The sequence below is a fragment of the Pseudooceanicola endophyticus genome, assembly GCF_018760365.1.
Lineage (GTDB): Bacteria > Pseudomonadota > Alphaproteobacteria > Rhodobacterales > Rhodobacteraceae > Pseudooceanicola > Pseudooceanicola endophyticus.
In genome coordinates, this window is sequence record NZ_JAHIAB010000017.1 from 1 (window position 1) to 56,553 (window position 56,553).

Genomic DNA, 56,553 nt, shown 5'->3' on the forward strand with positions numbered 1-56,553 from the left:
TGCTGCCGTGATAGCCATCGACCTGGACGATGATGCCCTTCTTGTCCTTCAGGCCGCGCACGTTGTTGCGGAACTCGACAAAGCGCAGGGCCGTATCGACGGCGGTCGAGCCGCCGGTTGTGAAGAAGACGCGGTTGAGGTCCGAAGGGGTCAGGCTGGCGATCTTCTCGGCCAGGCGGATCGAAGGCGCATTGCCCATGTACCAGGGCGAGGTATAGGACAGGTTCATCGCCTGCTCGGCCATCGCCACGGCGATCTCGCGGCGGTTGTAGCCGACCTGGGTGCACCACATGCCGGCGGGGCCGTCGATCAGGCGATGACCGTTTTCGTCCACGACATAGATGCCCTCGGCCCGGTCAAGACGCGGCAGGGCCTTCTGGCCAAGGGTCTTGAGGCTGGCAGCGGGGTCGAGCAGATGCCGGCGCGCGGCCTCTGCGAGGGGGGCTTGCTTGATCATGTCATTCTCCTTGCAACCAAACCCGGGGGGTCGCCTGCCATCCAGGCCGATGCCAAAGATGCAACATCGCAGGGCCTGCTGACCGACAGGTGCGGGTGGCTCTGCCGCATCCTAGGCGCCCATTTCCGCCCCCAGAAGGCCGGATAATCTTGGTACGGCATAACTTCAGATCATGATTTACGTTATCGGCCCGCCCCGGTGGAGCCTCCGGGGCGGGCAGGTCATCAGCTTGAGCGGCCCGCCGAAGCGCTCCAGAATGGGAGCCACTGGCGTGGTCTTCAGGGGCAGTTCCTGATGTCGTTTGACACCACTGGCGGACCGCGGGCGCAAAGAGACCCAATGAAGAGGCCAAGAGACACTTCCCCGCCAACAATCGCGACACGGCCCAGCCGACGCATACGATGTATTCATAGGGTGGGCGCCCGTTGAGGGCCTATTCCTGCGCCAGAAATGCATGTTCAAGGAGTGACCGAGTGCATGCTTCGCAGGCGTCTGCGAAATGACAGATCTTACCTGAATCCCGCATAGCCCGGGGCGGGGGCCGAAATACGCTGGCGTAACGACCTGCAATGATTTGATATTAATTCATTATTTAAAGAACCCCGGCGGTGGCCACCTTACTCTTTCAACCGCTGTAAGAGTTTCTTTCGGCCCAGCCGGGTACCGCGAGCAATCCGAGCCTGCCTTTTATCATCCTATGCCGTGAGTCCGCAGAGGCTGATGCCTTGGCACTCAAGCGTGCAGCCAAAAGCACCTCGCATACGACCTGGAGCTCCAAGATGACAAAAACCCGCAAGATGCATTTCGGCCTGTCCGTGGCACATTTGGGGTACCACCCTGCCGCCTGGCGGATGCCCGATGTGCCAGTAGATGGCACAATGAACCTCCAGCATTATGTAAACTGCGCGAAGATCGCCGAGCGCGGAAAGCTGGACTTTCTCTTTTTCGCGGATGTCTCGGGCGTGCGGCAGTTCGGCGATGCCCGGGCACCACGACACCGCGAACAGCAGCAGTCCAAGCACGAACCCTTCACCCTCATCGCCGCCCTCGCGGCCCTGACGGAGGAGATCGGCTTCGTCGGCACCGCCTCCACCACGTTCCAGCATCCCTACAACCTGACCCGCCGCCTTGCGACGCTCGACCACCTTTCGGGTGGGCGCGCGGCCTGGAACATGGTCACCAGCTGGAGCGAGGACGAGGCAGAAAACTTCGGCCTGGCCACGACGGGTACGTCGGATGAACGCCATGCCCGCGCCCATGAATTCGTCAGCGTCGTCAAGCGGCTGTGCGACACCTGGGAAGATGGCGCCTTCGTCCAGGACAAGGAAAGCGGCATCTTCTTCGATCGCGAAAAGCTGCATTTCCTCGATCACGAGGGCGACCAGTTCCGCATCAAGGGACCGCTCGATCTGCCCCGCCCCCCGCAGGGAGTCCCGCCGATCGCCACCGCCGGCGCGTCGGAGAATGCGCAGGAGCTGGCTGCGGCCCATGCCGACATCGTCTATGCCGGCCAGCCCAACATCGAACTGGCCCGCGCCTATTACGCCTCGCTCAAGGCGAAGACCTGGAAATATGGCCGCACGCCGGACGACGTGAAGATCATGCCCGGAATCATGACCTTCGTGGCGCCCACTCGGGCGGAAGCCCAGGCCAAGCTCGACCGGCTCAACGCCTGCATCGACCCGGTGATGGGCTTTGGCCACATGCTGGTCTCGGGTCTGCCCGACCTCTCCGCCTGCCCGCTCGACAGCCTGGTGCCCGAGGCGGACTCCGAGCTGGTCGCCTATCCAACGGGTCAGCCCTCCGGTTTCGCGATGTCGCTCATGAAGCGGGCGCGTGCAGACGGCAAGACCGTCCGCCAGCTGATGGAAATGGTGCTGGGCGGAGACCTCTGGCAGCTCGGCATCGTCGGCACCCCGACCGATGTCGCCGACAAGCTGGAGGAATGGTTCAGCACCGGTGCCGCCGACGGGTTCAACGTCCAGGCGGCCTATCTGCCCGGCGCGGCCGAGGACTTCGTCGAACTGGTCGTTCCCGAGCTGCAACGGCGCGGCCTGTTCCGCACCGAATACGAAGGGCGCACCCTGCGCGACCGGCTCGGCATCGCCCGACCGCAAAACAGCTTCACCCTTTCCGAAACCGCCGCGCGTGTCGGCACGCTGGCCACCCGCTGATCCGAGGAGCCGAAAATGACCAATCCCAAGCGTCAGATGAAGATGGGCGTGTCGATGCATGTCATGGGCTATCACCCTGGCTCCTGGACCATGCCCGGCGTCAACCCGAACGGGCTGATGGAGCTCAAGCATTTCGCCCATGTCGCCCAGACCGCCGAACGCGGCCTTTTCGACATGATGTTCCTGGCCGATCACGCGGCCAGCCGCAACCTGGCCAACCTCAAGCTGGCCCGAGAGAACCACCACAACAACGTCAAACTCGAACCGCTGATGCTGCTGTCGGCGCTGGCCACGATGACCAGTCATGTCGGTCTGGTTTCGACTGTGAACGCGACCTACAATGCGCCCTACACGATTGCCCGGATCCTGGCCTCGGTCGACCATATCAGCAAGGGGCGGATGGGATGGAACTTCGTCACCGGCTTCTGCCCGGACGAGGCGCGCAACTACGGCTATGACGGGCTTCCCGACCAGGTGCTCCGCAAGGAGCGCGGCCAGGAATTCGTCGATATCGTCCAGGCGCTGATGGACAGCTGGGAAGACGACGCGATGATCCGCGACAAGGAGACGGGCATCTTCTTCGACCGCGACAAGGTGCATTTCATCAACTACGCGGGCGAGCACCTGAAATCGCGCGGGCCTCTGGACATCTGCCGGCCGCCGCAGGGCCAGATCCCGATGGTGATGGCGGGCGACAGCCTGTCGACGAAGACCCTGGCGGCCAAGCGCGCCGATGTCCTCTATTCCGCCAAATCCACCTTCGAACTGGCCCGCGACTACTATGCAGAGGTCAAGGGCCTCATGGCCGGCTTCGGCCGCGATCCCGAAGCGCTGAAGATTATGCCGGGCATGATGGTCTTCGTGGCCAAAACGGAATCCGAGGCGCGCGAGAAGCTGGAGCGGATCACCGCCACGACGCCGGTTCAGGTCGGGCTGTCGGAAATGCTGCCCTATTACGACGATCCCTTCGGCATGGACCTGAACGCCCCGGCGCCGGAAATCGTGCTCGACGCTGCGCAAAGCCCCAAGGGCCCGCTGCACAACTCCGGCGGCACCCATTCCGGCGCGGCGCTGCAAAGCGCGGTCGACCGCATCAATGCGGTGATCCGCGACCGCAAGCCCACGCTGGCGGAGCTTGCCCGCCTGATGCCCAGCCTCGGGGTCTGGAAGGTCGTCGTGGGCACCCCCGCACAGGTGGCGGACGAGATGGAACACTGGTTCCTGAACGGCGCCGCCGACGGCTTCAACCTGCAACCGCCCTACATGCCGGCCGGGCTGGAAGATTTCGTCGATCTCGTGGTGCCGGAACTGCAGCGCCGCGGCCTTTACCGGAGCAGCTACGAGGGCACGACGCTGCGCGACAACCTCGGCATCAAACGTCCGGCGGACCGCTGGGCCGCCTGAGGCAGGAGGCCCCCGACGGGTGCCTCAGCGCAAAGCCGGATTGCGCAGAGGCGCGCCCCGGCTCCGACAATCAGAAAAACATGCGCAGCGCGTCGCAAGACCGTGCCTGCCCGACAACAGGGACCTCCAAATGACTTTCGACGACAAACCTTGGATTACCCAATCCGGACATCGCTTCGACTTTTCGCGCCGCCAGTTCCTGCGCAGCGCGGCAAGTGTCGGCCTGATCGGCCTCGGGGGCGCCGCGTCGGTCTTCGGCGCGCGCCCGGCCGCCGCGCAAACCCCGGTTCGCGGAGGATCGCTGACCGTGGCCTACACCGCTCCGGTGGATTCGATGGATCCGCGCGTGGCCTATTCGGTCGCGGGCCAGCAGTTCATGGGCTCGATCTTCGACAACCTCATTTTCGACAACAACGGCCAACTTGAGCCGATGCTCGCCACCAGCTGGGCCGCCGAGAACGGCGCCCGCGAATGGGTCTTCAACCTGCGCGAAGGCGTCAAGTTCCACGATGGTTCCGACTTCACCTCGGCCGATGTCGTCGCGACCTATGAGATGGCGATGGATAAGACCGCCGGCGGGCGCATGTACAATGCCGCGGGCCCGCTTAGCGCGGTTACTGCGGAAGGTCCCCTGCGCGTGCGACTGACCTACAGCCAGCCCTTCTCCGACGGTCCCTCCGCCGTGGCCTCGCGTTTCATGCGCATCTTGCCGGCGGGCAAGTTCGACCAGCTGACCGACCACCCTATCGGCACCGGGCCCTTCATGTACAAGAGCTTCGAACCCGGCAGCAGCGCGACCGCCGTCAAGAACCCGAACTACTGGGATCCCGAACGCCCCTATCTCGACCAGCTGACCATCGTCGGCATCGCCGACAGCGTGACGCAGCAGGCCGCCCTGCGGTCGGGCAACGTCGACGTGCTGAGCGGGATCCAGACCGAGACCTTCCTGAGCCTGCGCAATGTTTCGGGCCTGATCGCCCGCTCCGAGCCGGGCACGAACTACCATTGCCTGATCACCCAGATCAACATGGCCCCCTTCGACAACCTGAAGGTCCGAGAGGCGTTCCGCTATCTCATCGACCGCAACATGCTGATCGCCTCGGCGCTTCTGGGACAGGGCGGCGTGGGCACCGACAGCCCGTTCCAGGTGACGGACGCCTATTACCCCAAGGATTTGCCACTGCGGAACCAGGACCTGCCCAGGGCGAAGAAGCTTCTTGAGGACTCCGGCGTCGGGCCGCTCAACCTCGACATCTTCACGATGAGCGAGCGCCCGCCCTCGCCCCGGATCGCCGTGGCGCTGAAGGATGCCGCGTCCAAGGTCGGCATCGGCATCAACATCAACGATGTGCCCTATACCGAATATGCGGCCAATGTGACGCGCCAGCGCCCGCTCTACACCACCGGAACCTTCGCCACCGCGTCGAACCTCTTCACCAATCTCTTCCTGCTCTATCACAGCAAGGGCGCGGTGAACTATTCTCAGACCGAAAGCGGCCCGGGTGTCGATGCGCTGATCGAGGAGATCCTCGCGACCACGGATCAAGAGCGCAAGATCGAGATGGTCAACGAGGTCGTGAGCAAGATCGTCCTCTACAGCGAGAAGATCATTCCCTACTTCATGAACACCTCCGTGGTCATGAACGGGCGAGTGCAGGGCTATACCTTCCCCCGCTTCGACCTGATCGACATGGGGCGCGTCTGGGTCTCCTGATCCGACCCCGCCCGCCCGCTGCCTTCCGGCAGCGGGCCCCTTTCCTGTTTTGCCCTGGAGAGCAGCCCCATGCCGCTTTGGCTTCTGATCACCCGTCGCATCGCCGTCATGGTGATTTCCCTCTTTTTCGTTGCGCTGTTGACCTTCCTCATCGTCAACGTCCTGCCCGGCGACGTGGCCACGGCCATCCTCGGCGACACCGCAACGCCGGACCAGGTTGCCGCCCTGCGGGGCAGCCTGGGCCTCGACCAGCCCGTCCTGCTGCGCTTCATGAAATGGTTCTTCGACCTTCTGCAGGGTGATTTCGGCACTTCACTCACCTTTAATCGCCCGGTCGGGCCGATGATCGCGGGCCGCCTGCTGAATTCCGCGACCTTGGCGCTGATCTGCATGATCGTGGTGATCCCCGTTTCCATCCTGTTCGGCGCAATTGCCGCGGTGAAACAGGGCTCGCTCCTTGACCGCGCGATCACCGGCCTGACCACCTTCCTCTTCGGGATGCCCGAATACGTGCTGGCGCTCGGTGCAATGCTGATCTTCGCCATCTGGCTGCAATGGCTGCCCGGAGCAGCGATGATCAACCCTGGCGAAAGCCTGTTCCTGCACCTCGACACCCTGGTCCTGCCGGTCCTCGTCATCTCTCTGGGCGGCGCGACCTACATCATCCAGATGACCCGGGCGAGCATGATCGACGTGCTGGCTTCTCCCTACGTTCGCACCGCGCTGCTCAAGGGTATCCCGCGCTGGCAGGTAATCCTGAAGCATGCCCTGCCAAATGCGATGCTGCCAACTCTGGTCGAGATCGGGCTCAGCTTCGGCGCTCTCCTCGGTGGCCTGGTGATCATTGAAACGATCTTCAACTTCGCCGGCATCGGACAGCTCATGGTGATGGCGGTCCAGAGCCGCGACGTGCCGGTGCTCCAGGCCTGCGTGCTGGTGATCGCAGCCGCCTACTCTCTCGGCAGCCTGCTGGCGGATATCGCCTCCATGCTGCTCAACCCGAAACTGCGCAACTGAGGGCGATCCCATGACAACCGTTGCAACGAATGCCACAGACCGGCCGCTCGCCCGCGTCAGTCGTACCGCGCGCGCCATGTTGCGCCCTGCCGAACTTTACCTGCTGTTCCTCGTTCTCCTCATCGTCGCCGGCCCCTGGGTCGCGCCCTTTTCGGCCTATGACTTCAATGCCTCCGCATCGCTCCTCGGGCCAAGCTGGGTGCATCCCTTCGGAACCGACGAATTCGGTCGCGACATCCTCTCCCGTGTCCTTGTAGGCGCGCGCCCCACGCTTCTGCCCGCCTTCGCCGCCGCGACCCTGGGCATCGCCGCCGGTACGGTGACCGGCCTTGTCTGCGGTCTTTTCGGGGGCCGCGTGGATGAGCTGATCATGCGCAGCATGGACATTCTGCTGTCTTTCCCCGCCCTCATCCTGGCCATGCTCATTGTCACCATGATGGGCTCCAGCATCGTCAACCTGGTGCTGGCCATGAGCCTGATCTTCTGGCCCCGTTCGGCACGTCTTATCCGCTCGGCCGCGCTGGAAATCGGCAAGCGCGAGTTCATCGAGGCCTGCCGGGCACGTGGCGAAAGCCTCGGCTTCATCCTGTTCCGGGAGATGCTTCCGAACCTGCGCAGCGTCGTCATCATCGACCTGGCGCTGCGGTCCTCCTACGCGATCCTTCTCAGCGCCTCTCTGGCCTACCTCGGGATGGGCGCGCAGACGCCGACACCCGCCTGGGGTCTGATGGTCAAGGAAGGTCAGCAGTTCATCCAGTTTGCCCCCTGGCTGACCGTTTTCCCCTGCCTGGTCGTGGCCGTCATCGCCACCGGAACCGTCCTCATCGGGGAAAGCGTCCGCCAGAGATTTGCGATTTCCACGAGGCTTGCCCGATGATCCCCCAACGCCATGAAATTCGCCAGGCCGGCGTCGAGAACGCCGTTCTGGCCATTGAAAACCTGTCAATCACCTATGGCAAGGGCAGCGAAGCCGTCCACGCCGTGCGTGGTGTCACCCTTTCCATCGCGCCGGGGGAGGCCTACGGCCTGATCGGCGAAAGCGGCTCGGGCAAAAGTACCGTCGCCTTCTCCTGCATGGGTCATGTCGCCGGAGGCGAGATCGAGACCGGCTCGATCAAGCTCAAGGGAGAGAATCTGCTGCGGCTTTCGCCCGCTGGCTGGCAGAGCGTGCGCGGCAACCGGGTGGCGATGGTCTACCAGGACCCGATGAACGCCCTCAACCCGGCCTTCAAGCTGGGGGCACAGGTCGCCGAGGCGCTGATCCGACATCGCAACATGACCCGTAAGGATGCCCTGGCCCGCGCAGTGGAACTGTTCCGGCAGGTCCGCCTGCCGGATCCGGAAAACCTGGCACAGCGCTATCCGCACCAGATTTCCGGCGGCCAGCAGCAACGTGTGGTGATCGCCATGGCCATCGCCTGCGAAGCCGAGCTGCTGATCATGGACGAGCCGACGACCGGGCTCGACATCACGACCGAAGCCCATATCCTCGACCTGATCGCGGATCTGCGCAAGCGCCTCGGGATGGCCATCCTGTTCATCAGCCACAACCTGCGCGTGGTGGCGCAGGTCTGTGACAGGGTCGGTGTGCTCTATGCCGGGCAGATGGTCGAAGAGGGTCCCGCATCAGAGGTCCTGCGCCGCGCCCGTCACCCCTACACCATGGGTCTCAACAATTCGCTGCTGCCCATCGACGGCGCCGTCAAACGGCTGAACCCGATCCCCGGCAGTCTGCCGGACTTGCGCAACGTTCCCGGCGGCTGCATCTTCGCCGCCCGCTGCGCCTATGCCACGCCGCAGTGCAAGGATGCAGTCCCCGCCATCCAGGTCGTCGGATCCCGCCACGTCTCGCGCTGCATCTTCAACGAGATCCTTCCCCTTGCCGAACGCGCGGCGGAGACGCGCAAGCGTTTCGGTCCCGAGGAAAGCGTCCCGCCGCAGCTTTCTGTGGTCGATCTCGATTTCAGCTATGCCCGGCCCAGCCTTGCCCTGCCCTTCCTCAACCGGAAGGAGCAGAGCAAGGCCCTGGACCGGGTCACCCTGGCGATCCGCCCGGGCGAAACTCTGGGGATCGTCGGCGAAAGCGGCTCCGGCAAATCCACGCTCGCGCGCTGCATCGCCGGGCTGCGCGCGCCCACCGGCGGCTCGGTCCGGATGGAAGGTCAGCGGCTGGAACCCCTGGCCGGCCAGCGCAGCCGCGACGCCCGCAAGCGGGTGCAGATCGTATTCCAGAACCCCGACAGCGCGCTCAACCCGATGCGGACCGTGGGCGAAATCGTCAGCCGTCCGATCGGGCTCTACGGTAATGCCTCTGGACCCGAGGTCGCGAAACGCACCGCGGAACTGCTGGAGATGGTGAACCTGAGCGAACGCTACCTGACCCGCTTCCCGAGGGAGCTGTCGGGGGGCGAGAAGCAGCGCGTGAACATCGCCCGCGCCCTTGCAGCCGATCCCGACATCATTATCTGCGATGAACCGACCTCGGCACTGGACATCTCGGTGCAGGCGGCGGTCCTGAACACCCTGATCGACCTGCGGGCAAAGCGCGGCGTCGCCTACATCTTCATTACCCACGACCTCGGGGTGGTGCGCTATATCGCCGACCGGGTCGCCGTGATGTACAGCGGGTCCGTGCTGGAGACAGGTCCGGTCAGGGAAGTGTTCGCAAATCCCGGACACGCCTATACCGAGATGCTGCTGTCGGCCATGCCGCGTGGGGAAAGACATGCCCGTCATGCCCCTGAGGAAATCGTTTCACGCGCCCGTCCGGTTCAGGGCCAGGGCTGCCCCTTTGCCGACCGCTGCCTGCGGTATCTCGGACAGGAATGCGATGCCGTCACCCCGCCGCTGCGGCTGGGACGCAACGGTCACATGGTCAGTTGCCATATTCCGCTGAGGACCTGACCACCCGTTCCGCCAGGGGCTTGCGCTTCCCTCCGGATGCGGAGGCCCCGGCGGTTCAGGAAGCCTCCCAGGGCGCATCGCGGAAGTAATGCGCCATGAAGTCCGCAAACGCCCTGACCTTCGGGGCCACGTGCCGTGAATTCGGGAAGGCGACATAGATCCCGGCCTCTGGGCTCAGCTGCCAGTCGGGCAGAACCTCGACAAGCTCGCCCCTGCGCAGCTGTTCATGACAGATGTATGTGGCGACGACACCGATACCGAATCCGTTCATCGCCGCATCAAAGATCGCCTCGGAGCTGTCCGAACGCAGCCGACCGCTGGTCTTGACAGAGATCCTCTCGTCCCCGCGCTCGAGATGCCAGAGGCTGCCCGAAGCTGCATAGCGTTCGAAGATGAGACACTCATGCTTCGCGAGGTCCTCGGGCTTGCGCGGAGCAGGGTGCTCGGCCAGGTAGCTGCGAGAGGCGACAAGCACCCGCTTGTTGGCGCCCAACCTGCGGGCGACAAGGCTGGAATCTGCCAGGATCCCGGTGCGGATCACCAGATCGTAGCCCCCTTCGATAAGGTCGACGAAGCTGTCGGAATAGTGGGCGTTCACCTCGATTTCCGGAAAATCCCGCATGAAGTCACGAATCGCACCACTCAGATGAAGACGGCCAAGGGCAACCGGCATCGAGATCCGCAACTTGCCGCTGGGCGCGGAACTGAGCCCCTCGATCAGCTGGTTGCCGAGACTCAGATGTTCGAGAGCCTGACGGCAGTGCTCTAGGTAGAGCCTGCCCGCTTCCGTCAGGGAAACACGGCGCGTAGTGCGGTCGAACAGCCGTATCCCGAGCGTATCCTCGAGGCGGGTAATCTTGCGGCTGATTGTCGGTGACGTCTGCCCGGTTTCGGCTGCCGCATCGGCAAAGCTCAGGGTATCGGCCACTGCGACGAAGGAGGCGACAAGCCCCAGTCGGCCGACATCGGCCGCGAAAGGTTCGGAGTGGGCGCGCGAGGTGGACGGAAATGCCCGTCCTGCGTGGATCACATTCATGATCATGCTCCTGCTGAGGTTAGAGACACAGGTGATCCCCGTAGGGATAGCCGGCGCCGCCCAAGGTCAGCCGGAAAACAGGTCGGGATCGCAGCTGCAAACGCACTCCGTGACCTGGATCCAAAATACCTCTTTTTTCTCAACGCAGAAGCAAATCAGCAGCATATCCGCCCGGCAAACGGCCAAGGCTCGCGTCAGATCTTTTTTTCAGCGTTCCAGCCGCTAAAGGATGCCGGATACAGCAAACCACCGCTCGCCCCCTGGCCTTCCCGGAGTGCCGATCTGCCCGCCGGCATGTGCCTCGCTCTCTAAGCCCCGCGCGCGCATCGGCAAGTCGAAGGCCTCATTCCGGTGCGGTAAAAACAGGCTCTTCAGGGCGATTTCCGCATGGTCTTCACTGGGCGGTGCTTCCCGCACTTGACCTGCCGGATCGACATTGCTTTTAACCAGTCAACGTAAGCCGTTACACCTGACCGGGTCACCCAAGCCCGCAAAGCGTATCTTCCCAAAGCAACACGCCAGAAGCGGTGTGATTGTGAAGCAGGTCTTGTCGTCAAACGCCCGTCTCTCGTGTATCTCCGTGACTTTCCATGTCGCAGAGCGCCTGGCCCGGCGGTCGTGCGCCGTTACGCCTTCTTTGCTCGCCACGTCGATTTGCCTCAGGTCGATCTCGTGGATGCGGTCCCAGCGGGTTGAAAACCAACCGGAACCACATCTTTCGCTTCAGGCCCACACCCAAAGCTGCGAAATGACCGGCCGCCTCTGACGGTTCGGGTCCGGCACTGCCATAACAAACAGGTCGACATGAAAGACATCCTCGCCGAAACGATATCCTGCGGCAGCCCATCACATGGCTCCGCAATCCAAGCCGCCATCAGTCCCATAGCCGATATCATCGCCGAAATGCGCGCCGGCAACATGGTCATTCTGGTGGACAGCGAAGAGCGCGAAAATGAAGGGGATCTGGTGATCGCCGCTGATGCGGCCGGGCCGGAAGCGATTAATTTCATGGCCACCCATGGACGTGGCCTGATCTGCCTCTGCCTGGAAGGCGCGCGGGTGGATGCGCTTGGCCTGCTACCCATGCCGAGCCGCAACGCCTCCGCCTTCGGAACGGCCTTCACCCAGTCGATCGAGGCAGCCGAAAACGTCACCACGGGCATTTCGGCCCGTGATCGTGCAGAGACGATCCGTGTGGCCTGCGACCCGTCCCGCGGCCCTGAAGCGCTCGCCTCGCCGGGGCATGTCTTTCCCCTGCGTGCCCGGGACGGCGGCGTGCTCGAGCGGCCCGGACATACCGAAGCCTCTGTTGACCTGGCCCGTCTCGCCGGTCGCAATCCTTCAGCGGTCATCTGCGAGATCATGCGCGACGACGGAGAAATGGCGCGCCTGCCGGACCTGATCGGCTACGCTGCACAACACGGCCTCATGATCGGCCTGATCTCTGACCTGATTGCCCTGCTGCAGAACACCGGCGCACCAGATCTCCTGCCTTCGCGGGCCTGACGCCAAAGGAAAGAAGGAAATGATGAAAATTACCATCGTGGTCGGCAACCCCAAACCGGCCTCGCGAACCGGCAAGCTTGCGCAGAAACTGGTGGAACGCATGTTCGGCGGCGCCGATCCGGACCTGCAGGTCATTGATCTTGTGGAACATGTGGATCAACTCTTTGTCTGGCCCTCAGAGCGCATGGCCGCTCTCAATGCGCGCGTCGCCGAGTCCGACCTCGCGGTCTTTGCCTCGCCGACCTACAAGGCGAGCTATACCGGCCTGCTGAAATCCTTCCTTGACCGCTACCCGATGAACGGGCTGAACCGTGTTCCCTCTCTGGCTTTCATGACCGGCGGGGGGCTGGCACATTCTCTGGCGCCGACCACGACCCTCGTGCCCCTCCTGCATGAGCTGGGCGCGGTGGTGCCCTATCGCGGTCTCTACTTCAACACCGAGCGTATGGATGCGGCTGACGAGATCCTCGATGATTTCGCGCGCGAGGTTCTGTTGGCGCTTGGTCGCTGCATGCCGGTGATACAGGCCACAGCGCCGCAGATCCAGGCTGCCGCCGATGCCGAAAAGATGGTCCAGCAGGAAAAAGCACATGCCTGATACCTTCATCGAGACCGCAACCGCCGACGCTTTCGACCCGCGTGCCTTCCGCGATGCCCTGGGACATTACGCATCGGGAATCACAATCGTCACAGGCCGGGGCCAAACGGACGAGCCCGTTGGCTTCACCTGCCAGTCCTTCTACAGCGTCTCCCTGGAACCGCCTCTTGTCTCGTTCTGCGTGCGTCGCGAATCCAACAGCTGGCCAAAGATCCGGCCGTCCGGGCACTTTGCGGTAAATGTGCTGCATTGGGACCAAGTCGCGCTTTCCAACAGCTTTGCGCGCTCGTCCGGTGACCGTTGGGCGGGCGTCGACTGGGCTCCGAATGCCGAAGGATCCCCGATGATCCGTGATACGCTGCTGACCTTGGAATGCCGTTTCTACGCCGAACACGAAGCCGGCGACCACCTGATCGTCATCGGCGAAGTCATGCGTTTCGTCGATGAAGCGAAGGAACACACCGCGTCGCCTCTCGTTTACTACAAGGGACGCTACCATCAGGTTTCGGCCTGATCGGAAGGAAAACCGGACGGGAGAAGCTGTTGCATCTTCCGTCCGATCAGAAGAGCGATACGCCCCGCCATATAGCCCGGTCGGAGGAGCCCGGTTCAGGCAACGGCGATGACCGGCAGGGTTTACGCGAGACTGCGCAGACGACGTGCGTGACAAGGGCATAGGCGATCATCCAGCCGACCTTCGAGAGCTTGCGGGCATCAGGATAATCTGGCCCGCGCGGTAATTGATCACGACACACATCACGCAGCCCCCCCCGAAAACGAACAGTGACGTACTCTAGGAACTTCCGTCTTCTGGTCTCCAGGAACGCGGGGACCACGATAGGGGGCCTCAGGACTCGTTCAGCGCTGGAAGCCGTGAAAGGCGGGCGCGCCGTGTCGGAGCTGGCCTGCCTCCCCGCTCCGTTGACAGGTCCCCCAGATCAAGCACGCGGCAGGAGGCATGGATTCACCGCCCATCCGTTGAAGCTCGGGGCTATTCAGTATGCTGGGCTGACAAGGGCAAGTCAGGGGAGACGTGCGCATGAGTTTCGCCAGCATTCTATGGAAGGTGACGAGCGCGCTCTGGTCACCGACGTTGGCGCCCCGGATTCTGACTGGCCGCCGCATTACGCAATCATGTGGTGAGCAATTCGTCAGAGTGAATCTTTGCCATGATGTCGACCAGATAGCGTACTACGGCGATATCCTTCGACGATGGGCCGGTCATTGCATAGACTGTGTTTGTCAGAGGCATGCTCTTGCCGCCAGGGCAAAGTTCTTTCAGCTTCCCCGAAGCCAGCAAGGGCGCAGCGATATGACGAGGCACATAGCCGACATTGCGCCCGCTCAGGATGAGGGCGAGCTGGGCGCGCGCGCCCCTTCCGACATCTCCACGGGCTTGCGCGTCAATCGGCGCACTGAAGAAGCTTTCGACCTTGCCGCTTGTGACATGGGCGACGGCATCTACTTCTTCGGTCCTTAAACCGTCTGAAACGCGATTGAAAAAGGGGTGCCCGACACCACAGCACAGCATGGAACGCTCTTCGAACAGTGGCCGCACATAGAGCTGGGCCCGGGTCTCTCCCGGGATGCCAATCCCGACATGCATCAGCCCGTCCGCCACACGTCCGATCACCTGCGTGCCCAGCATGACTTCAAGGTGGAAATGCACATTGGGATGGCTGTCCTGCAGCCGCGCCAGGGCCTCTGGGATGCGGCTCTTGGGATGTTCAAGTATCGACTCTTGCACCGCAACGGACACTTCGTGCTGTGCAAGGCGGCTCAGATCCGACGTCGAGGCACGGAAGACCTCAACCTCGGCAAAGAGCCTCTGAGCGGCCTTGTAGGTTGCCTCCCCTTCGGGAAAGAGGCGGAAGCCCTTCGGCCCCCGCTGGCACAGCGAAGCCCCAAGACGCAGCTCCAACGCCTTCACGCTTTCGCTCAACACCGATTGCGACACGCCCAAAGCTGCCTGCGCAGCGGAAAACCCGCCCTCGTCGACGATCGCACAGAAATGACGCAGCAATCTGATATCGGAATCCTGCGGGGCTTGAAGCCGGGCCATCGGTACGCATTGTCCTGGAATGTCTGTTTTCCCGTGGGCACGGGGCAGGTGCAATCATTGCCAGCCATGGCAAAGTGTCAAGCAATCCGCCGCCGTACCGACGTTTCGGGAAATCCGGAACATGGATCGGGTATTCCATATGGTTTCACGCAGACTCCGCTTTCTATCCTGCCCCTCGAAGCCGGGCCGACGCAGCGCCCGGCACGACCACCTGACAGCAGGAGAAACCATGTCCGGACAGAAATTCCACCTTGGATGGTTCACCAACTTCGCCCTCGATGACTGGAACACGCCCCTGGCGAGCGGCGGTATGCCCTGGGACGGACAGTTCTATGTTGACATGGCGCAGATGCTGGAGCGCGCCTGCTTCGACTACATCATGCTCGAGGATACGCTGCTGATCTCGGACACCTACGGCGACAGCCGCGAGGTCTACCTCAAGCACGGGCTGATGGCACCGAAGGGCGATCCAACGCCGCTCGCCGTACTGCTGGGCTCCAAGACGAAGAACCTCGGCGTGGTCTCGACCATGTCCACCATCAGCTACCACCCCTTCACCCTGGCGCGGCTGTGCTCGACCGTGGACAGCCTGATCGACGGCCGTTTCGGCTGGAACATCGTCACCAGCGGCGAGGATGCCGCGGCCCAGAACCTTGGCATGGACAAGCTGCCCCCCCGCCAGCTGCGCTACGACATGGCCGATGAATACGTCGCCGCCTGCCGCGCGCTCTGGAACAGCTGGGAGCCTGGCGCCGTGGTGCGCGACCGTGCCACCAGCACCTATGTCGACCATACCAAGGTGCGCGAGGTGAATTTCAAGGGGACGTATTTTTCGACCCGCGGACCGCTGAACACTGTACCTTCGCCCCAGGTGCAGCCGACCCTGGTGCAGGCCGGTGGCTCTCCGCGCGGTCGCGAATTTGCCGCGCGCACCGCCGACAGCATCATAGCCCCCTCCTCCGGCGTGGCCGGCATCAGGGCCTACCGTGACGACATTCGCGCCCGGGCCGCAGCCGCCGGGCGCAATCCCGACGACATCAAGGTACTCTTTGTCGTCGCCCCCATCGTTGGCGCGACCGAAGAGGAAGCCAAGGCCAAGGCAAAACGCATCACCGAGGCGCCGGATTATCTGGAAAAGGTACTGGCCTCGATCAGCCTGATCACCGACATCGACTTTTCCAAGTTCGACCCGGACCAACCGCTGCCCGATCACATGGAAACAAACGGCGAACAGGGATCTCTCGATGCCTTCGCGCAATGGGGCAGTGGAAAGACGCTGCGACAGCTGGCAGTGGAGCAGGTCTCGCGCGGGTTGCCCGGCATGGTCGGCACCCCCGAACAGGTCGCCGACAGTCTCTGCAGCGTCATGGATGAGGTCGGCGGCGACGGCTTCCTGATCACCAAGCCCTTCACCACCTTCATCGGTCGCCAGCATGTGACCGACATCTGCGAGGGCCTGGTGCCAGAGCTTCAACGCCGAGGCCGTGTGCGGACGGAATACACCGCGGACACCCTGCGCGGAACGCTGCGGGAATTCTGATTTTCCTGCGACGACGGCGGGTCGTCAGATCCTGAACACCAGCCGTCCCCGGCTGACATGCCCGGCCTCCAGCCGGGCATGTGCATAGCGGGCCTCTTCCAGCGGCACCTGCGCGGCGATCTGGGGCACCAGGCGACCAGCCGCCGCAGCATCCACAACGGTACGGAGCGTCCCGGCATGATCGTGGATATGCGGAATGGTGAGCCTGACCCCGAAATCCGCGGACTGGTCCTCGAAAGGCTTGGCGATCAGGGCCACCATGTGACCGGCAGGCTTCAGAACCTGCCATGAGCGATCCGCCGTCTCGCCTCCGATCAGGTCCAGAACCACATCCATGTCACGCGCAATCGCGGTGAAATCCTCTGCGTCGTAGGCGATGGCCCGATCGGCCCCCAGTGAAGTGACGTAATCACGATTTGAACTCCGGCAGGTGGTCAGCACTTCTGCTCCGACGGAAGCCGCCAGCTGCAGGGCCAGGCTGCCGATGGCGCCGGCTCCGCCATGGATCAGCACCCGGCTTCCGGCCGTGATCCGCGCCGTTTCCATCAGACAGATCCAGGCACAGACACCCGCATGCATCAGCGCTGCCCCTTCGGCGAAACCGAGGCTGTCGGGCAGGGCCACCACGGCTTCGCGTCCCAGGACCACAGCCTCGGCATGGGTTCCCTGCTGTACGTGCTGGGCGACGACGCAGACCCGGTCGCCAATCTTGAAGTCATCGACCCCGGCCCCCAGGGCCGACACCACCCCCGCGCCATCGCGCCCCGGGATCTTCGGCAGACTGACCTGAAAGATATGCGAAAGCTTCCCCGCCCGCAGCTTGACGTCTGCCGGGATCAGGCTGGCAGCCCGGAGATCGATTCGAATTTGCCCTGGCCCGGGCTGCGGAAGGGGCATCTCTGCGTACCGAAGGACCGAAGGACCACCGAATTCGTCATAATATGTAGCTTTCATGCCTAGTTTTCCATCAGCTGTCTCTGGGCCTGGCTTTTTCCCGGGAGCCCCACCGTCGCAGCACCGCTGCGAACCACGAAATTTCTTGTACCTCAACCATGTGAGATTTCACATAAAATTCGAAATCCATTTGTTTCGTCCCCAAGGGAGACCCGCCATCGAGCGGAAATAAAAGGGAAAAGCGTTCGAAAAAAAGCAGTTGTCTCGCCTCGTGGCGTGGCCTGTCATGAGCTGGCGACCACGATTGCACCCAATGCGTTGGAATACCCTCAACGAAGCAACCCCTCCCGGACAGGCCAACAGGACACCCCCTAGATGAACGCAAAATTCTCTCGCTTCCGGCTTCTTGCCCTGACTGCCGCCGCCGCTTGCAGCCTCTCCACCGTGGCTTCGGCCGAGACCCTGAGGCTAGGCAATGAAGGCACGAATCCGCCCTTCTCGATCATGTCCGGCGACGGCACGCTGAGCGGGCTTGAACCCGACCTCGCCCGGGAAGTCTGCAAGCGGATCGGCGCGGATTGCAAACTTGTCGTAATGGATTTCAGGGCCCTCGTTCCCTCGCTGCTGGAGGGCAAGTTCGACCTGCTCGTCGGCAACATGACCCCTTCCGAGAAGCGTCGGGAAAAGCTGGATTTCACCCGGCCGGTGTTGTCCAATCCGGTAAGCTTCGTCGTCCCCAAGGACAGCGACTGGACCCTGACGCCAGAGGGTCTCAGGGGCAAGAACGTCACCGTCGGATTGCAGCGGGGCGACATGAATGCGGCTTACTTGAAGACCCTCTTCGGGGATTCCGTCAAGTACCGCGACTATGACAACCCGGATCAGACGATCCTCGACCTGACTGCCGGGCGCATCAACATGCTTTTCATGCCCAAGCTGACGGCAGCTGTGAAGCTGATCGACACGCCAAAGGGCAGTGACTGGAAATTCGCCGGAGAGCCTTATTACTCCGGACAGGAGGACCTTCCGGCGGATCAGCGCGGCAATGCCTGGCCCGTGCGCAAGGGGGACACGGCTCTGCTCGACAGGGTCAACGGAGCCCTGAACGCGATGCTTGCAGACTGCACCTATACCAAGATCCGCGAGAAATACATCAGCACCCCGCTGCTGCCCGAAGATGCGGCCTGCGCCGCCAAGAAATAGCTCCGGCTGGGCCCCCCAGCCCCGCGATGCTGCGGGGCTGGGTTCCAGGACACCAGAAAGCCCGTCAAAGGTAAGATGACCCCATGCCCACCAGCGTCGATTATTCCGGCTACTTCCAGCAGATGCTCGGAGGCGTTTCGATCACAGTGCAGATGCTGCTCTGGAGCTTTGTGATCTCTCTGGCCATCGGAACCGTTTTCGGGATCCTGCGCACGGGCGCCTCCGGGGTCGTGCAGATTCCGCTGACGATCTACATCTCGATCATGACGGGCGTCCCCTCGCTGCTGATCCTCTTCATTATCTATTATGGCGGCTCTGGCGTGCTAACCGCGCTGCTGGGCTACGACCGGAGCTTCGATGTCTCGCCCTTCTCCTCCGGCGTGGCAGCCATCGCCATGGTCAATGCCGCCTATGTCTGCGATCTGGTCCACGGAGCGATCCGGAACCTGCCGAAAGGCCAGTTCGAGGCCTGCACCGTGCTTGGCCTGCCAAGGTTCCACGCCTGGCGCCTGATCCTGCTGCCGCAGGTCTTCCGGCTCGCGCTTCCAGGCCTTGTCAATATTTGGATCATCATCCTGAAAGAGACATCGCTCGTTTCCCTCGTCGGGCTCAGCGATCTTGTCACCGTCGCCAAGACCGCAGGAGGGGCTACCTCCGAACCCTTCGTGTTCCTGATCGTCGCATCGTTCTTCTACATCGCCATGAGCACCCTGACCGTGCCCCTGGCCAACCGGCTGGAGCGGCGACTGAACCGGGGTCAGACCCCTGTGGGAGCATAAACGATGCATTTCGATCTCTCTCTTGCCATCGCGAGCCTTCCTGCCCTGTTCCACGGGCTGATGATGACGATCTGCCTGTCGATTTTCGTATTGCTGCTCGGTATCGTCTTCTCTGTTCCCATGGCGCTTGCCCGGATGTCGAAGCGGCGCAGCCTGGCCTGGCCTGCCCTGGTCTTCGTGATCTTCTTTCGCGGCACGCCCGTTCTCGTGCTGCTCTACATCCTCTATTTCGGCATCGCCCAGTTCGCCTGGGTCCGGGAGAGCTTTTTCTGGCCGCTGTTTGCGGATCCCTTCGGCTGCGCCGTGATCGGCCTCGCCCTCAACCATGTCGCCTACATGACCGATGTCGTACGCGGCTCCCTGCTCTCGGTGCCTAGGGGCATCGCCGAGGCCTCGCTCGCCCTCGGGATCCCGGAGCGGAAGGTCTTCCTCTGGGTCCGGCTGCCCCTGGCCCTGCGCTACGGGATCCGGGCCTACCAAAACGAGGTTGTAGGATTCATCAAGGGCACCGCGATCGTCTCGGTCGTCACCATCAACGATCTGACTGCGGTGGCCAACGGCATCTTCCAGGAAACCTACGATCCGCTGACCCCGATGATCACCGCCGCGGTGATGTACTGGATCGTCGTCAACCTGGTCCGGCTGGGCTTTGCCGGTCTTGACCGCTGGCTGAACCGGCACCACGCCCCGGAGCCCGCCAGCAGGACCCGGACACGAAAGGCGGCTGTCGCATGAAGAGCCTACTTGACGGGATCCGCGCCCTCGACACGGAGATGCGCACGATCCGCCACGATCTCCATGCCCACCCAGAGCTTGGCCTTGAGACCCATCGCACCTCTGCCGTGGTTGCCGATTTCCTGGAAGGGCTGGGCATCGAGACCCATCGCGGGGTCGGCGGCACCGGCGTGGTTGGCGTGCTGCGTGGCCGGCGTTCGAACCGCTCCGTGGGCCTTCGCGCCGACATGGACGCCCTGGCGATCGCCGAGGCCACCGGCCTGCCCTATGCCTCCCGCACGCCCGGGCTGATGCATGGCTGCGGCCATGACGGACACACGGCCATGCTGCTTGGCGCCGCGAAATACCTTGCACAGCATCGCGATTTCGAAGGCACGGTGAACCTGATCTTCCAGCCCGGAGAGGAAGGCTATGACGGAGCCCGCGAAATGATCCGCGACGGATTGTTCGAAAGGTTTCCCTGCGACGCCGTCTTCGGCATGCATAACGAACCCGGGCTGCCCCTGGGACAGATGCGGACCGGCTTCGGCACAATCGCGGCCGGGGGCGGCAATTTCGACATCACCGTGCAGGGGCGCGGCGCGCATGGCGCCGAGCCCGACCGCGGCATCGATCCGGTGCTGGCCGCCTGCCACGTGGTCACCGCCCTGCAATCCATCGTCGCCCGCAACGTGCCCCCGCTGGCCTCCGTCGTCGTCAGCGCCACCCGGATCGAGGGCGGCAGCGCCTACAACGTCATCCCGGAAAGCGCGACGATTTCCGGCACCGCGCGCTATTTCGACGTGGCCCTCGGCGAAACGGTGCAGGCCCGCATCGCCGCGCTCGCCAGCGGCATTGCCGAGGGGTTCGGCGCAACCGCGGAGACCGATTTCCGGGTGATGTTCGCCCCCCATGTGAACGATCCCGAAAAGACCGCCCTGATGGTCGCCTGCGCCCGAAGCATCCTGGACCCCGAAGCGGTCAGTACCGAGATGGAGCCCTCGCTCGGCTCGGAGGACTTCTCTTTCATGCTGGAGGCCGTCACGGGCGCCTACATGATGATCGGCAACGGGTCCGGCCACCCCCTGCACCACCCCGAATACGATTTCTGCGACGACGCCCTGGTGCATGGCGCCGCGCTCTACGTGCGGCTCGCCCAGGAAGCCACGCGTGCGCCCGAAGAACAGGATCCGACATGAGAGATATCTCCACACCTCAGACGATCGACGTCTCACTGAGGGATGTCGTCAAGCATTACGGCCCCTTCCAGGCCCTAAAGGGCGTCAGCCTGGAGGTTGCCAAGGGCGAGACGATCGTGATCTGCGGCCCCTCCGGGTCGGGCAAGTCCACGCTGATCCGCTGCATCAACCAGCTCGAAACCCACGATTCCGGCGACATCGTCGTGCGCGGCATCACCGTCGACGGCACGCCGGCCAACACCCGCGACGTGCGCATCGAGGTCGGCATGGTGTTCCAGCAGTTCAACCTGTTCCCGCATATCACGGTGCTGCAAAACTGCACCCTCGCGCTGCGCCTGCTGAACAAGGGCACGAAAAGGCTCAACGAGGAAAAGGCGATGTACTACCTCGAACGGGTGCGCATCGCCGAGCAGGCACACAAGTATCCCGCGCAGCTTTCCGGCGGTCAGCAGCAGCGCGTTGCCATCGCCCGCGCCCTCTGCATGGAGCCCCCGGTAATGCTCTTCGACGAGCCCACCTCCGCGCTCGACCCGGAAATGATCAACGAGGTGCTCCAGGTCATGGAGGACCTGGCGCGCGGCGGCATGACCATGATCTGCGTGACCCACGAGATGGGCTTCGCGCGGCGTGTCGCCGACCGCTGCGTGTTCATGGCCGATGGCGAGATCCACGAGATCGCCCCCGCAGAAGCCTTTTTCGATGCCCCGGAAAGCCCGCGCCTGCGGGGCTTCCTCGACCGCATCCTCCCCTCGACTGCCCATAGTTGAAGACAAGAAAGACAACAGAACCATGGCGCAAGACACCCACGCCCCGCTCCGCCTCGCCGTCGACATCGGCGGCACATTCACCGACGTCGTCCTGGAACGCGGAGCGCTGCGGATCACCCGCAAGCTGCTCACCACCCATGACGCCCCCGAGCGCGCGGTGCTCGACGGGATGAAGATCGTGCTGGACGAGGCGGGCTACGGCTTCGAAGAGATTTCGGTCTTTGTCCACGGCACCACGCTGGCGACCAACGCGATCATCGAACGACGCGGCGCGCGGACCGCACTGTTGACCACCGAGGGCTTCCGCGACGTGCTTGAGATCGGCACCGAGAGCCGTTTCGACCAGTACGACCTGTTCCTGGAGAAGCCCGCGCCGCTGGTGCCCCGCGCGCTGCGCTTCGGCGTGCCCGAACGCATCGACGTGGACGGCAATGTTGTCACCCCGCTAGACGAGGCGGCCGTCCGTGCCCTTGCGCCGAAGCTGGAGAGCGCCGGCGTCGAAGCCCTCGCCATCGCCTTCCTGCATGCCTATCGCAACCCCGCGCACGAGCGCCGCGCCGCCGCCATCCTGCGCGAGGAACTGCCCGGGGTCGAGATCACCATGGCCGGCGAGGTGGCGCCGGAGATCCGCGAATACGAACGCACCTCCACCGCCGTCGCCAATGCCTATGTCCAGCCGCTGATGGCCTCCTACCTGACCCGGATGGAAGCCGCGCTGGCCGAGGCGGGCTTTGCCGGGATCACCTATCTGGTGACCTCCGGCGGCGGGCTGACGGCGATCGAGACCGCCCGGCGCTTCCCCGTGCGGCTGGTCGAATCCGGGCCCGCGGGCGGGGCGATCTTTGCCGCGCAATTCGCCCGGCGGCTCGGGGTCAGTGACCTGCTCTCCTTCGACATGGGCGGCACCACGGCCAAGATCTGCCTGATCGAGGATGCCGAACCTGCCACCTCGCGCTTCTTCGAGGTCGACCGCGCCGCGCGCTTCCTCAAGGGCTCGGGCCTGCCGCTGCGCATCCCCGTGATCGAGATGGTCGAGATCGGCGCCGGCGGTGGCTCCATCGCCCAGGTCGACACGCTGAAGCGTGTGACCGTCGGCCCGGAGAGCGCCTCCTCCACCCCCGGCCCGGCCTGCTACGGGCGCGGCGGCGACCGCCCGACCGTGACCGATGCCGACGTGGCCCTCGGCCTCATTGACCCGAACGGCTTTGCCGGCGGGCGCATGACCCTCGACAAGGCCGCCTCCGAGGCCGCGCTCTCGCGCGACGTGGGCGTGCCGCTCGGGCTCAGCGCCTCCCATGCCGCCTATGCCGTGCACGAGATTGTATGCGAGAACATGGCCTCCGCCGCCCGTGTCCATGCGGTGGAACAGGGCGCCGATCTCGGCACCCATGCGATGATCGCCTTCGGCGGCGCCGCACCGCTGCATGCCGCCCGCGTGGCGCAGAAGCTCGCGATGGACCGCGTGATCATCCCACCGAACGCCGGCGTGGGCTCTGCCGTCGGCTTCCTCTCGGCCGCCGTGGCCTTCGAGGTGCTGCGCAGCCGGCACGTCACGATCGGGCGCCACGACGCCGGAGAGATCTCGGCCATGCTCGACGACATGGCCGCCGAGGCACGCGCCCTTGTCGAGCCCGGCGCCCTTGGCGCCCCGCTGGTGGAAACCCGCACCGCCTACATGCGTTACGTCGGTCAGGGCCACGAGATCGCGGTCACGCTCGCCCCGGGACAGAGCGCGCTCGAGGATGCCTCCGCACTGCGCGACGCCTACGAACAGGCCTATGCCGGCATGTTCAACCGCGTCATTCCCCAGGCCGAGATCGAGGTCATGACCTGGTCCGTGCTGGTCTCCACCGTGCCGGCCAGCCCCGCGCGCCTGCCCGAGGCCGCACCGGCCCCCGTCCCCGCCCCGATCGGGCGCCGTCGCGTCTCGCTCGGCGAGAGCGAGCTCGACGTGCCCGTCTACGACCGCACCGCCCTGACACCGGGCGCCCGGGTCAGCGGCCCGGCCATCATCACCGAAGACGAGACCGCCTCCTTCGTGCCCGGAGAGTTCGATCTTCACCTCGACATCACGGGATGCCTCGTGATGGACCGCCGCACGGCGCGCAGCGCAACCAAAGGAGAAGCGGCATGAGCAAGAGCCCGAGCGTGATCGAATTCCAGGTGATGTGGGACCGGCTGATCGCCATTGCCGAGGAACAGGGGCAGGTGCTGATCCGCACCGCCTTCTCTCCCGTGGTGCGGGAATGCGGCGACATCTCGGCCGGGATCTTCGACCCGCAGGGCCGGATGCTGGCCCAGGGGATCACCGGCACCCCCGGCCACGTCAACACGATGGCGGAATCCGTGGGCCATTTCCTCGCCGCCTTCCCGACCCAGACGATGAAGCCCGGCGATACCTACATCTGCAACGACCCCTGGAAGGGGACCGGGCACCTGAACGACTTCGTCGTCACCACGCCGGTCTTCAAGGACAGCAAACTGGTCGCGCTGTTCTCCTGCACCAGCCACATCGTCGATATTGGCGGCGTCCATGGCCTTGATGGCACCGACATGTTCATGGAGGGCCTCCAGATCCCGATGCTGAAGCTTGTTGACCAGGGCAAGGTCAACGAGACCCTGATGGCGATGATCCGTCAGAACTCGCGCCTGCCCGAGGAGAGCGAGGGGGATGTCTATGCCCTTGCCTCCTGCAACGAGGTCGCCAGCCGGCGGCTGGTCGAGATGATGGAGGAATTCGGCCTCGGCACGCTCGACGCTCTCAGCGCCCATATCATCGAGCGCTCCCGCGAGGCGGTGCTGGGAGAAATCCGCAAGCTGCCGAAGGGAAGCTGGACCTACGAGATGACCGCAGACGGCGATGACACCCCGGTCACGCTGAAGGCCCGGCTGACGATTTCGGACGATGGCATTGATGTCGATTATGCCGGCTCCTCCGGTCCGGCACGGCGCGGGCTGAACGTGCCCCTGCCCTATGCGCGGGCCTATACCTCCTTCGGGATCGGCTGTGTCGTGGCCGGACACATCCCCAACAATGCCGGCTCTCTAGATCCGATCCGGGTGAGCGCGCCCAAGGGATGCATCCTGAATGCCCAGCCCCCCGTCGCCGTGCATTCGCGCCATGCCTACGGGCAGCTGCTGCCCGACATGGTCTTCGGCTGCCTGCGCCAGGCGGTCCCCGATATGATCCCCGCCGAGAGCACCTCGGGGCTCTGGATCATGGCCCTGCACGGGCGTCGGCGCAGTGGTCCCAGGGACAAGGCGGCCTTCGGCCTCGCCATGACGCTCTCGGGCGGCACCGGGGCACGGCCGGGCAAGGACGGCCTTTCCGCCACCGCCTATCCCTCGGGCGTCATGGGGACCCCGATCGAGATCGCCGAGACCCAGTCGCCGCTGATCTTCCTGCGCAAGGAACTGCGCGAGGGCAGCGGTGGGGCCGGTTCTTATCGCGGCGGCCTGGGCCAGGTGGTCGAGGTGGCCAGCCGCGAGGACGCGCCCTTCTCCTTCGCGGCGACGATGGAGCGGGTGAAATTCCCGGCGCGGGGATGCGAGGGCGGCGAGAACGGTGCCCCCGGCTGGATCGGGCTCGGCAGTGGCGAAGTGCTCGATTCTAAGGGTCAGCACGAAATTGCCCCCGGGCAGTCGCTGGTGCTGAAGACCCCGGGCGGGGCCGGGCTGGGCGGCGCGGCTTCCCGCGATCCCGTCCTTGAAGACAGTGACCGGTGCAACGGCCTGACCGGAGTGCAAGCATGAGCGGCATGCTTAAAACCCCAACCGAGGTCACCACCTTCCGATCCCGCTTTCCGATCTTCCGCGACAAGGTGCACTTGGCCAGCAATTCCATGGGCGCCGTCAGCGACGTTGTCCTGGAGGCGGCCGAAGCCTGCATGCGCGAACGTCTGGAGCGCGGCACCACCTGGCCGCTGGCGATGCAGCGCCACGACGCGCTGCGCGAGACCTTCGCACGGCTGATCGGCGCCCGGATCGGCGAGGTGGCGATCTGCTGCTCCGCCACCCAGGCCATGGGCGCAATCGCCTCTTCCCTTTCATGGGAACGCCGCCCCAAGGTCCTATTCGACGCCTATTCCTTTCCCTCGATGGCCTACCTCTGGCGCGCTCAGGCGATGCGGGGCGCCGAAGCCGTGATGGTGCCGGCGGGAAATGACGCCCGCCTACGCCCCGAGGCCTTCGATCCCTATCTGGACAGCAGCGTGCAAATCGTCTGCGTCTCCTCGCTCTGCTACAAGAACGGGCATCGGCTGGACATCCGTGCGTTGTCCGAACGCGTCCATGCCGTCGGAGCGATCCTAGCGGTCGACGATTACCAGAGCTTTGGCACCCGCGCGATGGACATGGAGGCCCTCGGCATCGACATCCTGGTCACGGGCACGGCGAAATACATGCTGGGCGCGCCCGGGCTTGGTTTGCTCTACGTCCGCGAAGCGCTGCTGGATCGGCTGCACCCCACTCTGACGGGCTGGTTTGGTCAGCAGGACATGCTGGAATTTCAGATCGATCAGCACGACGAGGCCGGCGATGCACGCCGCTTTCAGACCGGAACCCCCGCAATGGGTGCCATGTACGAGAGCCTCGCCGCCGCGCGCCTGCTGGAAGAGATCGGCCTGGAGCATATCGGGGCATGGGTCACGCAGCTTACCGGCCATGCCATTGACCGGCTGACGGCAGCGGGTCACACCGTCATCACCCCGCGCGATGACGCGGCCCGCGGCCCGCAGGTCACGCTGGCGGTCTCCGACGCTCCAACGGCCGTCGCGGCGCTCGCCGAACGCGGCGTGATCTGCTCGACGCGAGATGGCAAGATCCGTACAGCTTGGCATTATTATAACACCGCCGACGACATCACCGTGCTTGAGGAGGCCCTGAGTGGGGTGGCGTGATCCCGGTCTCGCCTCCGGACTGACGAATTGCTATTGCACACCAGATTTGAAAAAGGAGGGGTCATGGCCCAGGTAGAAGAGGAATCGTTTCGCACATCCATCCTCTACTGGCTGCGTGTCTTCGAGGAACGTTCCAATACGGAATTCGTTCGGGTCATGGGGGGGGGCAAATCCCTTGTGGCGCGCTGGCGTACCCTGTCGATCCTGGCAGAGCTTTCCGGCCTCACGATCAACGATCTGACCCGGCACACCCAGATCGAGCGGACGGCCCTCAGCCACCTGCTGACGCAGATGGAAAAGGAAGAGCTGATCCGGCGCGAACCCTATCCAAACGACCGCCGGATCATCGGCGTCCATCTGACGGAGGCCGGTCACACGATGTTCGAGCACATGCTGCCGGTCCGCCGCCACATTTTCCGCGAAGCCGCTGAAGGCATCCCCGAGGAAGACTTGGAGGCCATGCTGAAGATCACGCGGAAACTGGTCGACAACCTTGATCGGATTGCCGGCATGCCTCCGAAGCGCGACGCGGAGACACCGGAGGATCAGGCCAACGCCTGAACCTCGATCTCCACATCGAATTCCATCGGCCAGGACCCCACGGTGACAAAGGTCCGCGTCGGGAAATGATCCGAGAAATATGCTGCATAGACTTCGTTGATCATTCGGAAATGCGCCGCGTTCGCAGCATAGACCGTCACCTTGACGACCTTTTCGCGGTCCGTTCCAGCCGCCTTCAGCACCCTGTCGATATAGCGGAAGATCACCTCTGTCTGGGCTCTCACATCTCCCTTCGCCAGCTCTCCGGTATCCGGGTCGATGGGCGGAGCCCCTGAAACGAAGACGAAGCCGCCCGCTCTGATCGCAGGCGAGATCGGCACCTTGTTGCGTTCCAGGAATTCCGAGATGTTCGGAACGTAAATGGTCTCGACTTGGGAAGGCATGTGGTCTCCTTTGTTCAGGTCTTGGCCGGTCGCCGCGCAAACCGTGCCGGGCGAAAGCCCTCCAGCGCAGCAAGCGCCCGGGACTCTCCCGCCATTCCGGCCGCAATCAGTTCGCCACTGCGGGCGGCCAGGGTCAGCCCCAGCATGCCGTGCCCTGCAGAGATCCAGATCGGATCCGAAGCCTCTGTCGCCGGGCCCATGAGCGGCAGACTGTCGGGCGTGCCCGGCCGCTCTCCGGCCCATTCCTGGGCAATGCGGGCGCGGGCCAGGCCCGGTAACATCCGCTGAGCCAGAGGCAGCAGAATCCGGGCGCGTTTCCAATCGGGGGCGCGGCGGAAGCCGGCGAATTCCAGCGTGCCGGCAACCCGCGGGCCACCCTGCATCGGAGTCACGGCAATGTTCATCTCCGCCTCGATCACCGGCCCGTTCAGGGCCAGCTCTTCCGTATCGGCCAGGGTCACATTGTAGCCGCGCATCGGCTCCAGCATCAGGCGCAGGCCGATGCCCCGCGCCAGCCTGCCCGAAAGCGTCCCGGCGGCGATCACCAGCCGCGACGCGCCAAGCTGGGCGCCGTCCGCGCAATGCAGTACGGCGCCCTCTCCCCCCCGTGAAACCCGGGTGACATTGCGGATTTCACCCTGCCCCCCCTCGGTCAGGAACAGCGCGTACAGACATTCGCAAAGCGCCCTGGGGTTTACCACATAGCTGCTTTCCGGCAGGTAGAGCCCGAAGGCGTAATCCTCGGCCAGCGCCGGCTCCATCTTCCGCAACGCGCCGCGCTCGATCAGGTCCGCCGCGATGCCGTTGCCGGCGCAGACGGCGGCCTTGTGCTTCAGCTCTTCGGCCACCGCGGGATTGCGGGTCACGTAGAGCTCGCCGCGCGGACGGAAGAGATCGGCCGCCGGCGAACGGGCGCGCAGGCGCTCCCAGGCTGGCGTCGCACCCGAAAGCAGCCAGGCCAGGTGCCGCTCGCCCGCCGCCGCCGCCTCTGGCCGTGACGCCCGCAACAGGTGTCGTGCCCAGGGCAGCATCGCCGGAATGCGCGCAGGGCGCAGCACCAGTGCTCCTTCTGGATTGCTCAGCATCCCCGGCACCTGCCGCAGGATGCCCGGCTGAGCCAGCGGCAGGGACGACCCGGTCTGGATCATCCCGCCGTTGCCCGCAGAACACGCCGCACCCGGCCCCGTGGCTTCGACCAGGGTGACCTGTGCCCCGCGCCGCAGCAGCGTCAGGGCCAGCGAAACCCCGACGACCCCGGCCCCGAGCACGAGGATGCTCTGCCCCGAGAGGTCTGCCATGGCCTACTCCGCGGCCAGCCGCGGCATCGGCGCGCAGGAGAACAGACGTTCCTCCTCGATCCGCGGCGCAGTCAGGTTGAGCGGTGCGAGGTAGTGACGCAGGTAGGTCGTATCGACCCCCTCGCCACGCTCGGCCCGCAGCCTGCTCCGCTGTGTCTCGGTCGCCGCCGGATCGGGCTGCCCGTCCTCGCCCAGCACCACGCCGTAGACGTCGCGCGCGTAATCCGGCGTGATCAGCTCCAGCAGCAGATCCTGCGCCACCAGCGCCGGATCGCGCTCCAGCGCATCACCGTTGCCGGCACCGCCCGCCGAGATGTGGCAGAAGATGTCGCCCGCCTTCATCTGCACCTGTTCCATCGGCATCACCGGCAGCACGACCTGGTTTTCGCCCGGGTTCAGGATGTTGTAGCAGGGCGTGCCCGGGGCGCCGCCATCGACGCCATAGGGCAGATGATGGCGCCGGTCCGAACGCATGATCAGCCCGGCCTCGGGCGCCAGCAGCTGGTATTCCCGCACGAAGGCCGGAGCTCCGCGGAATTTTCCCGGACCGCCGGAGTTCGGCACCAGACCGTAGCGCGTCATCCGCACCGGGAACTGGGCCTCGATCATCTCGACCGGCTGGTTGGTGCCGTTGCCGCCGGGGTTGGGGATGCCATGCTCGCCATCGCGCCACGGGAAGGCCCCGCCTGAGCCCGCCAGCGTCTCGGTGCAGACGAAGGCTTCGCCGTTTATCCGTCCGGCGATCACCGGGAAGGTGACCCCGCCCTCGCCAGCCGCAGGCACCCGTTCGGGCAGGATCTGGCCCAGGGCACCAAACAACGTGTCCAGCATCCGCCAGCCCATCAGCGCCCGGGCGGCACAGGCCGCCGGCGGGCGCGGATTGACGATGCAGCCCTCGGGCGCAACCGTCCTGATCGGGTAGGTGAAACCCTCGAAATTCGGGATGTCCGCGTCGGTGACGCATTTCACCGCCAGATAGCCCGCCGCCTTGGTGAACGGGATCGGGCAGTTAATCGCCCCGCGCACCTCGTCCGAGCTGCCGGTCCAGTCGATGATGATCTCGTCGCCGGCCACGGTGATCGCCAGCTCCAGGCGGATTTCCTCGGGGGTCTCGCCCAGCCCGTCGACGTAATCGGTGAACCGGTAGGTGCCGTCGGGCAGCGCGCGGATCTCCTCGCGCATCATCTCCTCGGAACGTGCATGCATCTCTTCGATGAAATCGCGGAACACCTGCGCGCCATAGCGCATCACCAGAGCTTCGAAGGCTCGTGCCGCCGAAGTGACCGCTGCAATCTGCGACTGCATATCGCCGATCACCATCTCCGGCAGGCGCGTGTTCAGCGCCATCATCTTGAAGAAGGTATCGTTCGCCACGCCGCGGTCGAACAGCTTCAGGATCGGGATGCGGACCCCTTCCTGATAGATCTCCTTGGCATAGACAGCGGTCGATCCCGGGGCCAGCCCACCCATGTCGGTCTGGTGGACCAGCGTGCAGGCATATCCTTCCAGTTGATCTTTCACGAAGACCGGCTTGACGATGTACACATCGGGCAGATGCATGCCCCCCGCCACATAGGGGTCGTTGAAGACGAAGACATCGCCGGGGTTCGTGTCATCCGCCGTGGCGGCAACCAGCTTCTGCATCGCGTCGGGGAACGAGCCGAGATGCAGCGCCATGGTCATGCCATGGGCGATGATCCGGCCCTTCCGGTCGCAGAGACCGGTGGAATAATCCATGGAATCCCGCACGATGGCCGAATGCGCCGTGCGCATGATGACCAGGGCCATCTCGTCAGAGATAGAGGACAGGGCATTGCGGATCACCTGAGCGGTGATGGCATCGGTGCGCTGTTTCATTGCTGTGCCTCCTTGCGGGTCAGGACGATATTGCCGCCGGCATCGCAGGCTGCGGCCCAGTTCGGCGGAACCACACAGGTCGTGTCGTATTCCTCGATGATCAGCGGCCCGTCGCTCGGGGCCTCGCCCAGCGAGGCGCGGCGCAGGATCGGAGTTTCATGGAAGCCATGCGTGGCCCCGAAATAGACCCGCCGCGGGGCCGGAAGCGCGCCATCGTGGCGCAACGCGCCGCCCATGTCGATCTGTGCGGCCTGATCCAGCGGCACTGTGCCGACGACGCGCAGGTTCACGCTCTGGATCTGCGAATTCTCGATGGCATGGCCATAGGTCTGCCGGTGCTCTGCATGGAAGGCCGCCCGCATCGCGTCGATGTCGACCTGCCCGTCGGGCTGGGTCGTCACCGGCACGCTCAGCTCGTGCGCCTGGCCGATGTAGCGCAGGTCGGCCTGGCGGGACAGGACGACGGTCTCCGCCGGGCAGCCCTCCTCGGCCATCAGCTCCAGCAGCTCCGCTTCCAGCCGACCATAGACCGCGTTCAGCATATCGGCCCCTTCGGCATCGACAGCGCCCAAGCAGGATTGCGCCATTTCCTGCTCGATCGGCGTCCGCAGCAGACCATAGGCCGAAAAAACGCCGGGATTGAGCGGGATGACCACGCGTTTCATCTCCAGCGCCTCGGCGATCTCGGCGGCCAGCACCGGGCCGTTACCACCGATCGCAAACAGGCTGAAGTCGCGCGGGTCGCGCCCCCGGAAGGTCGAGACCGCCTTGACCGCGCGCACCATCGTGCCAGCCGAAATCTGGAAGATCCCATGTGCGGCCTCCTCAAGCGAGGTACCGACCACGTCAATGACCTTGTCGCGCATGACCTCCTCGGCCAGGGCGCTGTTGAGCTTCAGCGCACCACCGACAAGATAGTCCGGGTTGATGAACCCAAGCAGGATCATCGCGTCGGTCAGGGTGGGGTTCTCGCCGCCCGCGTCATAGGCCACAGGCCCCGGATCCGCTCCGGCACTCTGCGGGCCGACGGTCATGGCTCCGGCCCGGTCGAACCCCACGATCGAGCCGCCGCCGGCACCGATCTCGGAAATGTCGATCACAGGAAGCTTCAGCGCGTGCCCGCCGCCCATCACCAGGCGCGAGGAGAGGTTGATGCCCGCGCCTACCTCGTAATCCGAAGTCTTGGAGACTTTTCCGCCTTCGACCATCGCGGCCTTGGCCGTGGTACCGCCCATGTCCAGCGTGATGAGGTCCGGCAGGTTCTTGGAACGCGCCAGATCAGCCGCCCCGATAACCCCGGCAGAGGGGCCGGATTCAACGATGTAGGCCGGCTTGAGCGACGCCGCCTGCACTGACATGACCCCACCGTCGGATTTCATCACCTGCACAGGAGAAACCACTCCGATGCCGCGCAGCGACGCTGTGAGGCTGTCGAAATAGCGCGTCAGCACCGGCCCGAGATAGGCGTTGACCACCGTGGTCGAAGTCCGCTCATATTCGCGGATCTCAGGCAGCAGGTCCGCCGAGGCGGTGATGAAGACGTCGGGCAGCCTTTCCCGCAGACGCTCGGTCACAGCGATCTCATGAGTCTTGTTTGCATAGGAATTGATCAGGCAGATGGCGACGGCCTCCACCCCTTCGCACGCCAGGCGCACTGCCAGGGCATCGACCTCGCCGAGCGAGAGCGGCGTCACCACCTCGCCGGCCCCCGACAAACGTTCGTCCAGCTCGAAACGCAGGTTCCTTGGCACCAGGGGCTCGGGACGCTTGAAGCTGAGCGTATACATCTGCGGGATGCGCAACCGGCGGAATTCCAGCACGTCCCGGAACCCCTTGGTGGTGATCAGAGCGGCCTTTGCTCCGCGGCCTTCCAGGATCGTGTTGGTTGCAACCGTCGTCGCATGAACGACGCTCTCGACGCGATCTGCGGCGATGCCTTCGTCCGTCAGCACCGCTGCGATGCCACCCACAATACCCCGACCGTATTCCGATGGGGTGGTCGGGACTTTCCGGGTCAGCAGGGATCCAGCGCTCCCGGCAAAGACCAAATCGGTAAACGTCCCTCCGACATCAATGCCGATACGAAAGGTTTCATCACTTGAGGCGTGCATTGCAGAGCCGTCCTAACTGTCCCAATTCCTCGTGCTTGGTATAGTATGTGAAATTTCACATGCAAACGTGAAACCATGCTTCAGCCGCCTTGCCGCACGTTTTCCCAACGAATTTTCCATGCCGAGGGGGTGGCGAAAGGGGGCTCCGTCAGCCCATTTCCCATCGACACTCTTTCAAAAACAAATTATATCAGTAGGTTGAAATGCCCGCAGCGGTAGGCATCTCCTCCAACCTTCTCAGCGCCCAAATTTTGGGCCAGCGCCGACAGGCAGACCCGTTCAAAGCCGCCTCCGGGCCCCTCCGGAACGGGACCACCACGTCTTCACGGCCATGCGCTTTTACTTGTTCTGTCAGGCAAACGGATGACGTCCGCGGATGTGGTGTAGCTTACGGCCGCCATCGGGTTTCCCGGTAGGGTCGGGTTGAGAGAACCAACCCCATGATGGAGCTGCGTGCGCTTGTCGAAAAGAGTGCAGATGTCGATCTTCTGCGCGAGATGATCGGCTTCGCGGCCGAGCGAGTGATTGAACTTGAGCTCGGCAAGAAGACCGGCGCCGACTACGGCGAGAAGAGCAGCGACCGGCTGGCGCAACGCAATGGCTACCCGGATCGGGACTGGCAGACCCGTGCGGGCAGCGTCGAGCTGCGTATCCCGCGGCTGCGTACCGGGTTGTACTTCCCGTCTTTCCGCGAGCCACGGCGGTCCGCCGAAAAGGCCCTGACCGCCGTGATCCAAGGTGAGGAGGATCAGGAAACAGCGTGGGGCGCTGTTTCCCCGACGAACGATGTTCACGGCGTATCGACCCGCTCCATGGATGATCTCATGCAGGCGATGGGATGAGGAAGATCAGATGACCGTCCGGGGGACAGTCATCCCTACGAATGCGGCATCTCGAAGAGCCAGGTCAGCCGCTTGTGCGAGGAAATCGACGACCGTGTCGATGCCTTTCTGACCAAGCCCACCGAGGGAGAATGGCCTTGCCAGTGGATCGATGCGACGTATCTGAAAGTGCGCCAAGGCGGTGTTCGGGGCAGCCCTCGGACCATTTATGGATGGCTCCCGCGTGGCAAGGGCTTTTCGTTGAAATCTGGCGGCTGGTCGGCTGCGGTCATTTATTCGGCGTCTGGATTGCAGCACGATGGCTGCGCGCCCTGATGAAAGTCCGCGTGGCTGCCGCTGGTCCCGATTAATGGCGCGCGCTCGAAGCGCTCTGGTCCGAACAGGGTATCCCGGCAGCTTGTCCGTCAGATGGCCATCATCCCACCTTGCACCTCACCATCTCGTTCGGGGCGGACAGCCCCGGATGTCTCAGGCGGCGCGCGCCGTGTCGTAGCTGGTTCCGTTTCTCAGCAGGGCCCAGACGGTTCTCGCCATGCGGTTCGCCAGGGCGATCGCAGCCTGCTTTACGGTCTTGCGCTGCAGGCATTTCCACAGCCAGTCGTCACCGGGCTGCCCGCGCCGCCGGGCGGCAATCACCCCCGTCACGCCGGAGGCGTGCCTCTGGCACGACGCCCCGAGATAGAGCAGCCGCAGCAGCAGCAGGTCGCGGTTGCCCATCTCGGAAATCCGCCCGAGCTTCTCCTTGCCGCCGCTCGAATGCGGCTTCGGCGTCAGCCCCACCTGATCGTCTTCGGCGAAGTCATGCGCTTCGTTGATGAAGCGAAGGAACACACCGCGTCGCCTCTCGTTTACTACAAGGGATGCTACCATCAGGTTTCGGCCTGATCGGAAAACCGGACGGGAGAAGCTGTTGCATCTTCCGTCCGATCAGAAGAGCGATGCCTGAAGGTCAGGGCACTGATGGGCCTCGACGTGTGTCCTTCCGCTGTACGCCGCATGCGCGCGCTCGGTATTGTAGACAGTCATCCTCTTGCCGATGCCTTCCCCCCGAGCTGCTGATAGCTAACTTCTTCGATTTGGAGAACGACAGGGCGGGGAAGGAGCCTTTCCAGCAAGGTCGTCGAACCAGGCCATCTCTGCGGTGGCCAATCGGAACGGCCTGCTCTTCGTCAGCTTTCGCAACCACTGCTGGCCCTGCCCAGTCGCCCCCCACCTGTATGGTGTGGGAAATCATGCGGCTGATCTCAGGTCGCCCCTTGCCTGCGATTGACCGACAGGGCGATCTCGATCAGGCCCTGAATGTAGTCCAGTCCGCCGTCCTGCTTGCGGATCCCGAAGTTCAGCTGCTTCATTAGCCCGTTGGGCCCGATGCGCAGGCTTCGGACCGGCAGGTCGCACCCCTCTTCCTGGATCAGCCAGTCCGGAATGACACTGACCCCCCGCTGTGCCGCCACCAGGTGCAGCATCAGTTCCGTCGTCTCGATCAGGGTGCGCGCGCGCGGCCGGCACTGCGCGGGGATCAGGAAATGCGTGTAGAAATCCAGAAGTTCGGTCGCGACGGGCAGCGTGATCAGGGTCTCCTCCAGAATGTCACGCGGCTGCACGAAGGGCACCTCTGCCAGCGGATGATCCTCGGGCACGACGAGGCGCAACTCGTAGTCGAAGACCGGATGGAAGCTCAGCGCAGCATTCTCTTCCGGGTCCGGGGTGATCAGCACGTCGATCTCGCGGGATTCCAGCGCGGTGATGCCGTCGAAACGGAAACCGCTGCGAATGTTGAAATCGACCTCCGGCCAAGCCGCCAGATAGGGCCGGGTCAGGCGCATCATGAACTTGTGACAGGGATGGCAGGCCATGGCGATCCGCAACGTGCCCTTGCGTCCGCTGGCAAACTGGCGCAGCACGCGCTCGGCGTGCTCGATTTCGGGCACAAAGCGCTCGGCGATCTCAAGAAGATATTCCCCGGCCTGAGTCAGATGCAGGTTGCGCCCCTTGCGCAGCCACAATTGCAGGCCGAAACGCCCCTCCAGCTTGGACATGGCGTGACTGAGCGCAGACTGCGTTAAATTCAGTTGCTTAGCGGCAGCCGTGACGCTGCCGGTGCGGCTGACCGCCAGGAGGATCGCCAGGTGCTGCCGTTCAATCATATGAAGCTCGCTCATGCAGACATGAAGTAATGCCATTAGTGTTCATAATTTATCGTGGCTATCAGTCAAGGCACCGCCCGAGAGCGCAATCTTCGGGCCGTCCTCCAACCAGCAAGGCTGACCATGTCCCAAGCTTTCTCGCGCCCCCTTCCGACGGTTTTCGACGAACGGATCGAGAGGCAGTCGCACAACTCCGCCAAATGGTCCCTGGCCCGCAAGCTCCTCCCGCCCGAGGCCGCTGCGGCTGATCCGCTGCCGATGTGGGTGGCCGACATGGATTTCCGCGCGCCCGCTCCGGTGCTGGAGGCACTGCATGCCGCCGTCGATCACGGGGTCTTCGGCTATCCCGGCGGAGCCAGCGCCTCTTACCTTGAAGCCGTTACCGGGTGGCAGGCCCGCCGCTTCGGCTGGCAGGTCGACCCCGACTGGGTGGTCCCTGCCTCCAGCGTCATCACGCTGCTGAAGACCTGCCTCCAGGCCTTCAGTGCGCCGGGCGATTCCGTCCTGATCCAGCCGCCGGTCTACAGCCACTTCCACGATGACGTGCTGCTGAACGGACGCCAGCTTGCCTTGGCCCCGCTGGAGCGCACGGAAACCGGCTACCGCTTCGACCCGCAGGCCTTCGAGGCCGCCATTCGCCCTAACACCCGCCTTTTCATCCTCAGCAACCCGCACAATCCGACCGGCAATGTCTGGTCCGCCGAGGAACTGCGCCAGATGGGCGAGATCTGCGCCGCCCATGACATCTTGGTCATTTCGGACGAGATTCACCAGGATCTGATCATGGATCCCGCCCGCCGGCACGTACCCTTCGCCTCGCTCGGAGAGGGGCTTGCCCACAACAGCGTGACCTGCACCGCCCCCAGCAAGACCTTCAATCTGCCGGGCCTGCAATGTGCCAATGCCTTCGTGCCCGATGCCCGCCGCCGCGCCGAGATGCTGCGCCAGCAGGAACGCAACATGGTGCCGCTGAACAACAGCCTGGGGCTGGTGGCCTGCGAGGTCGCCTACCGCCATGGCGAACCCTGGCTTGAAGCGTTGCTGGACTATCTTCGCGCCAACCATCGCCTGCTGCGCGAGGGCCTTGCCGCCTATAGCGACCGGATCAAGATCCTTCCGGCGCCCGCGCTCTACCTGGCCTGGCTGGATTGCCGAAGCCTCGGGATGACGCCTGACGCGCTTGAGCATTTCCTGCTGACCCGCGCCCGGCTCTGGCTGGATCGCGGGCCGAAATTCGGCACCGAGGGGCATGGCTACATGCGCATCAACCTCGGCTGCCCCCGTTCGGTGGTCGAAGAGGCCCTGACGCGCCTCGGCGCGGCTCTGGAAACGCTGGATAGGCCCGGCGTCGCAGAGGCCGGACGTCACCGCATCGACGCCTGATTTGTGTTGCCGCTGCCTGGCCCGCATGACGCGGGCCGGGCCTGATCTGCCTGACCGCCTCTGGCGGCCGGCCAATAAAGATGGGTCGGAGGCGCAGACAATGCGTCCGGGAAACGCCATCGCCTCAACCACAGTGGAGTTTGGACTTTGCGAACCGATATCGCACTTGAAGAGTATGAACAGGAAGACCTGAAACGAAACCTGCGGCCCCGCCACATCCAGATGATCGCCATCGGCGGCGCCATCGGAACGGGGCTGTTCTACGGATCGGGATGGGCCATCAAGACCGCCGGCCCGGCGATCCTTCTGACCTATCTGATCGGTGCGGTCGCGATCTACTTCGTGATGCGCGCGCTTGGGGAAATGGCCGTGGAAGAGCCGGTCTCGGGCTCCTACATCTCCTACTCCAGCCGCTACATCCACCGCTTCGTCGGCTTCCTGAACGGCTGGAACGCCTTCGTCTTCCTGCTCGCGGGCACCTCGGCCGAGTTCAACGCCCTGGGCCATTACGCACAGTTCTGGTTCCCTGACTTGCCGATCTGGGTCACCGCGCTCTGCGCCGTTTCGGTTATCTTCGTGGTCAACATTTTCGGTGTCGCGCTCTATGGCGAGGCCGAGTTCTGGTTCTCGATGATCAAGGTCACGGCCATCGTCGTGATGATCCTGATCGGCATCGGCATGATCGCCTTCGGCCTGGGCAATGGCGGAACCCCGGTGGGCCTGACAAACCTGACCAGCCATGGCGGCTTCTTCCCCATGGGGCTGAGCGGCACGGTCCTGTCGCTGGTGATGGTCGCCTTCTCCTTTGGCGGGGTCGAGAACCTGGGCCTGGCCGCCGGCGAGGCGCGTGACGTGAAGAAGACGATGCCCCGGGCGGTCAACGCGACCTTCTGGCGTCTGCTGATCTTCTATGTCGGCGCGATTGCCGTGCTGGTCATCGTCTTCCCCTGGGATCAGGTCAGCGCCAATGGCAGCCCCTTCGTAGCGATCTTCGAGCGGGTCGGCATTCCGGGCGCAGCAGGTCTGGTCAATCTGGTGGTGATGACCGCGGTGATTTCGGCGGTGAACGCCGGTGTCTTCACCAACAGCCGCACCTTCTACAACCTGTCGCTGCAGAAGAACGCCCCCGCCTTCCTGGGTAAGGTCAACAGCCGCAAGGTGCCCTCGCGCGCGGTCCTGCTGGTCTTCGCCACGATGTTCTGCGGCGTGGTGCTGAACTTCTTCATGCCCGAAGACGCCTTCTCGGTGTTCTCCTCGATCACGGTCTTCGGCCTGGTCTGCGCCTGGACGACGATCCTGGTCTCCCATCTGCGCTTCCGCCGCGTGCGCATTGCTAATGGTCAGGCCGAGGCGATCAGCTACAAGATGCCGTTCTTCCCCTATGGCAACTACATCGCGCTGGCCTTCATGGCGACGGTCATCCTGTGCATGGCCATCCTGCCCGACATGCGGCTGCCTCTCGGGGTCTCGATCGGGTGGGTCGCCTTTGTCTTCGTCATGTACCAATTCTACACCGCACGCGAGCGGCGTCAGGTCTTGGCCTAACCTAAGGATATCCCGAAGTGAACTTTCCAAGGGCCGGCCTTCCCCGGCCCTTGGTGCAGGAAAACCCGGTCAGGAGCGCTATCGCACAACAAGAATACGCAAGATGCCAGGGTCGTCCGAACTGGACCGATTATGGGGTCTAGTAGGATGATTAACGTTGGACATCGGCACCGATGCTTCCAGAAAATCCGAGCACCCTGGCGGGCCACTTCCTTCAGGATACCGTGCAGTATGGTAGCCCGGCTGCACAGGTCCAGCATTAAACTTTGAAGCGTACCAGCTATTCGCACAGCTTGTCCAAGATCTCGAATTCCCCATGAAGGAGCTTCCGCTGCGCACGGCGCACGGCTACAGAAGGACTGGTCCAGGCAACAACCGTTCCTGCCGCGCCAGATAGGCGCCCAAATCGAGAAGATCGTTGCCCATCAGAACTTCAGAAGGGCAACCGACCAGCCGGATTACGTGGTAGACCTGCACCGCGACTGATCATCCGACCCCGGGCACTTGGCCTCTTGGAGCGCATGGCGGGCATGGCAACGCGCACGCCACAACAGCGCGTTGACACTGGTCGGAGGGGAGAGTTTCTCTAGGATCTCACGTGGACAGTCCATTTGATCGGGAAGCTCGCTTTCGAACAGCACATCGGCCAGAACGATTTCCCAATCCGGGCCGGAGGACGCTTGGACAATCGCTGCCGTGGTCTGTTTCTGCCCGTTGGAATCGGAGAGCGCGACCGCGCAGTAAAAGGTGGCCTCCAGAAAGCGATCTGCACGCTTGACTGCCAGGGCTGTCGCCTCCAGCGTCTCCTGTAGACCCAGCCCGGCCACCGCCTCCTTCAGAGCTGACACGCAAAACCCCGCCAACGCCGAAACGTCCAAATCCCGCATATTCCTTACGCTCCACCAACAGTTCCGATGTCCTGACGCGACCTTACAAAAAGCTCACGGATCGGTGAAGTCTTGTAATGGTTCGTAACAAAAAGGCGACATTCGTTAAATTCCACGTATTTAGCCCCAAGTCTCAGATCACGTGGCAAAGGGTTAGCCGTGCCAATTCTCGCCAGCGCAAGCGCCATGAGGCGCCGCTTCAAAGACTTTTCCGAATGGAACGCCACGGCAATGCGGCTGGCACCGGCAGGGTATTATCTCTCGATACACCGCCGGACCTTCTGTTCGGCAGAAGCGGCCTATTCCTCGCTCAGCGCGGAATGGCTGCGATATTACACCGATCACATGTTCGCCCTGCGCGACCCCCTGCTGCATTGGGGCCTGATCAACGAAGGCACGAGCCGCTGGACCAACGTCGATCTGAGCTCGATCCTCCAGGAGGCCTACACGGATCGCGTGGTTGAAAAGGCACGGGATTGCGGCATGACCTTCGGCGCGGTCTCCTTCCTGAGGAGCGACGTGGCGTCACCGATCAAGAGTTGCCTGATTGTCGCGCGCAACGACCGGGAATTGACGGGCACAGAGCTGGAGGAAACCGATGCCCTGCTCCACCGCATCGTTGCCTCAGTCCCCCTCCAGTCGGGGCTGAGCAAGGGCGAGATAGAGCTACTGCGCCTGCTCGCGCGCGGCATGACCCAGGCCGAAGCCAGCCAGGCCCTCGGGCTGTCGTCACCGGCTACGAAAAAGCGATTGGAACGCGCGCGTGCTTCGCTTGGAGCCAGAACCACAACGAACGCCGTTGCCCTCGCCATGGAGCGCGGAATTCTGCAAATCTGAGGACTGATCCCAAGGATCATCCATACTTTAATATACTGTTTTAAGACCCATTTTCCGTTGACGAAGGCACAGTCCCTGAACAAGATCGAGATCAGAACTCGGCGCCTCGACGGCGCGTTTCAGACGGCTAAGGAGCCCCCCCATGCATCATGATCCCAAGCGCCTCTCCACCGCGTCCCTTGCGCCTGTTCAGGCGACGCCCAATTCCCTGAACGACAGGGAACTCGCGACCATCCTTGCGGCCCTGCGCTACTGGCAGCGCACGGCGCTACTCAGCACCTGGGGCACCGACAGCCCCGAGCACGGCTATCTGGCAGGCCAACCGACCTGCCCCGAAGGGGACATCGCCACGGAGGGCGGGCTCCTGGCCCCGATGGATCAGGACGAGATCGACCGCCTTATCGAGCGGATCAACGGCTGACGACTGCCGCCGGAACCCTCCCCAAGGATCCCATCCACGTTGTCGAACCAGAACAGGCGCGCCCCCCGGTCGCGCCTGTTTCGCGTGTGCCAACCGGGTTCCCAAGCAAGAGAAAGGAGGAGGCTCGCGCTTCAAAATCGCCGGAGACAGTCCAATATCTTCCGGCGAAAAATTTGGATCATTCATTATTTAAAACATTGGAAACACGTCTGATTTTTGCTTGCCCGAACCGGCAATGCTGTTACCTTCAATGCATCGGGACCGGCACGCAGAAGAGCACAGCCGGTTGTCTAAAGAGCATCCCGAAACCCATGTCTTGAATTGCAGTTGTTGTTGAAAGGAGGAAGCCGTGGCTGGATCTCTCAATCGAGTCATTCTGATCGGAAATCTCGGGCACGACCCGGAAGTGCGCACCTTCCAGAACGGAAGCAAGGTGGTCAATCTTCGGATTGCGACCTCCGAGAACTGGACGGACCGCACCACCCAGGAACGGCGCGAGCGCACCGAATGGCACAACGTGTCCCTCTATGCGGATCGTGACATCGACGCGGCCCAACGCTTCCTGCGCAAGGGGTCCAAGGTGGCGATCGAGGGGGCGCTGGAAACCCGGAAGTGGCAAGACCAGAACGGTCAGGACCGCTACGCCACCGAAATCACGGTCCGCACCTACCGCGGCGCGCTGACCCTTCTCGATGCCGCGCCGGGGCAGCACCAGGGCCAGCCGGCCTCTCGTGGTCAGGAGCGGCAGGGTTCCTCGTCCTCCGGCCCGCGCCAGGAACGGGACCGCCGTGACGATGGATATTCCTCCCAGGGCGAACGTGGGCAGGAACAGCCCCGGCGCGATACCGGCGCCTCCCAGGGCCGGTACGGCAGCTATCAGCGCGACAACTCCAGCTCCCACCACCGCACGCCCTACTGACGGCAGCGCGCTTCTGGCCCCCTCCCTGCGGCCCCCTGAGGGCCGCTCCCTTCCCCGACAGGCCCCCAGATGGCCTCTGCCCCCTCACAGGACAAAATCCAATGCAACCGACCACCATTACAACCGTCGACGAGAACGGGCCCGACGTGCGTCTGGTCCTGCACCAGGGGGCACTCGATGCGGTCCTCCTCGATCACTTCAGAACCGCATGGATCAGCAATGGCGCCGTGGGCGAGTGCCCGGCGACCTGGCACGAGATCCTGGAGGAGCTGAAGTCGCAGGACCTCCTCTATGACCGCGATGTTGCCCACTTTCACGTGCACGACCTGTTCGCCGACCCCATCATCTGGCCCCTATCCGCGCCCATTGGCAGCATCAGGCCAGTCGCAAGATTGCGGACAGTTTCGGAACGGTCGTGGTCGAGAAACTTCGGGCCAAGAACATGACGCGCAGCGCCAAGGGCACGGTCGAGGCCCCCGGCGTGAACGTGAAGGCCAAGGCCGGATTGAACAGATCCATTCTGAATGTGGGCTGGTTCGGCTTTGAAGCCAAGCTGGCCTACAAGCTGGCGGAACGCGGCGGGCAACTTGCCCACGTCAACCCAGCCTATACCTCGCAGACCTGTTCGGCTTGCGGAGCCGTGGACAGCAGAGGACGCGAAAGCCAAGCGTCCTTCGTCTGTCCGTGTTGCGGATTCCGCTCCAATGCCGACCTGAACGCTGCAATCAATATCGAACGGCGGTGGAACACACCGTTGCTGTCCGTGGAGGCTGGCGATAGCGCGGCCCATGAAGCGGAAACTCTCCCTGTGGTGGCCTAGCGGCCCTCTTGGAAATCTCCGGCCTTTAGGCCGGGGAAGATGTTAAGGGCGTGCCCTATCACTCGCTGTTCGCCTCCATCGAGATCGCCTCCCCCGACGGCGCATCCTATCGCCTCTAAGCACAGGAGCGCCGACAGGTCCGCTGCGCCTTCTGGGCAGCAGCGGGCCGGGCGAATGACCAGATGACCAACAACAGCTCAAACCAGGGCTACGTCGCCCTCTATGTCGCCAGAAACGCGCTTGGCACGGCAGAGCAGATCAGCTTCCTCAATCGGGACGCCGGATATGGCCGTCTTTGCGATGCGACGGTCTACACCGCGCCAGGGCCTCAGCTGGGACCGGAACAACACTGGACGTCGCTTCCCGACGTGCTCCCCACGCTTCTGGCGATCCTGAAGGATCGCGGGGATCTGGCGATCGTCGCAGATTTCCAGGATCTGAAGCTGGACAAGGACGACCTGCCGGCGGTGCTCCTGCACAGCTGCACAGCTGCACCTGCCGGGCCTGCGGGCATCAGTGGCAGGACATGCTGGGCCGGTCGGCCACGACAGCGGCCTGTCCCAGATGTCGTGCCACCGTCGAGATCGTGCCGCAGATAATCCAGTGGGCCGGCCCCCGGCATCCGATCATGCACCAGGTCTGGCAGCTGCTGCCTTCCCCGGCCGAGACCTCTCACCCCGCGCCCGGCGGCCTGCGGACCGCGCCGCTGAAGGCAGGACTGGTAATCACCGATCCCGCCGGAAACCAGGTCGCGATCCGCCGCGGCGCGGGCGGTCTCGACATTGCGCTGTTCCCTGCGCATGGGCGCTCCAGGGCCTTCACTCTGGCCCAGGCCGGCGTGACCGATCGGGGCCCCGCAGCGTGAAACCGAAAAAATCCCCCGGTTCAGTCGCGCCGGCGAACCTGCTACTCCCGGAAGGACCAGGACCAATGAACGGACAAGAGACCATGCAACTCGGCTGCCCCCTCGACCTCAGCGGTCTGCGCACCGCCCTTGCCATCGAGGAGGCCGGGCAATGGCACCTCTACGATCCCGAGCGGGATCCGGCGCCGTCGGATGCGCAGGTCGAAGCCGTCTACCAGGAGATCATGGCCTTCAATTCGAAGCACGTGCCCCTCCCGGACACCCGGTATCTGCGTCTCATGGTCGACGCCGCGGCGGCCCTGCACGGGCACAATGCCCGGCGGTGGGGCTGGAGTGTCATTGGGGTCAACCCGACCTCCGGGCGCCGCATTCTGGGCGAAGAGGACCACACGAAGGTGTCTTGGCAGCTCTGGTTCACCGCAATGAGCTTCGGGCTGGGCTTCGCCCGCTATGAGACCGAGGCGGAATACCTCGCGCCTCAGGATCTGGAGCGGAGGAAGACGTGAAGGTCGTTTGCAATGGCCGGACAACACTCGCAGCGGCATAGCTAACCCTCCCAAGGTGCAGGATTAGATATTCGGCCTCTTATGGTCACACGATGCAAATACGTCACGGCTGGGTCCGTCAATGACGCTCTAATAGCCGTTCCGGGAGCGCGAGATTTACAACCTTAGGTATTATCAAAATATATAATTTCCCCTATTATTGCGTAAATATCCCTGTTGGGCGAAAGCCCGGGTAGAGACTTGCGCAGCGCTTGCAGCACAAACCTGCGCCACGCGCCTTTGGAGGTGGCAATGCCCTATTCGAAGGCGATTACAGTACGCCAAATGGAAGTCCTGAACGCCGTTGCTGCGGCGGGATCAATGCGCCAGGCCGCGAAACTTCTGGGGGTATCGCAGCCGACCATATCGGCGCAGCTGGCCAAGCTCGAAGAAGCAGTGGGCGCTGAACTGGTGCACCGTGATCGGCAACGTCTCGATGTGCTGACGGCGGCCGGGGAACTCTGGGCCCGCACAGCCCGCGCCGTGCTCTTCGAGCTTGAGGGCGGTCGCATCGCCACCAGAAGCTATTCGGCCAGCATCGCTACCGTATCCGCTTTGCGACCATGGCCTCGCATTCGGGCCCCGTGGTAGGCTATGCCGCTTCCGAGGCCCGGAACGACCCGACGATCTCCGAATTCTTGGCAAGCTGGGCGCCCTCGAGCTCCATGCTGATGGAGTATCTCGAAATCCGCAAAGCCAATATGGCCCTCATGGCTATGACCAGCGCTCTCGCGGACTCGCCAACGTTCCATAGTGAAGTGCTTTACGAAGACCGCATCCTCTGGGCAGTACCCAAGAGCGTCGATCCCACATTGGTTCGAAGCATTATCAACGGGGCCACGCCGTCGGTGGTGCAACCGCCGGCGCTGAGCAACCGGGTGGTGGTGGATGCGCCCCATGAATGGCGCGCGACCAGCGACATCTGGTTTGCGGCGCACCTGCCCGGCGCGGTGCCATTCTACGTCAGCGACCTGCATCTTGGTGCGACCGAGATCGTGGCGGCCGGATTGGGTACCTGCCATGTCTCATTCACATTGCATAGCAACCTTTCGGAGCGCATCCGGTCCCAAGTGAACTTCTACGACATAGGTCGCCCCGCACAGCAGATGGTGCTGGCGACGCCGCGACACCTGATGACGGTGCCCGCCTATGGCAAATACTTCTCTCGACTGACCCGGGTGCTACGGACCCATTACTCCCAACATCTGGCGGATCATCTATCGGAACAATAGCACCAAGAGACCCATTCCTTCGTGAATGGCGGTCCCAGCCCACACAGCTGTGGCACTCTTGCATTGCGAGTGTAAGACCGCATGTCTTTTCCACCAGCCGGGCCCCGCTGGATCAGCTTGTATGCTGGACGCGGGGCGACCGGTGTCGTCCGTTTGCTCGAAGGATCAATGGGGTAAGATCACCCTGCCATGTCAGCACATCCAGCACCCGTACGCTCCCGAGGGGATATCCATCGGCGACAGTCAGACTTTAGCAGAGGCTGCATTGCTCGTGCGGCCTAGTCGAAGACGTTAACATGGCCAACGTTCATGACACATCGTTTAACTTTCGCCGCCAGCCAAATTCGCCTGAGCGAAATCTCCTGCCAGACTTGTTGAAGCAATCCTCTTGTCCATGACATTTGGCCTAGGCTAGGGATCAACTGAATGAACATAGGTCAATACCCATGATCGACATCCAGCCCCTCGCAATCCTTCGCGAAATTGACCGGACCGGCAGCCTGACCGATGCCGCCGACCGGATGAACTTGACCCAATCGGCCGTCAGCCACGCCATCCGGCGCTTCGAGGAGCGGCACGGCGTCAAACTCTGGGAACGCGAGGGACGCAAGCTTCGCCTCACGCCGACGGGAGAGTACCTGCTGGGGTTGGCCGCCCGGGTCTTGCCGCAGCTGGAATACGGCGCCTCGGTGCTAGAGGATTACGCCCGCGGACGGCGTGGAGCAATCAGGGTCGGAATGGAGTGCCATCCCTGTCAGCACTGGCTGATGCGGGTCGTCGATCCGTTTCTCGCAGCCTGGCCGGATGTCGATCTCGACGTGACTTCGGCATTTCAATTCGGGGGACTTGCCGCGCTGATTGGGCACGAGATCGATTTGCTTGTCACGCCCGACCCCATCGACCGCCCCGGTCTCAAGTACCGGCCCGTGTTCAACTACGAACTGGTTCTGGCGGTCGCCGACGATCACCCGCTGGCCCGAAAACGGCAGGTCACAGCCCCCGAGATAGCGTTCGAGACGCTCATCACCTATCCCGTCGCGCGAGAGAGGCTGGATATCTACACGCAGTTCCTCGTGCCCGCCCAAGCCCTTCCGCGCCGGCACCGCACGGTGGAGACGACCGACCTCATGCTGAGGCTCGTCGCGTCGGGCCGCGCGGTCAGCGCCACGCCCGACTGGCTGCTGCGGGGCGTAAAGGGCGTTACGGGCGTGCGCATCGGCTCCGGCATCCCGAAATCCATACATCTGGGCTACCGAGCGGGACCAATGCCGGGCTATCTCGAAGGCTTCATGCAACTGGCGGAATCTGTCGAGATCTGAGGGTTGGGCCCAGGCATGGAAGCGGTGGCGCGCCCAGAATGACATGACACAGGATCATGTATCCCAGATGAGAAGTCATTTTTGTTCATGTCTTATCTAAGGCAGTAAGAGGCATCGCCACAGTCATCGGGCCATCCGTCCGACGTCACAGGCATCATGACCACTGACAGGAGACCGGACCGCCATGACCGAGCCCTTCGCCTTCCAGATCAAGCGCCTTCGGTTTGACAAGGATTACACCCCTGAGAGCAGCACTCGGCTGACGACGAATTTCGCAAACCTTGCGCGTGGCGCGCACCGGCAGCAGAACCTCGAAAATGCGCTGCGGATGATCGACAACCGGTTCAACGATCTGGCCAGCTGGGACAACCCGCAGGCCGACCGCTATGCGGTCGAGTTGGACATCGTCTCGGTTGATCTGGATTTCGATGGCAGCGGCAAGGCCTTTCCGGCGATCGAGGTGCTTCAGACCACGATCCTCGACCGCAGGAACGGCCGCCGCGCACCGGGCCTGGTCGGCAACAACTTCTCCTCCTACGTCCGCGACTACGATTTCAGCGTGGTGCTGCCCGAGCACAACAAGGACCGCGAAAGCTTTTCCCTGCCCGACGACTTCGGAGAGCTACATGGCCGCATCTTCAAGGCCTTCGTCGCCTCGGAGGCCTACAAGGCGCAGTTCCGCAAGCCGCCGGTCATCTGCCTGAGCATCTCGGAAACCAAGAGCTACGAGCGCACCGCGAACAGCCACCCCGTGCTGGGTGTCGAATATGTCCCCAGTGGCGCGTCCTTGACCGAGACGTACTTTGCCAAGATGGGCCTCAAGGTGCGGTATTTCATGCCGCCGGGCAGCGTCGCGCCACTGGCCTTCTATCACGCGGGCGACCTGCTGAACGACTACACCAACCTCGAACTGATCGGCACGATCAGCACGATGGAAGCCTTCCAGAAGATCTATCGCCCCGAGATCTACAACGCCAATGCCGGCGCCGGTCAGACCTACCGGCCCAGTCTGAACCATCAGGATTTCTCGCCGACCCGCGTGGTCTATGACCGCGAGGAACGCGCGCGTCTAGCGACCGAGCAAGGCAGGTTTGCCGAAGAAGCCCTGATCAAGCCCTATCGCGCGCGGTTGGCCGAATGGTCTGCCCAGTTCGCCGCCTGATCCAGAACCGATGAGAGACATAACCATGACCAAATTGCTTCCCACCTCCACCGCCGGCAGCCTGCCGAAACCCGCCTGGCTGGCCGAGCCTGAGAAACTCTGGTCGCCGTGGAAAATGGACGGCGCGGCGCTGGCACAGGCCAAGCAGGATGCCCTGCGCGTGACTTTGGCCGAACAGCGCGACGCCGGCATCGACATCGTCAGCGACGGCGAGCAGACACGCCAACATTTCGTCACCACCTTTATCGAGGGGCTGGAGGGCGTCGACTTCGAACAGCGCGAGACGGTGCGCATCCGGGATCGCTATGACGCCAGCGTGCCGACGGTGGTCGGTGCCGTGGCCCGCCCCCGCTCGATCTTCGTCGAGGATGCGAAATTCCTGCGCGGCCTCACCGATGCCCCGATCAAATGGGCCTTGCCCGGGCCGATGACCATGATCGACACGCTCTATGACGCGCATTACCGCAGCCGCGAAAAGCTGGCCTGGGAATTCGCCAAACTTCTGAACGAAGAGGCGAAAGAGCTGGAAGCCGCCGGGATCGACATTATCCAGTTTGACGAACCCGCCTTCAACGTCTTCTTTGAAGAGGTGAACGACTGGGGCATGGCAGCGCTGGAACGCGCCATGGAAGGCTTGGATTGCCAGAAGGCCGTTCACGTCTGCTATGGCTATGGCATCAAGGCCAACACCGACTGGAAAGCGACGCTCGGCTCGGAATGGCGGCAGTACGAGATGATCTTTCCCGCCATTCAGAAATCCAGCGTCGATCTGGTCTCGCTCGAATGCCACAACAGCCACGTTCCGCTGGACCTGATCGAGATGCTGCGCGGCAAAAAGGTTATGGTGGGCGCCATCGACGTGGCAACCAACACGATCGAGACGCCCGAAGAGGTTGCCGCGACCCTGCGCAAGGCACTGCAATTCGTGGATGTGGACAAGCTTTATCCCTGCACCAACTGCGGGATGACACCCCTGTCACGGCAGGTCGCGCGCGGCAAACTTGCGGCGCTGAGCGCGGGAGCCGAGATCATCCGCCGCGAGCTGGGGGTGTCTGCGGCAGCATGACCCTCGCAACGGTAGACATTGACCCCCAGGCGCTGCGCGCATGCTGCGGTCGTTTCGCCACCGGCGTGACGGTCGTGACCACCCGCACGCCTGAGGGCGATCACGGCATGACCATCAGCGCCTTCATGTCGGTCTCGCTCGATCCGCCGCTGGTGTGCATTTCCGTCGGGACCGGGGCGCGGATGCTGCCCAAACTGCGCACCTCGAACCGCTATGCGGTCAACATCCTGGCCGAGAACATGCGCGCCCATGCGCTGCACTTTGCCGGACGGCCCGATGCGGGCTTGCGCTATCTGTTCGAAGACCGGCACGGCCTGCCTGTCCTGCGCGGGGCGGCGGCGGTTCTGGTGACGGATGTGGTCCAGACCATCGAGGCCGGGGACCATGTCCTTGTGATTGGCCAGGTTACACACCTGGAGCAGTGCTCCACGGCCCGGCCGCTGCTGCATCACGCTGGCCGGTTCGGCGGCGTCAGTGCTCACGCAGCGTAAAGCCCGACATAAGTAAGCAGAATTGGATGTCGTGGCCTGCCAAAGCGCAGGCCATGATGCGCTTTTCCGGTGCCAGGCGGTTTCCGGGCGACCGAACCGCGAATACTTCGGTCCGCGCCTTGAAAGTGCCCGCGATGGCGGCGCGGGCCCCTTCTGCTCAAGTCTCGGACATGAACATCCTGAAAGGTGCGATCATGCGGGCACGATCACGCCCGGCAGATCGTTCTTCACCATTGTCTCGCTCGGCTGGAAATGGATCACCGAGCGGATCGACTTTCCCGCATGCAGCAGATCAAACGCTGTATTTATCTGTTCATGGGTCATGTTGTGGGTGATGTAGGGGTCGACGTCGAAATCACCCCGCAGCCATTCATCCACCATGCCCGGCAACTGGCTGCGCCCCAAAACGCCACCAAAGGCCGATCCGCGCCAGACACGGCCCGTGACCAGCTGGAAGGGGCGCGTGGCAATTTCCTCACCCGCGCCAGCCACGCCGATGACGGTGCATTCACCCCATCCCTTGTGGCAGCATTCCAGGGCCGAACGCATGACGTTCACATTGCCGATGCACTCGAAACTATAGTCGACACCGCCATTCGTCATCTCGACGATGATGTCCTGGATCGGTTGTGAGAAATCGGCGGGGTTGATGCATTCGGTCGCGCCGAGTTGCCGCGCCAGGGCGAACTTCTCGGGATTGGTATCGATGCCGATGATGCGCGATGCGCCCTGCATCTTGGCGCCCTGGGTAACCGCCATGCCGACGGCGCCCAGGCCAAAGACGGCAACCGTTGCGCCGATTTCGACCTTGGCCGTGTTACGCACAGCGCCCATGCCGGTCGGGATCGCGCAGCCCATGACACTTGCCTTGGAGAGCGGCGCCTCCTTGCTGATCTTGGCCACGGCGATCTCGGGCAGCACAGTGTATTCCGCGAAAGTCGAGGTGCCCATGTAGTGATGGATCTTCTTGCCCTTGTAGCTGAAGCGCGAGGTGCCATCGGGCATCACGCCCTGCCCTTGGGTCTTGCGTATGGTCTGGCAGAGGTTCGTCTTGCCGGACTTGATGTAGGGGCAGTTCGGATCCTCCGGGGTGTAGAGCGGGATCACGTGATCGCCCGGCTTGACCGAGGTCACACCGGCACCCAGCTCCTCGACGATACCGACGGCCTCGTGACCGAGGACGGCGGGGAACAGCCCTTCGGGGTCAGCACCCGAAAGGGTGAACATGTCGGTATGGCACAGGCTGGTCGTGACGATACGGATCAGGACCTCACCTTCCTTGGGACCATCAAGGTCGATTTCCTCGATTTCGAGGGGGCGGTTCGGCTCCCAGGCAACGGCGGCGCGGATCTTCATGGTGGGTTTCCTTGTTGTCCTACTGGTCGCAAGTGTTACACCGTAACACCCCCGACACGAGCGAACTGACCCACGCCATCTGGCCAGTCAACGCGCCATACTGGCCACCGCAGGACCAAGCATGCCAAGAGAGCACGAACGGACCGAGACATCGGATCAGCGACGCCAGGTCACGCTGATCATCTACCCCGGCTTCAAGACGCTGGAAGCAACCGGCCCCCTGAGTGTGCTGGGCTATGCCTCCCAGCAACTCGCTGCTACGGGGCGTCCGGGCGGCTATGATGTGACCATAGCCGCACCGCAATCCGGGCCCGTTCCATCCGACACGCTGATATCGATCGAGGCCAGCGTGGCGTTGAAGGATCTGGCTGCCCGCGACACTGTGCTGATTGCCGGCTCCGCCCGGATCGAAGAGGCCCTGGCGCGCGAAACGGCTCTGGTAGCTTGGTGCCGGGAACACGGCCCTGCGGTGCTCCGCTGCGCGGCGCTCTGCACGGGGTCATTCTTTCTGGCTGAGGCCGGTCTGCTGGAAGGTAAGCGGGCGGCGACCCACTGGAAATACGCGGACCAGTTGCGCCAACGCTTTGCCGAGGTCGAGGTGGATGCCGACGCGATCTTCGTGCAGGAGGGCAGTTTCTGGACTTCGGCCGGGGTGACAGCCGCAATCGATCTTACACTGGCCTTCGTCGAACAGGACTATGGCCGCGACATTGCTCTGGCCGTGGCACGGGACATGGTGATGTACCTTAAACGGCCCGGCGGCCAGTCTCAGTTCAGCACCCTACTAACCGGCCAGACGTCCAACCCGGCCGGCATGCGAGACGTTCTCACCTGGATGAACGAGCGGCTTGATCAGCCTTTGACACTGGAAGAGATTGCCTCACAACAGGGCATGAGCGTGCGCAGCCTCACCCGCGCCTTCACGGCCGAAATCGGTGCATCCCCGATAGCAACGTTGGAGCGCCTGCGCTGCGACCGGGCAAAGGCGCTGCTGCTCGATACCGACTTGCCGCTAAAGGCCGTGGCCTACAGGGCGGGGTTTCGCACGGACGAACAGATGCGCAAGACCTTTCAGCGCCGGTTCTCTCTGTCGCCGCGCGACTACCGGGCGCGCTTTGCGACCTCGGGCACGCGGGCGGAGTGATGCCTTGCGATCCTTGCCCCCGGAAACACGAAGCCTCGGGGGCGCGGCGCTCAGTGGAGGTACGCAACCTCGCTTGCCTGCGCGGGGTCTTCGACCGGATCGAGCACTAGCAGCAGTCGTGTTTCCCCGGTTCCGGCGATCGGCGGCGAGCGATGCAAAAGACCGGAGAGCGGGGCTTCCGGCCACCGTGTCCCACGCAGGATGACGGGCGACCCGGTCGGGACGGTCATGACCTTGGTGGGATCACTTCCATCGCCGGAGATCCCGTATTGCGTCCCCGTTCCCCGATAGGTGCAGATCAGCCGGGCCGTCACCGCGTCAACATGAAACTTCCGGCAGGCGTTGGTCTGCACAACGTCGAGGCGCAGCTGCAGGTAGGGGCAATTCATGACGTCGGAAAAGATCAGTGCCAGCGCCGAGGCATCCTCGATCAGCATGTTGTTCTCCGGTCCCTCTGGGGTTCCGCAGAAGCGGGTGATCTCGATCAGCGCGTCGCACACCGCTTTGGGCCTCAGGATGACGCGGGCGCGCGGCAACTGCTCTGGCGGCAGCGAGTCGATCCAGTGTTGGAAACGGCTAAGCGGGCTTCGCTCCCAGAGTGCGGCGGCAGCACCTGGCCGGTGAATTGCCGCGAGAGCTTCGGGACTGGATCCAACGGCGATGCATCGCTTCAACTCTTCTGGGACCATCAGCTTGGCTCCGGCGGCCGGTAAGGCAGCGACGAGTGATGCAGGACGATGCGCAGCGTGCCGGTCTCGTCCTTCTTGTAGCCGAAGCTCTTGTCGACCGTGGTCACGGAGCCGTCCCTGTTGGTGAGCTTGATCCAGCCCATCCACATCGCGATATCGCCCTGGATGAACGTGGTGGAGGTGATGTTCTCGGTCGCACGCCAGCCCATGATCGCGAAACCGTTGTCGAGCGGATATTCCTCGGAATGGCCACAGAAATAGGCCAGGGCGCCGGCCTTTGTCGGGCGGAAGGTCTGTTCGCCGCTCGACATGGTCGGTTTGAACAGCACGGGTCCGAGGTTGTACCCATAGTAGCTGTCCAGATTGGCCGACGCGACCTTGCGAGCGGCCTCGATGCCGCCCTCCTCGAAGGCCTTCGAGATGGCGATCTTACCATTGCCCCATGTCACCAGGGCCTGTTCGATCTCTTCTTGCGTGATCTGCATCTATTTTCCTTCCGTCTGTCTTTTGTCCAGAAACCGCGCCGTGGCTGGGCCTTGGTGCCCCAGGCCTGCACCGCCTCGTCCAGATTGTCCCTCGTTGCTGATCAGCGTGAACATCGGCAACAGCTGGCCGCTGGCACTTGGAACAAAGGTCACCTTTACAGGCTCCCCAATTTGAACACTGCTGACATCACACTCTGTCAGAGCGCTCAAAATGATCGGGCCCTCGGCCAGCTTGACATAGGCGATGCAGTGGGGCGCGCCGCAGCGCTGTGTAATGCTGAAGGCATAGATCTTCCCTGCCCCGCTGGCCTCGAACCATTCCGTTTCCGGACGCCCGGTAAAGGGGCTGATCCGCCGCGGGGGATGAAAGGCACGTCCCGAACCCAGGCAGCGCTTCAGCAGCAGACGACCTTCGTTGGCCGCATCCCAGAACTCGGCGGTTTCCGACGTCGGCTCCGGGGCGATTGGAAGCGTGGTTCCGCTCATTTCAAACCCTTTCAAGAATGAGAGTTGCGCTGCCGTGCCGGGACGCGAGCTGTCCCCCGGTGCCATGCACAAGAGCCAAGCCGCAATCGGGCACCTGCACTGCCGGATGCGCCTCGCCGCGGAGCTGCCGCACCGCCTCGATCAGCTTCGTCATGCCCCCTCGATTGCCGGGATGATTGCTGCAAAGGCCGCCGCCATCCGTGTTGATCGCAAGTCGGCCAACCCCGGCAATCAGGTTTCCGTCTGCCACGAACCGACCGCCCTGGCCGACCGGACAGAACCCGAGGTTTTCGAGTTGAACGAGCACGGTGATCGTGAAGCTGTCGTAGATCGACGCATAACGAATGTCCTCTGGCCTCACACCTGCTTCGGCGAAAGCCTCTGCGCCCGATTTCACGCCACCGGATTCGAGAATGTCGAAATAGCCTCCGTTCAGATGCTTGACCGTGAATCCCGCTCCTGTTGGGGTGATCATCGGTCGGTCGAGCGCCCGGGCCACGTCCGGGTGGACAATGACCAGAGCCCCTCCGCCGTCGCTGATGACGCAGCAATCCAACCGGTGCAAAGGGGTTGCGACCATCGGCGAGGCGAGGACATCCTCCACCGTCACGACCTGGCGAAGCATCGCATTGGGATTGTGCTGCGCGTGGTGTGACGCGGCAACCTTGATCCAGGCAAGTTGTTCTGGCGTGGTCCCATGTTCGTACATGTGCCGAGCAGCCACCATCCCATACATGTTGGTGACAACCGGGCCATAAGGCAGTTCAAACTGCGCTTCATGCGCCGATTGTGTCTGCTCTGCATGCATGCGCTCGGGCGAGAGGCGCTCAGCCCGGGGACGACCCGCTTGGGTGATCAGCGCGACCCGGCACTTGCCCGCCACGATGGCCTGAACGGCATGGGAGACATGGTTGATATAGGCCGATCCCCAGCTTTCCGTGGTGTCCAGATGCCGGAGATCCAGCCCGAGGTATTCAACCATCGAAAATGGGCCACAGCCCGGCGCGTCCCAGCCCGCCACGTCGCCCGCACAGAAGTATCCATCAACATCGCTGAGGGTGAGCCCTGCATCGGCCAGGGCGCCGACGGCAACTTCGGCATGCAATTGCGCGAGCGGAATGCGCGTCGCGTCACGGGTAGGATGCTCGTAGGCGCCGACGACAAATGCCTGGTTCCTCAGGGTCATGGCGCCCCTCCCAGACCCTCTGCCAAGCTCCCCGCCGCGTCCGGTTCGGCCCAGGCGACAGCGTCATGGGGATGAAGGCTCTCGATATGGCGCACATGGACCTTCGGCGCATGGAACCCGTCCAAGGCACAGGCGATACGCCGCGCAGCATCTTCGACAAACATCAGGTTGCGCCCATTGAGCACCGCAAAGGCCTGCTCATCTGCGCGCTTCACGCCTGTCTGTACCGGGGTCTGTACGGCCGCTTCGATCTGATCAATAAGGGCGACCAACCCGAGCCGATCCTCTCGTTCAGGATCTTGGGAGACCGAAACCCGGGCCTCACTGCGCTGACTATGGGGCGTCGCCGCAGTTGCGTGTATGTTAAGCCATGCCGCGATCTCATCCGGGCTTACCTCTTTGCGACCCGCACACGCCTCCCGAAAGGCCTCTGCGACCACCTGTCGCGAAAGCGCGGCCGAGCAGGGACAGGTCGAGGAGTAAACAACGCAGACCTCGGTCCGGCAGGAAAACCGCCCCTTGATCAGGCTTGCATCGATCTGCACCGGATAGGACTTCCAACCGGCCAGACCATCGGTCACCAAGGCGGGCCGGCGGATCAGCAGGTTGAACTCTATGCGCAGCCGCGCATTGCCGCTGCCACAATCGGCATGGCTGTCGAGCATGCGATGAAGAAGCCCCTTGAGAGCGCCAGGGGACACGGCGGTGTCTGCACCGAACGCATCGAGCAGTCGATAGAGCCGCGACATGTGGATGCCTTTGGCCTCCGGGCGCGGAAGGTCGACCTGCATATCGACACGGGCATGCAAATTGGCCGGGCAATCGGGCTCCGAGACTTGCAAGGGCAAGTCAATGCCCTGCATGCCCACCCAGCCAAGAGGAAGCCGGGCGGAGGCCGTCTCGGAAAGCGAAATATCGGGAAGTTCGGCGTTCATATCCAGGTAAACCTGCTCTTTGATACAGTATCGACTGGCGGGCGGTCCGATGCCGCCACGCCGCTGGCCGCGCAGTTGGCAGCGGACAGCAAACAGCCTCCAGCTTGGGGGGCATCGGATCAGCTATTGCGGAGAGCCTCCGGCCCCTACCCCCTCCGGCGCAGGCATGCGCGCGTTGCAGGCCGCACAGATGCCATGAACCTCGATGACATGGTGTTGCGAGCTGAATCCGGTTTCGGCAACGACGTGGGAGACAGCCTCCACTACCTCGCCTGCGAGGTGCTCCTCGACGTACCCGCAGCTCTCGCAGATCGACAGGATGGAAGCGCTCGCATGCACCTTGCTCTGACAGGCGACATAGGCCTTCAGTGACTCGACCCGATGGGCCTGGCCCTTGCTCGTCAGCGAGGAAAGCGCCCGATAGACGGCCGGCGGCGCAATCTTCGGATGGGCGTCCCGCAACGCCTCCAGCACCTTATAGGCTGACAGGGCCACATTGCGGCGGCGCAATATGGCAAGCACGTCCGCCTGCATCTGTTCCCCAGGCGTCGTCATCAGCCCAGCTCCCGGGGGGGACGCGCCTGCCGTGCCAGACAATCAACGGCCTCCCCAAGATCCAGCGTCCGCGTCCCCTCGGTGCCGTGGCGGCGGATCGTGACAGTTCCCTGCTCGGCCTCCCGAGCACCGAGGGCGATCTGAACAGGCACCTTCCTCA

General features: G+C 63.5%; 54 protein-coding genes and 2 pseudogenes (1 of these 56 only partly in view). 37 read left to right on the forward strand and 19 right to left on the reverse strand.

What is annotated here, in order from left to right; all coding sequences use genetic code 11:
* On the reverse strand, window positions 1–457 hold a 457-nt coding region (locus KM176_RS22105), incomplete at its 3' end, for an aminotransferase class III-fold pyridoxal phosphate-dependent enzyme (RefSeq protein WP_215558827.1).
* Between the two features lie 779 nt (window positions 458–1,236).
* Here KM176_RS22105 and KM176_RS22110 point away from each other — a divergent pair.
* The 6 genes from KM176_RS22110 to KM176_RS22135 all read left to right on the forward strand — a co-directional run bounded on the left by KM176_RS22110 (window position 1,237) and on the right by KM176_RS22135 (window position 9,670).
* The gene (locus tag KM176_RS22110; RefSeq protein ID WP_160896811.1) at window positions 1,237–2,631 is read left to right on the forward strand and encodes an LLM class flavin-dependent oxidoreductase; all 1,395 of its coding nucleotides are present in this window, start codon (window positions 1,237–1,239) and stop codon (window positions 2,629–2,631) included.
* 15 nt (window positions 2,632–2,646) lie between these two features.
* Window positions 2,647–4,035 (forward strand): LLM class flavin-dependent oxidoreductase, encoded by a 1,389-nt coding sequence (locus KM176_RS22115; RefSeq protein ID WP_160896812.1) that lies wholly within the window; start codon window positions 2,647–2,649, stop codon window positions 4,033–4,035.
* Window positions 4,036–4,165: 130 nt separating this feature from the next.
* Window positions 4,166–5,749, forward strand: coding sequence for an ABC transporter substrate-binding protein (locus KM176_RS22120; RefSeq protein WP_160896813.1), 1,584 nt, complete (start codon window positions 4,166–4,168; stop codon window positions 5,747–5,749).
* 69 nt (window positions 5,750–5,818) lie between these two features.
* Window positions 5,819–6,766, forward strand: a complete 948-nt coding sequence (locus KM176_RS22125; RefSeq protein WP_160896814.1) for an ABC transporter permease — start codon at window positions 5,819–5,821, stop codon at window positions 6,764–6,766.
* 10 nt (window positions 6,767–6,776) lie between these two features.
* Window positions 6,777–7,643 (forward strand): ABC transporter permease, encoded by an 867-nt coding sequence (locus tag KM176_RS22130; RefSeq protein WP_160896815.1) that lies wholly within the window; start codon window positions 6,777–6,779, stop codon window positions 7,641–7,643.
* Entirely contained in the window at window positions 7,640–9,670 is a 2,031-nt protein-coding gene (locus KM176_RS22135; RefSeq protein WP_160896816.1) for a dipeptide ABC transporter ATP-binding protein, read from the forward strand. Before KM176_RS22130 ends, KM176_RS22135 begins: the two co-directional genes overlap by 4 nt.
* A gap of 55 nt (window positions 9,671–9,725) precedes the next feature.
* Here KM176_RS22135 and KM176_RS22140 read toward each other — a convergent pair whose 3' ends face one another.
* Entirely contained in the window at window positions 9,726–10,706 is a 981-nt protein-coding gene (locus tag KM176_RS22140) for a LysR family transcriptional regulator (RefSeq protein WP_160896817.1), read from the reverse strand.
* Between the two features lie 804 nt (window positions 10,707–11,510).
* Between KM176_RS22140 and ribB the strand changes: the two are divergent.
* The 3 genes and pseudogenes from ribB to KM176_RS22155 form a co-directional block, all read left to right on the forward strand.
* Window positions 11,511–12,164: pseudogene (gene ribB / locus KM176_RS22145) on the forward strand (3,4-dihydroxy-2-butanone-4-phosphate synthase); the annotation flags it as partial.
* Between the two features lie 70 nt (window positions 12,165–12,234).
* Window positions 12,235–12,810, forward strand: coding sequence for an NADPH-dependent FMN reductase (locus tag KM176_RS22150; RefSeq protein ID WP_202398075.1), 576 nt, complete (start codon window positions 12,235–12,237; stop codon window positions 12,808–12,810).
* Window positions 12,803–13,324 carry a flavin reductase family protein gene (locus tag KM176_RS22155; protein WP_160896820.1) on the forward strand — a complete coding sequence of 174 codons (522 nt, stop codon included), beginning with the start codon at window positions 12,803–12,805 and terminating at the stop codon, window positions 13,322–13,324. The genes KM176_RS22150 and KM176_RS22155 overlap by 8 nt, the downstream gene beginning before the upstream one ends.
* Before the next feature lie 618 nt (window positions 13,325–13,942).
* On the opposite strand, the gene KM176_RS22160 is transcribed toward KM176_RS22155, so the two are convergent.
* Window positions 13,943–14,872, reverse strand: a complete 930-nt coding sequence (locus tag KM176_RS22160; RefSeq protein WP_160896821.1) for a LysR family transcriptional regulator — start codon at window positions 14,870–14,872, stop codon at window positions 13,943–13,945.
* Window positions 14,873–15,101: 229 nt separating this feature from the next.
* Between KM176_RS22160 and KM176_RS22165 the strand changes: the two genes are divergently transcribed.
* The gene (locus KM176_RS22165; RefSeq protein ID WP_160896822.1) at window positions 15,102–16,412 is read left to right on the forward strand and encodes an NtaA/DmoA family FMN-dependent monooxygenase; all 1,311 of its coding nucleotides are present in this window, start codon (window positions 15,102–15,104) and stop codon (window positions 16,410–16,412) included.
* Between the two features lie 24 nt (window positions 16,413–16,436).
* Here KM176_RS22165 and KM176_RS22170 read toward each other — a convergent pair whose 3' ends face one another.
* Window positions 16,437–17,309 (reverse strand): NADP-dependent oxidoreductase, encoded by an 873-nt coding sequence (locus tag KM176_RS22170; RefSeq protein WP_160896823.1) that lies wholly within the window; start codon window positions 17,307–17,309, stop codon window positions 16,437–16,439.
* Window positions 17,310–17,681: 372 nt separating this feature from the next.
* Here KM176_RS22170 and KM176_RS22175 point away from each other — a divergent pair, with 372 nt between their 5' ends.
* The 9 genes from KM176_RS22175 to KM176_RS22215 all read left to right on the forward strand — a co-directional run bounded on the left by KM176_RS22175 (window position 17,682) and on the right by KM176_RS22215 (window position 27,427).
* Complete coding sequence (locus tag KM176_RS22175; RefSeq protein WP_160896824.1) at window positions 17,682–18,509, forward strand: transporter substrate-binding domain-containing protein; 828 nt, start codon at window positions 17,682–17,684, stop codon at window positions 18,507–18,509.
* Window positions 18,510–18,592: 83 nt separating this feature from the next.
* The gene (locus tag KM176_RS22180; protein ID WP_160896825.1) at window positions 18,593–19,288 is read left to right on the forward strand and encodes an ABC transporter permease subunit; all 696 of its coding nucleotides are present in this window, start codon (window positions 18,593–18,595) and stop codon (window positions 19,286–19,288) included.
* 3 nt (window positions 19,289–19,291) lie between these two features.
* Window positions 19,292–20,023, forward strand: a complete 732-nt coding sequence (locus tag KM176_RS22185) for an ABC transporter permease (protein WP_160896826.1) — start codon at window positions 19,292–19,294, stop codon at window positions 20,021–20,023.
* Window positions 20,020–21,201 carry a M20 aminoacylase family protein gene (locus KM176_RS22190; RefSeq protein ID WP_160896827.1) on the forward strand — a complete coding sequence of 394 codons (1,182 nt, stop codon included), beginning with the start codon at window positions 20,020–20,022 and terminating at the stop codon, window positions 21,199–21,201. Before KM176_RS22185 ends, KM176_RS22190 begins: the two co-directional genes overlap by 4 nt.
* The gene (locus KM176_RS22195) at window positions 21,198–21,968 is read left to right on the forward strand and encodes an amino acid ABC transporter ATP-binding protein (RefSeq protein ID WP_160896828.1); all 771 of its coding nucleotides are present in this window, start codon (window positions 21,198–21,200) and stop codon (window positions 21,966–21,968) included. Before KM176_RS22190 ends, KM176_RS22195 begins: the two co-directional genes overlap by 4 nt.
* Window positions 21,969–21,990: 22 nt before the next feature.
* Window positions 21,991–24,102 (forward strand): hydantoinase/oxoprolinase family protein, encoded by a 2,112-nt coding sequence (locus tag KM176_RS22200; RefSeq protein WP_160896829.1) that lies wholly within the window; start codon window positions 21,991–21,993, stop codon window positions 24,100–24,102.
* Window positions 24,099–25,721, forward strand: coding sequence for a hydantoinase B/oxoprolinase family protein (locus KM176_RS22205; RefSeq protein ID WP_160896830.1), 1,623 nt, complete (start codon window positions 24,099–24,101; stop codon window positions 25,719–25,721). Before KM176_RS22200 ends, KM176_RS22205 begins: the two co-directional genes overlap by 4 nt.
* Complete coding sequence (locus KM176_RS22210) at window positions 25,718–26,866, forward strand: aminotransferase class V-fold PLP-dependent enzyme (RefSeq protein WP_160896831.1); 1,149 nt, start codon at window positions 25,718–25,720, stop codon at window positions 26,864–26,866. The genes KM176_RS22205 and KM176_RS22210 overlap by 4 nt, the downstream gene beginning before the upstream one ends.
* Before the next feature lie 63 nt (window positions 26,867–26,929).
* Window positions 26,930–27,427: a MarR family winged helix-turn-helix transcriptional regulator gene (locus tag KM176_RS22215; RefSeq protein ID WP_160896832.1), complete on the forward strand. Its 498-nt coding sequence runs from the start codon at window positions 26,930–26,932 to the stop codon at window positions 27,425–27,427.
* On the opposite strand, the gene KM176_RS22220 is transcribed toward KM176_RS22215, so the two are convergent.
* The 4 genes from KM176_RS22220 to KM176_RS22235 are packed head-to-tail and all read right to left on the reverse strand — an operon-like array spanning window position 27,412 to window position 33,076.
* Window positions 27,412–27,810 carry a RidA family protein gene (locus KM176_RS22220; protein ID WP_160896833.1) on the reverse strand — a complete coding sequence of 133 codons (399 nt, stop codon included), beginning with the start codon at window positions 27,808–27,810 and terminating at the stop codon, window positions 27,412–27,414. The two genes, KM176_RS22215 and KM176_RS22220, sit on opposite strands and share 16 nt — an antisense overlap.
* Before the next feature lie 14 nt (window positions 27,811–27,824).
* The gene (locus KM176_RS22225; RefSeq protein WP_160896834.1) at window positions 27,825–29,108 is read right to left on the reverse strand and encodes an NAD(P)/FAD-dependent oxidoreductase; all 1,284 of its coding nucleotides are present in this window, start codon (window positions 29,106–29,108) and stop codon (window positions 27,825–27,827) included.
* Between the two features lie 3 nt (window positions 29,109–29,111).
* Window positions 29,112–30,965: a hydantoinase B/oxoprolinase family protein gene (locus KM176_RS22230; RefSeq protein WP_160896835.1), complete on the reverse strand. Its 1,854-nt coding sequence runs from the start codon at window positions 30,963–30,965 to the stop codon at window positions 29,112–29,114.
* Window positions 30,962–33,076, reverse strand: a complete 2,115-nt coding sequence (locus KM176_RS22235) for a hydantoinase/oxoprolinase family protein (protein WP_160896836.1) — start codon at window positions 33,074–33,076, stop codon at window positions 30,962–30,964. The genes KM176_RS22230 and KM176_RS22235 overlap by 4 nt, the downstream gene beginning before the upstream one ends.
* Window positions 33,077–33,516: 440 nt before the next feature.
* Between KM176_RS22235 and KM176_RS22240 the strand changes: the two are divergent.
* A pseudogene (locus KM176_RS22240) lies at window positions 33,517–34,101 on the forward strand (transposase); the annotation flags it as partial.
* 285 nt (window positions 34,102–34,386) lie between these two features.
* Here the strand turns inward: KM176_RS22240 and KM176_RS22245 are convergent.
* Window positions 34,387–34,749: a transposase gene (locus tag KM176_RS22245; protein WP_375372137.1), complete on the reverse strand. Its 363-nt coding sequence runs from the start codon at window positions 34,747–34,749 to the stop codon at window positions 34,387–34,389.
* 413 nt (window positions 34,750–35,162) lie between these two features.
* The gene (locus KM176_RS22250; protein WP_160896837.1) at window positions 35,163–36,065 is read right to left on the reverse strand and encodes a LysR family transcriptional regulator; all 903 of its coding nucleotides are present in this window, start codon (window positions 36,063–36,065) and stop codon (window positions 35,163–35,165) included.
* A 123-nt stretch (window positions 36,066–36,188) separates the two neighbouring features.
* Between KM176_RS22250 and KM176_RS22255 the strand changes: the two genes are divergently transcribed.
* Both KM176_RS22255 and KM176_RS22260 read left to right on the forward strand, forming a co-directional pair.
* Entirely contained in the window at window positions 36,189–37,448 is a 1,260-nt protein-coding gene (locus KM176_RS22255; protein ID WP_160896838.1) for a MalY/PatB family protein, read from the forward strand.
* A 147-nt stretch (window positions 37,449–37,595) separates the two neighbouring features.
* The gene (locus KM176_RS22260; protein WP_202398076.1) at window positions 37,596–38,993 is read left to right on the forward strand and encodes an amino acid permease; all 1,398 of its coding nucleotides are present in this window, start codon (window positions 37,596–37,598) and stop codon (window positions 38,991–38,993) included.
* A gap of 458 nt (window positions 38,994–39,451) precedes the next feature.
* Here the strand turns inward: KM176_RS22260 and KM176_RS22265 are convergent, their stop codons facing one another.
* A complete protein-coding gene (locus KM176_RS22265; RefSeq protein ID WP_160896839.1) occupies window positions 39,452–39,841 on the reverse strand; it encodes a hypothetical protein in 390 nt (129 codons plus the stop codon).
* Between the two features lie 198 nt (window positions 39,842–40,039).
* Here KM176_RS22265 and KM176_RS22270 point away from each other — a divergent pair, with 198 nt between their 5' ends.
* From KM176_RS22270 to KM176_RS22330, 14 genes are all read left to right on the forward strand, one after another.
* Window positions 40,040–40,717 carry a helix-turn-helix transcriptional regulator gene (locus tag KM176_RS22270; RefSeq protein ID WP_160896840.1) on the forward strand — a complete coding sequence of 226 codons (678 nt, stop codon included), beginning with the start codon at window positions 40,040–40,042 and terminating at the stop codon, window positions 40,715–40,717.
* A 142-nt stretch (window positions 40,718–40,859) separates the two neighbouring features.
* Window positions 40,860–41,138: a hypothetical protein gene (locus KM176_RS22275; RefSeq protein ID WP_160896841.1), complete on the forward strand. Its 279-nt coding sequence runs from the start codon at window positions 40,860–40,862 to the stop codon at window positions 41,136–41,138.
* 349 nt (window positions 41,139–41,487) lie between these two features.
* Window positions 41,488–42,057: a single-stranded DNA-binding protein gene (gene ssb, locus KM176_RS22280; RefSeq protein WP_160896842.1), complete on the forward strand. Its 570-nt coding sequence runs from the start codon at window positions 41,488–41,490 to the stop codon at window positions 42,055–42,057.
* A 101-nt stretch (window positions 42,058–42,158) separates the two neighbouring features.
* Window positions 42,159–42,503: a hypothetical protein gene (locus KM176_RS22285; RefSeq protein ID WP_160896843.1), complete on the forward strand. Its 345-nt coding sequence runs from the start codon at window positions 42,159–42,161 to the stop codon at window positions 42,501–42,503.
* Window positions 42,449–42,877 (forward strand): RNA-guided endonuclease InsQ/TnpB family protein, encoded by a 429-nt coding sequence (locus KM176_RS22290; protein ID WP_311136199.1) that lies wholly within the window; start codon window positions 42,449–42,451, stop codon window positions 42,875–42,877. Before KM176_RS22285 ends, KM176_RS22290 begins: the two co-directional genes overlap by 55 nt.
* 182 nt (window positions 42,878–43,059) lie before the next feature.
* Window positions 43,060–43,476, forward strand: coding sequence for a hypothetical protein (locus tag KM176_RS22295; RefSeq protein ID WP_160896845.1), 417 nt, complete (start codon window positions 43,060–43,062; stop codon window positions 43,474–43,476).
* A gap of 29 nt (window positions 43,477–43,505) precedes the next feature.
* A complete protein-coding gene (locus tag KM176_RS22300; RefSeq protein WP_160896846.1) occupies window positions 43,506–43,742 on the forward strand; it encodes a hypothetical protein in 237 nt (78 codons plus the stop codon).
* Window positions 43,743–43,807: 65 nt separating this feature from the next.
* Complete coding sequence (locus KM176_RS22305; RefSeq protein ID WP_160896847.1) at window positions 43,808–44,248, forward strand: hypothetical protein; 441 nt, start codon at window positions 43,808–43,810, stop codon at window positions 44,246–44,248.
* A gap of 291 nt (window positions 44,249–44,539) precedes the next feature.
* Window positions 44,540–44,878, forward strand: coding sequence for a helix-turn-helix domain-containing protein (locus tag KM176_RS25050; RefSeq protein WP_236045427.1), 339 nt, complete (start codon window positions 44,540–44,542; stop codon window positions 44,876–44,878).
* Window positions 44,879–44,952: 74 nt separating this feature from the next.
* The gene (locus KM176_RS25055; protein ID WP_236045428.1) at window positions 44,953–45,519 is read left to right on the forward strand and encodes a type 2 periplasmic-binding domain-containing protein; all 567 of its coding nucleotides are present in this window, start codon (window positions 44,953–44,955) and stop codon (window positions 45,517–45,519) included.
* Window positions 45,520–45,965: 446 nt separating this feature from the next.
* Complete coding sequence (locus KM176_RS22315) at window positions 45,966–46,838, forward strand: LysR family transcriptional regulator (RefSeq protein WP_160896848.1); 873 nt, start codon at window positions 45,966–45,968, stop codon at window positions 46,836–46,838.
* 184 nt (window positions 46,839–47,022) lie between these two features.
* On the forward strand, window positions 47,023–48,000 hold the full coding sequence (locus KM176_RS22320) for a DUF1852 domain-containing protein (RefSeq protein ID WP_160896849.1): 978 nt from the start codon (window positions 47,023–47,025) through the stop codon (window positions 47,998–48,000).
* Between the two features lie 25 nt (window positions 48,001–48,025).
* On the forward strand, window positions 48,026–49,066 hold the full coding sequence (locus KM176_RS22325) for a methionine synthase (RefSeq protein WP_160896850.1): 1,041 nt from the start codon (window positions 48,026–48,028) through the stop codon (window positions 49,064–49,066).
* Window positions 49,063–49,557: a flavin reductase family protein gene (locus KM176_RS22330; protein ID WP_160896851.1), complete on the forward strand. Its 495-nt coding sequence runs from the start codon at window positions 49,063–49,065 to the stop codon at window positions 49,555–49,557. Before KM176_RS22325 ends, KM176_RS22330 begins: the two co-directional genes overlap by 4 nt.
* Before the next feature lie 192 nt (window positions 49,558–49,749).
* On the opposite strand, the gene KM176_RS22335 is transcribed toward KM176_RS22330, so the two are convergent.
* Window positions 49,750–50,913, reverse strand: coding sequence for an S-(hydroxymethyl)glutathione dehydrogenase/class III alcohol dehydrogenase (locus KM176_RS22335; protein WP_160896852.1), 1,164 nt, complete (start codon window positions 50,911–50,913; stop codon window positions 49,750–49,752).
* A 121-nt stretch (window positions 50,914–51,034) separates the two neighbouring features.
* Between KM176_RS22335 and KM176_RS22340 the strand changes: the two genes are divergently transcribed.
* Window positions 51,035–52,057, forward strand: a complete 1,023-nt coding sequence (locus tag KM176_RS22340) for a GlxA family transcriptional regulator (protein ID WP_160896853.1) — start codon at window positions 51,035–51,037, stop codon at window positions 52,055–52,057.
* Window positions 52,058–52,107: 50 nt separating this feature from the next.
* Here KM176_RS22340 and KM176_RS22345 read toward each other — a convergent pair whose 3' ends face one another.
* The 7 genes from KM176_RS22345 to thrS all read right to left on the reverse strand — a co-directional run.
* On the reverse strand, window positions 52,108–52,746 hold the full coding sequence (locus tag KM176_RS22345; RefSeq protein ID WP_160896854.1) for a DUF1826 domain-containing protein: 639 nt from the start codon (window positions 52,744–52,746) through the stop codon (window positions 52,108–52,110).
* Window positions 52,746–53,231 carry a phosphoribosyl-AMP cyclohydrolase gene (locus tag KM176_RS22350; protein WP_160896855.1) on the reverse strand — a complete coding sequence of 162 codons (486 nt, stop codon included), beginning with the start codon at window positions 53,229–53,231 and terminating at the stop codon, window positions 52,746–52,748. Before KM176_RS22350 ends, KM176_RS22345 begins: the two co-directional genes overlap by 1 nt.
* Window positions 53,232–53,717: a Zn-ribbon domain-containing OB-fold protein gene (locus tag KM176_RS22355; protein WP_160896856.1), complete on the reverse strand. Its 486-nt coding sequence runs from the start codon at window positions 53,715–53,717 to the stop codon at window positions 53,232–53,234.
* A 1-nt stretch (window position 53,718) separates the two neighbouring features.
* On the reverse strand, window positions 53,719–54,903 hold the full coding sequence (locus KM176_RS22360; RefSeq protein ID WP_160896857.1) for a thiolase domain-containing protein: 1,185 nt from the start codon (window positions 54,901–54,903) through the stop codon (window positions 53,719–53,721).
* Entirely contained in the window at window positions 54,900–55,838 is a 939-nt protein-coding gene (folE2, locus tag KM176_RS22365; RefSeq protein ID WP_160896858.1) for a GTP cyclohydrolase FolE2, read from the reverse strand. The genes KM176_RS22360 and folE2 overlap by 4 nt, the downstream gene beginning before the upstream one ends.
* Window positions 55,839–55,961: 123 nt before the next feature.
* Window positions 55,962–56,393: a transcriptional repressor gene (locus KM176_RS22370; RefSeq protein WP_160896859.1), complete on the reverse strand. Its 432-nt coding sequence runs from the start codon at window positions 56,391–56,393 to the stop codon at window positions 55,962–55,964.
* Window positions 56,393–56,553, reverse strand: the end of a protein-coding gene (gene thrS / locus KM176_RS22375; protein ID WP_160896860.1) for a threonine--tRNA ligase. Its footprint extends 1,762 nt past the window's final position; only the last 161 of its 1,923 coding nucleotides appear in the window; its start codon lies beyond the right edge, outside the window; the stop codon is at window positions 56,393–56,395. The genes KM176_RS22370 and thrS overlap by 1 nt, the downstream gene beginning before the upstream one ends.

Excerpts from the sequence above, each read along its gene's own strand:
- KM176_RS22110 (WP_160896811.1), top strand. The coding sequence starts at position 1,237 with ATGACAAAAACCCGCAAGATGCATTTCGGCCTGTCCGTGGCACATTTG.
- KM176_RS22115 (WP_160896812.1), top strand. The coding sequence starts at position 2,647 with ATGACCAATCCCAAGCGTCAGATGAAGATGGGCGTGTCGATGCATGTC.
- KM176_RS22120 (WP_160896813.1), top strand. The coding sequence starts at position 4,166 with ATGACTTTCGACGACAAACCTTGGATTACCCAATCCGGACATCGCTTC.
- KM176_RS22125 (WP_160896814.1), top strand. The coding sequence starts at position 5,819 with ATGCCGCTTTGGCTTCTGATCACCCGTCGCATCGCCGTCATGGTGATT.
- KM176_RS22130 (WP_160896815.1), top strand. The coding sequence starts at position 6,777 with ATGACAACCGTTGCAACGAATGCCACAGACCGGCCGCTCGCCCGCGTC.
- KM176_RS22135 (WP_160896816.1), top strand. The coding sequence starts at position 7,640 with ATGATCCCCCAACGCCATGAAATTCGCCAGGCCGGCGTCGAGAACGCC.
- KM176_RS22140 (WP_160896817.1), bottom strand. The coding sequence starts at position 10,706 with ATGAATGTGATCCACGCAGGACGGGCATTTCCGTCCACCTCGCGCGCC.
- KM176_RS22150 (WP_202398075.1), top strand. The coding sequence starts at position 12,235 with ATGAAAATTACCATCGTGGTCGGCAACCCCAAACCGGCCTCGCGAACC.
- KM176_RS22155 (WP_160896820.1), top strand. The coding sequence starts at position 12,803 with ATGCCTGATACCTTCATCGAGACCGCAACCGCCGACGCTTTCGACCCG.
- KM176_RS22160 (WP_160896821.1), bottom strand. The coding sequence starts at position 14,872 with ATGGCCCGGCTTCAAGCCCCGCAGGATTCCGATATCAGATTGCTGCGT.
- KM176_RS22165 (WP_160896822.1), top strand. The coding sequence starts at position 15,102 with ATGTCCGGACAGAAATTCCACCTTGGATGGTTCACCAACTTCGCCCTC.
- KM176_RS22170 (WP_160896823.1), bottom strand. The coding sequence starts at position 17,309 with ATGCCCCTTCCGCAGCCCGGGCCAGGGCAAATTCGAATCGATCTCCGG.
- KM176_RS22175 (WP_160896824.1), top strand. The coding sequence starts at position 17,682 with ATGAACGCAAAATTCTCTCGCTTCCGGCTTCTTGCCCTGACTGCCGCC.
- KM176_RS22180 (WP_160896825.1), top strand. The coding sequence starts at position 18,593 with ATGCCCACCAGCGTCGATTATTCCGGCTACTTCCAGCAGATGCTCGGA.
- KM176_RS22185 (WP_160896826.1), top strand. The coding sequence starts at position 19,292 with ATGCATTTCGATCTCTCTCTTGCCATCGCGAGCCTTCCTGCCCTGTTC.
- KM176_RS22190 (WP_160896827.1), top strand. The coding sequence starts at position 20,020 with ATGAAGAGCCTACTTGACGGGATCCGCGCCCTCGACACGGAGATGCGC.
- KM176_RS22195 (WP_160896828.1), top strand. The coding sequence starts at position 21,198 with ATGAGAGATATCTCCACACCTCAGACGATCGACGTCTCACTGAGGGAT.
- KM176_RS22200 (WP_160896829.1), top strand. The coding sequence starts at position 21,991 with ATGGCGCAAGACACCCACGCCCCGCTCCGCCTCGCCGTCGACATCGGC.
- KM176_RS22205 (WP_160896830.1), top strand. The coding sequence starts at position 24,099 with ATGAGCAAGAGCCCGAGCGTGATCGAATTCCAGGTGATGTGGGACCGG.
- KM176_RS22210 (WP_160896831.1), top strand. The coding sequence starts at position 25,718 with ATGAGCGGCATGCTTAAAACCCCAACCGAGGTCACCACCTTCCGATCC.
- KM176_RS22215 (WP_160896832.1), top strand. The coding sequence starts at position 26,930 with ATGGCCCAGGTAGAAGAGGAATCGTTTCGCACATCCATCCTCTACTGG.
- KM176_RS22220 (WP_160896833.1), bottom strand. The coding sequence starts at position 27,810 with ATGCCTTCCCAAGTCGAGACCATTTACGTTCCGAACATCTCGGAATTC.
- KM176_RS22225 (WP_160896834.1), bottom strand. The coding sequence starts at position 29,108 with ATGGCAGACCTCTCGGGGCAGAGCATCCTCGTGCTCGGGGCCGGGGTC.
- KM176_RS22230 (WP_160896835.1), bottom strand. The coding sequence starts at position 30,965 with ATGAAACAGCGCACCGATGCCATCACCGCTCAGGTGATCCGCAATGCC.
- KM176_RS22235 (WP_160896836.1), bottom strand. The coding sequence starts at position 33,076 with ATGCACGCCTCAAGTGATGAAACCTTTCGTATCGGCATTGATGTCGGA.
- KM176_RS22250 (WP_160896837.1), bottom strand. The coding sequence starts at position 36,065 with ATGATTGAACGGCAGCACCTGGCGATCCTCCTGGCGGTCAGCCGCACC.
- KM176_RS22255 (WP_160896838.1), top strand. The coding sequence starts at position 36,189 with ATGTCCCAAGCTTTCTCGCGCCCCCTTCCGACGGTTTTCGACGAACGG.
- KM176_RS22275 (WP_160896841.1), top strand. The coding sequence starts at position 40,860 with ATGCATCATGATCCCAAGCGCCTCTCCACCGCGTCCCTTGCGCCTGTT.
- KM176_RS22285 (WP_160896843.1), top strand. The coding sequence starts at position 42,159 with ATGCAACCGACCACCATTACAACCGTCGACGAGAACGGGCCCGACGTG.
- KM176_RS22295 (WP_160896845.1), top strand. The coding sequence starts at position 43,060 with ATGACCAACAACAGCTCAAACCAGGGCTACGTCGCCCTCTATGTCGCC.
- KM176_RS22300 (WP_160896846.1), top strand. The coding sequence starts at position 43,506 with ATGCACCAGGTCTGGCAGCTGCTGCCTTCCCCGGCCGAGACCTCTCAC.
- KM176_RS22305 (WP_160896847.1), top strand. The coding sequence starts at position 43,808 with ATGAACGGACAAGAGACCATGCAACTCGGCTGCCCCCTCGACCTCAGC.
- KM176_RS25050 (WP_236045427.1), top strand. The coding sequence starts at position 44,540 with ATGCCCTATTCGAAGGCGATTACAGTACGCCAAATGGAAGTCCTGAAC.
- KM176_RS25055 (WP_236045428.1), top strand. The coding sequence starts at position 44,953 with ATGCTGATGGAGTATCTCGAAATCCGCAAAGCCAATATGGCCCTCATG.
- KM176_RS22315 (WP_160896848.1), top strand. The coding sequence starts at position 45,966 with ATGATCGACATCCAGCCCCTCGCAATCCTTCGCGAAATTGACCGGACC.
- KM176_RS22320 (WP_160896849.1), top strand. The coding sequence starts at position 47,023 with ATGACCGAGCCCTTCGCCTTCCAGATCAAGCGCCTTCGGTTTGACAAG.
- KM176_RS22325 (WP_160896850.1), top strand. The coding sequence starts at position 48,026 with ATGACCAAATTGCTTCCCACCTCCACCGCCGGCAGCCTGCCGAAACCC.
- KM176_RS22330 (WP_160896851.1), top strand. The coding sequence starts at position 49,063 with ATGACCCTCGCAACGGTAGACATTGACCCCCAGGCGCTGCGCGCATGC.
- KM176_RS22335 (WP_160896852.1), bottom strand. The coding sequence starts at position 50,913 with ATGAAGATCCGCGCCGCCGTTGCCTGGGAGCCGAACCGCCCCCTCGAA.
- KM176_RS22340 (WP_160896853.1), top strand. The coding sequence starts at position 51,035 with ATGCCAAGAGAGCACGAACGGACCGAGACATCGGATCAGCGACGCCAG.
- KM176_RS22345 (WP_160896854.1), bottom strand. The coding sequence starts at position 52,746 with ATGGTCCCAGAAGAGTTGAAGCGATGCATCGCCGTTGGATCCAGTCCC.
- KM176_RS22350 (WP_160896855.1), bottom strand. The coding sequence starts at position 53,231 with ATGCAGATCACGCAAGAAGAGATCGAACAGGCCCTGGTGACATGGGGC.
- KM176_RS22355 (WP_160896856.1), bottom strand. The coding sequence starts at position 53,717 with ATGAGCGGAACCACGCTTCCAATCGCCCCGGAGCCGACGTCGGAAACC.
- KM176_RS22360 (WP_160896857.1), bottom strand. The coding sequence starts at position 54,903 with ATGACCCTGAGGAACCAGGCATTTGTCGTCGGCGCCTACGAGCATCCT.
- folE2 (WP_160896858.1), bottom strand. The coding sequence starts at position 55,838 with ATGAACGCCGAACTTCCCGATATTTCGCTTTCCGAGACGGCCTCCGCC.
- KM176_RS22370 (WP_160896859.1), bottom strand. The coding sequence starts at position 56,393 with ATGACGACGCCTGGGGAACAGATGCAGGCGGACGTGCTTGCCATATTG.